This is a genomic window from Curtobacterium sp. MCLR17_051 (assembly GCF_003234395.1).
Classification (GTDB): Bacteria; Actinomycetota; Actinomycetes; order Actinomycetales; family Microbacteriaceae; genus Curtobacterium; species Curtobacterium flaccumfaciens.
On record NZ_QKTA01000016.1, the window covers coordinates 1 to 53,753 of the forward strand.

At 71.7% G+C, this 53,753-nt stretch carries 63 protein-coding genes (1 of these 63 running past the window's edge); 40 read left to right on the plus strand and 23 right to left on the minus strand.

Going from position 1 to position 53,753, the window contains the following annotated elements:
• Positions 1-284 precede the first annotated feature (284 nt).
• A complete protein-coding gene (locus DEJ06_RS13135; RefSeq protein WP_111039595.1) occupies positions 285-1,511 on the plus strand; it encodes a cobalamin-independent methionine synthase II family protein in 1,227 nt (408 codons plus the stop codon).
• A gap of 215 nt (positions 1,512-1,726) precedes the next feature.
• Here the strand turns inward: DEJ06_RS13135 and DEJ06_RS13140 are convergent, their stop codons facing one another.
• Entirely contained in the window at positions 1,727-2,689 is a 963-nt protein-coding gene (locus DEJ06_RS13140) for an SDR family oxidoreductase (RefSeq protein ID WP_071405276.1), read from the minus strand.
• Positions 2,690-2,764: 75 nt separating this feature from the next.
• Between DEJ06_RS13140 and DEJ06_RS18345 the strand changes: the two genes are divergently transcribed.
• The gene (locus DEJ06_RS18345; RefSeq protein WP_071405277.1) at positions 2,765-3,025 is read left to right on the plus strand and encodes a hypothetical protein; all 261 of its coding nucleotides are present in this window, start codon (positions 2,765-2,767) and stop codon (positions 3,023-3,025) included.
• Positions 3,026-3,128: 103 nt separating this feature from the next.
• Positions 3,129-3,986 carry a family 16 glycosylhydrolase gene (locus DEJ06_RS13145; protein ID WP_111039668.1) on the plus strand — a complete coding sequence of 286 codons (858 nt, stop codon included), beginning with the start codon at positions 3,129-3,131 and terminating at the stop codon, positions 3,984-3,986.
• 26 nt (positions 3,987-4,012) lie between these two features.
• Here the strand turns inward: DEJ06_RS13145 and DEJ06_RS13150 are convergent, their stop codons facing one another.
• Positions 4,013-4,213: a hypothetical protein gene (locus tag DEJ06_RS13150; RefSeq protein ID WP_111110269.1), complete on the minus strand. Its 201-nt coding sequence runs from the start codon at positions 4,211-4,213 to the stop codon at positions 4,013-4,015.
• A gap of 38 nt (positions 4,214-4,251) precedes the next feature.
• Entirely contained in the window at positions 4,252-4,590 is a 339-nt protein-coding gene (locus tag DEJ06_RS13155; protein ID WP_111039597.1) for a DUF3140 domain-containing protein, read from the minus strand.
• A gap of 123 nt (positions 4,591-4,713) precedes the next feature.
• Between DEJ06_RS13155 and DEJ06_RS13160 the strand changes: the two genes are divergently transcribed.
• The 3 genes from DEJ06_RS13160 (at position 4,714) to DEJ06_RS13170 (ending at position 7,244) form a co-directional block, all read left to right on the plus strand.
• Positions 4,714-5,934, plus strand: a complete 1,221-nt coding sequence (locus DEJ06_RS13160; RefSeq protein WP_071405280.1) for an alcohol dehydrogenase catalytic domain-containing protein — start codon at positions 4,714-4,716, stop codon at positions 5,932-5,934.
• 140 nt (positions 5,935-6,074) lie between these two features.
• The gene (locus DEJ06_RS18350; protein WP_164941096.1) at positions 6,075-6,221 is read left to right on the plus strand and encodes a hypothetical protein; all 147 of its coding nucleotides are present in this window, start codon (positions 6,075-6,077) and stop codon (positions 6,219-6,221) included.
• 75 nt (positions 6,222-6,296) lie between these two features.
• The gene (locus DEJ06_RS13170; protein ID WP_111039598.1) at positions 6,297-7,244 is read left to right on the plus strand and encodes an isoprenylcysteine carboxylmethyltransferase family protein; all 948 of its coding nucleotides are present in this window, start codon (positions 6,297-6,299) and stop codon (positions 7,242-7,244) included.
• Here DEJ06_RS13170 and DEJ06_RS13175 read toward each other — a convergent pair.
• The 3 genes from DEJ06_RS13175 to DEJ06_RS13185 form a co-directional block, all read right to left on the minus strand.
• On the minus strand, positions 7,225-7,641 hold the full coding sequence (locus DEJ06_RS13175) for a VOC family protein (protein WP_111039599.1): 417 nt from the start codon (positions 7,639-7,641) through the stop codon (positions 7,225-7,227). The two genes, DEJ06_RS13170 and DEJ06_RS13175, sit on opposite strands and share 20 nt — an antisense overlap.
• 242 nt (positions 7,642-7,883) lie before the next feature.
• Entirely contained in the window at positions 7,884-8,498 is a 615-nt protein-coding gene (locus tag DEJ06_RS13180) for a DapH/DapD/GlmU-related protein (protein ID WP_111039600.1), read from the minus strand.
• Positions 8,499-8,616: 118 nt separating this feature from the next.
• A complete protein-coding gene (locus DEJ06_RS13185; protein ID WP_071405283.1) occupies positions 8,617-9,573 on the minus strand; it encodes an AraC family transcriptional regulator in 957 nt (318 codons plus the stop codon).
• Positions 9,574-9,679: 106 nt separating this feature from the next.
• Between DEJ06_RS13185 and DEJ06_RS13190 the strand changes: the two genes are divergently transcribed.
• Positions 9,680-10,009: a hypothetical protein gene (locus DEJ06_RS13190; protein WP_071405284.1), complete on the plus strand. Its 330-nt coding sequence runs from the start codon at positions 9,680-9,682 to the stop codon at positions 10,007-10,009.
• A gap of 10 nt (positions 10,010-10,019) precedes the next feature.
• Here DEJ06_RS13190 and DEJ06_RS13195 read toward each other — a convergent pair whose 3' ends face one another.
• Positions 10,020-10,334 carry a hypothetical protein gene (locus tag DEJ06_RS13195; RefSeq protein WP_146245863.1) on the minus strand — a complete coding sequence of 105 codons (315 nt, stop codon included), beginning with the start codon at positions 10,332-10,334 and terminating at the stop codon, positions 10,020-10,022.
• Between the two features lie 189 nt (positions 10,335-10,523).
• Between DEJ06_RS13195 and DEJ06_RS13200 the strand changes: the two genes are divergently transcribed.
• On the plus strand, positions 10,524-11,357 hold the full coding sequence (locus DEJ06_RS13200; protein WP_111022947.1) for an SDR family oxidoreductase: 834 nt from the start codon (positions 10,524-10,526) through the stop codon (positions 11,355-11,357).
• A gap of 155 nt (positions 11,358-11,512) precedes the next feature.
• The gene (locus DEJ06_RS13205) at positions 11,513-12,010 is read left to right on the plus strand and encodes a hypothetical protein (RefSeq protein ID WP_110863897.1); all 498 of its coding nucleotides are present in this window, start codon (positions 11,513-11,515) and stop codon (positions 12,008-12,010) included.
• Between the two features lie 25 nt (positions 12,011-12,035).
• On the opposite strand, the gene DEJ06_RS13210 is transcribed toward DEJ06_RS13205, so the two are convergent.
• Positions 12,036-12,380, minus strand: a complete 345-nt coding sequence (locus DEJ06_RS13210; protein WP_111039602.1) for a DUF4333 domain-containing protein — start codon at positions 12,378-12,380, stop codon at positions 12,036-12,038.
• A gap of 503 nt (positions 12,381-12,883) precedes the next feature.
• Between DEJ06_RS13210 and DEJ06_RS13215 the strand changes: the two genes are divergently transcribed.
• Positions 12,884-14,041: a glycosyltransferase family 4 protein gene (locus tag DEJ06_RS13215; RefSeq protein ID WP_146245864.1), complete on the plus strand. Its 1,158-nt coding sequence runs from the start codon at positions 12,884-12,886 to the stop codon at positions 14,039-14,041.
• Between the two features lie 165 nt (positions 14,042-14,206).
• Here the strand turns inward: DEJ06_RS13215 and DEJ06_RS13220 are convergent, their stop codons facing one another.
• On the minus strand, positions 14,207-14,875 hold the full coding sequence (locus DEJ06_RS13220; protein WP_111039604.1) for an ArsR family transcriptional regulator: 669 nt from the start codon (positions 14,873-14,875) through the stop codon (positions 14,207-14,209).
• A 45-nt stretch (positions 14,876-14,920) separates the two neighbouring features.
• Between DEJ06_RS13220 and chrA the strand changes: the two genes are divergently transcribed.
• On the plus strand, positions 14,921-16,144 hold the full coding sequence (gene chrA / locus DEJ06_RS13225) for a chromate efflux transporter (protein WP_111039605.1): 1,224 nt from the start codon (positions 14,921-14,923) through the stop codon (positions 16,142-16,144).
• Positions 16,145-16,158: 14 nt separating this feature from the next.
• Positions 16,159-16,551 carry an arsenate reductase ArsC gene (locus DEJ06_RS13230; protein WP_111030197.1) on the plus strand — a complete coding sequence of 131 codons (393 nt, stop codon included), beginning with the start codon at positions 16,159-16,161 and terminating at the stop codon, positions 16,549-16,551.
• Here DEJ06_RS13230 and DEJ06_RS13235 read toward each other — a convergent pair.
• Together DEJ06_RS13235 and DEJ06_RS13240 are read right to left on the minus strand one after the other, a co-directional pair.
• The gene (locus tag DEJ06_RS13235) at positions 16,529-17,341 is read right to left on the minus strand and encodes an alpha/beta hydrolase (RefSeq protein ID WP_111039606.1); all 813 of its coding nucleotides are present in this window, start codon (positions 17,339-17,341) and stop codon (positions 16,529-16,531) included. The genes DEJ06_RS13230 and DEJ06_RS13235 overlap by 23 nt on opposite strands.
• A 2-nt stretch (positions 17,342-17,343) precedes the next feature.
• The gene (locus DEJ06_RS13240; RefSeq protein WP_017885669.1) at positions 17,344-17,871 is read right to left on the minus strand and encodes a phenolic acid decarboxylase; all 528 of its coding nucleotides are present in this window, start codon (positions 17,869-17,871) and stop codon (positions 17,344-17,346) included.
• 63 nt (positions 17,872-17,934) lie between these two features.
• Here DEJ06_RS13240 and DEJ06_RS13245 point away from each other — a divergent pair, with 63 nt between their 5' ends.
• Complete coding sequence (locus DEJ06_RS13245) at positions 17,935-18,405, plus strand: MarR family winged helix-turn-helix transcriptional regulator (protein ID WP_017885670.1); 471 nt, start codon at positions 17,935-17,937, stop codon at positions 18,403-18,405.
• A 239-nt stretch (positions 18,406-18,644) separates the two neighbouring features.
• Complete coding sequence (locus tag DEJ06_RS13250) at positions 18,645-19,604, plus strand: nuclear transport factor 2 family protein (protein ID WP_111039607.1); 960 nt, start codon at positions 18,645-18,647, stop codon at positions 19,602-19,604.
• Positions 19,605-19,628: 24 nt separating this feature from the next.
• On the opposite strand, the gene DEJ06_RS13255 is transcribed toward DEJ06_RS13250, so the two are convergent.
• Positions 19,629-20,204, minus strand: coding sequence for a GrpB family protein (locus DEJ06_RS13255; RefSeq protein WP_111039608.1), 576 nt, complete (start codon positions 20,202-20,204; stop codon positions 19,629-19,631).
• Between the two features lie 41 nt (positions 20,205-20,245).
• On the minus strand, positions 20,246-21,445 hold the full coding sequence (locus DEJ06_RS13260; protein ID WP_258372533.1) for an MFS transporter: 1,200 nt from the start codon (positions 21,443-21,445) through the stop codon (positions 20,246-20,248).
• 124 nt (positions 21,446-21,569) lie between these two features.
• Between DEJ06_RS13260 and DEJ06_RS13265 the strand changes: the two genes are divergently transcribed.
• The 6 genes from DEJ06_RS13265 to DEJ06_RS13290 all read left to right on the plus strand — a co-directional run bounded on the left by DEJ06_RS13265 (position 21,570) and on the right by DEJ06_RS13290 (position 25,538).
• Entirely contained in the window at positions 21,570-22,412 is an 843-nt protein-coding gene (locus tag DEJ06_RS13265) for an SDR family NAD(P)-dependent oxidoreductase (RefSeq protein WP_111039669.1), read from the plus strand.
• 73 nt (positions 22,413-22,485) lie between these two features.
• On the plus strand, positions 22,486-23,334 hold the full coding sequence (locus tag DEJ06_RS13270) for an alpha/beta fold hydrolase (protein ID WP_111039610.1): 849 nt from the start codon (positions 22,486-22,488) through the stop codon (positions 23,332-23,334).
• Positions 23,327-23,899, plus strand: coding sequence for a TetR/AcrR family transcriptional regulator (locus DEJ06_RS13275; protein ID WP_111039611.1), 573 nt, complete (start codon positions 23,327-23,329; stop codon positions 23,897-23,899). The genes DEJ06_RS13270 and DEJ06_RS13275 overlap by 8 nt, the downstream gene beginning before the upstream one ends.
• A complete protein-coding gene (locus tag DEJ06_RS13280; protein ID WP_111039612.1) occupies positions 23,896-24,318 on the plus strand; it encodes a hypothetical protein in 423 nt (140 codons plus the stop codon). Before DEJ06_RS13275 ends, DEJ06_RS13280 begins: the two co-directional genes overlap by 4 nt.
• Before the next feature lie 48 nt (positions 24,319-24,366).
• Positions 24,367-24,879: a hypothetical protein gene (locus DEJ06_RS13285; RefSeq protein ID WP_111039613.1), complete on the plus strand. Its 513-nt coding sequence runs from the start codon at positions 24,367-24,369 to the stop codon at positions 24,877-24,879.
• A 131-nt stretch (positions 24,880-25,010) separates the two neighbouring features.
• Positions 25,011-25,538 carry a hypothetical protein gene (locus DEJ06_RS13290; RefSeq protein WP_111039614.1) on the plus strand — a complete coding sequence of 176 codons (528 nt, stop codon included), beginning with the start codon at positions 25,011-25,013 and terminating at the stop codon, positions 25,536-25,538.
• Positions 25,539-25,583: 45 nt separating this feature from the next.
• Here the strand turns inward: DEJ06_RS13290 and DEJ06_RS13295 are convergent, their stop codons facing one another.
• On the minus strand, positions 25,584-26,237 hold the full coding sequence (locus DEJ06_RS13295; RefSeq protein ID WP_111039615.1) for a helix-turn-helix domain-containing protein: 654 nt from the start codon (positions 26,235-26,237) through the stop codon (positions 25,584-25,586).
• 188 nt (positions 26,238-26,425) lie between these two features.
• On the opposite strand from DEJ06_RS13295, the gene DEJ06_RS13300 reads away from it, so the two are divergent.
• The 6 genes from DEJ06_RS13300 to DEJ06_RS13325 all read left to right on the plus strand — a co-directional run bounded on the left by DEJ06_RS13300 (position 26,426) and on the right by DEJ06_RS13325 (position 32,017).
• Positions 26,426-26,923, plus strand: a complete 498-nt coding sequence (locus DEJ06_RS13300) for a hypothetical protein (RefSeq protein WP_111039616.1) — start codon at positions 26,426-26,428, stop codon at positions 26,921-26,923.
• 3 nt (positions 26,924-26,926) lie between these two features.
• Positions 26,927-27,760 carry a trypsin-like serine protease gene (locus DEJ06_RS13305; protein ID WP_111039617.1) on the plus strand — a complete coding sequence of 278 codons (834 nt, stop codon included), beginning with the start codon at positions 26,927-26,929 and terminating at the stop codon, positions 27,758-27,760.
• Between the two features lie 169 nt (positions 27,761-27,929).
• Positions 27,930-29,024: a tyrosine-protein phosphatase gene (locus DEJ06_RS13310; RefSeq protein ID WP_111039618.1), complete on the plus strand. Its 1,095-nt coding sequence runs from the start codon at positions 27,930-27,932 to the stop codon at positions 29,022-29,024.
• A gap of 132 nt (positions 29,025-29,156) precedes the next feature.
• Entirely contained in the window at positions 29,157-30,176 is a 1,020-nt protein-coding gene (locus DEJ06_RS13315) for a LacI family DNA-binding transcriptional regulator (RefSeq protein ID WP_111039619.1), read from the plus strand.
• Between the two features lie 168 nt (positions 30,177-30,344).
• Positions 30,345-30,995, plus strand: coding sequence for a 2'-5' RNA ligase family protein (locus DEJ06_RS13320; RefSeq protein ID WP_111039620.1), 651 nt, complete (start codon positions 30,345-30,347; stop codon positions 30,993-30,995).
• A gap of 2 nt (positions 30,996-30,997) precedes the next feature.
• Complete coding sequence (locus tag DEJ06_RS13325; protein WP_181436889.1) at positions 30,998-32,017, plus strand: LacI family DNA-binding transcriptional regulator; 1,020 nt, start codon at positions 30,998-31,000, stop codon at positions 32,015-32,017.
• Between the two features lie 83 nt (positions 32,018-32,100).
• Here the strand turns inward: DEJ06_RS13325 and DEJ06_RS13330 are convergent, their stop codons facing one another.
• Positions 32,101-32,973: an inositol monophosphatase gene (locus DEJ06_RS13330; RefSeq protein ID WP_111039621.1), complete on the minus strand. Its 873-nt coding sequence runs from the start codon at positions 32,971-32,973 to the stop codon at positions 32,101-32,103.
• Positions 32,974-33,328: 355 nt separating this feature from the next.
• On the opposite strand from DEJ06_RS13330, the gene DEJ06_RS13335 reads away from it, so the two are divergent.
• The 5 genes from DEJ06_RS13335 to DEJ06_RS13350 all read left to right on the plus strand — a co-directional run bounded on the left by DEJ06_RS13335 (position 33,329) and on the right by DEJ06_RS13350 (position 37,584).
• Positions 33,329-34,201: a carbohydrate ABC transporter permease gene (locus tag DEJ06_RS13335; protein ID WP_228516251.1), complete on the plus strand. Its 873-nt coding sequence runs from the start codon at positions 33,329-33,331 to the stop codon at positions 34,199-34,201.
• Positions 34,201-34,698: a hypothetical protein gene (locus DEJ06_RS13340; RefSeq protein ID WP_258372534.1), complete on the plus strand. Its 498-nt coding sequence runs from the start codon at positions 34,201-34,203 to the stop codon at positions 34,696-34,698. Before DEJ06_RS13335 ends, DEJ06_RS13340 begins: the two co-directional genes overlap by 1 nt.
• Entirely contained in the window at positions 34,602-34,922 is a 321-nt protein-coding gene (locus DEJ06_RS18635; protein WP_258372535.1) for an ABC transporter permease subunit, read from the plus strand. Before DEJ06_RS13340 ends, DEJ06_RS18635 begins: the two co-directional genes overlap by 97 nt.
• On the plus strand, positions 34,919-36,253 hold the full coding sequence (locus DEJ06_RS13345; protein ID WP_111039623.1) for an ABC transporter substrate-binding protein: 1,335 nt from the start codon (positions 34,919-34,921) through the stop codon (positions 36,251-36,253). Before DEJ06_RS18635 ends, DEJ06_RS13345 begins: the two co-directional genes overlap by 4 nt.
• A 122-nt stretch (positions 36,254-36,375) precedes the next feature.
• A complete protein-coding gene (locus DEJ06_RS13350) occupies positions 36,376-37,584 on the plus strand; it encodes a glycosyltransferase (RefSeq protein WP_258372517.1) in 1,209 nt (402 codons plus the stop codon).
• Positions 37,585-37,863: 279 nt separating this feature from the next.
• Here DEJ06_RS13350 and DEJ06_RS13355 read toward each other — a convergent pair whose 3' ends face one another.
• The gene (locus tag DEJ06_RS13355; RefSeq protein ID WP_111039625.1) at positions 37,864-38,469 is read right to left on the minus strand and encodes a TetR/AcrR family transcriptional regulator; all 606 of its coding nucleotides are present in this window, start codon (positions 38,467-38,469) and stop codon (positions 37,864-37,866) included.
• Between the two features lie 99 nt (positions 38,470-38,568).
• Here DEJ06_RS13355 and DEJ06_RS13360 point away from each other — a divergent pair, with 99 nt between their 5' ends.
• The 4 genes from DEJ06_RS13360 to DEJ06_RS13375 all read left to right on the plus strand — a co-directional run bounded on the left by DEJ06_RS13360 (position 38,569) and on the right by DEJ06_RS13375 (position 41,561).
• The gene (locus DEJ06_RS13360; RefSeq protein WP_111039626.1) at positions 38,569-39,462 is read left to right on the plus strand and encodes an enoyl-CoA hydratase/isomerase family protein; all 894 of its coding nucleotides are present in this window, start codon (positions 38,569-38,571) and stop codon (positions 39,460-39,462) included.
• 49 nt (positions 39,463-39,511) lie between these two features.
• Positions 39,512-39,937: an OsmC family peroxiredoxin gene (locus DEJ06_RS13365; protein ID WP_111039627.1), complete on the plus strand. Its 426-nt coding sequence runs from the start codon at positions 39,512-39,514 to the stop codon at positions 39,935-39,937.
• Between the two features lie 167 nt (positions 39,938-40,104).
• Positions 40,105-41,064 (plus strand): aldo/keto reductase, encoded by a 960-nt coding sequence (locus DEJ06_RS13370; RefSeq protein ID WP_181436874.1) that lies wholly within the window; start codon positions 40,105-40,107, stop codon positions 41,062-41,064.
• 152 nt (positions 41,065-41,216) lie between these two features.
• A complete protein-coding gene (locus DEJ06_RS13375; protein ID WP_111039629.1) occupies positions 41,217-41,561 on the plus strand; it encodes a hypothetical protein in 345 nt (114 codons plus the stop codon).
• Here the strand turns inward: DEJ06_RS13375 and DEJ06_RS13380 are convergent.
• The gene (locus DEJ06_RS13380; protein ID WP_181437345.1) at positions 41,558-42,715 is read right to left on the minus strand and encodes an alpha/beta hydrolase; all 1,158 of its coding nucleotides are present in this window, start codon (positions 42,713-42,715) and stop codon (positions 41,558-41,560) included. The genes DEJ06_RS13375 and DEJ06_RS13380 overlap by 4 nt on opposite strands.
• Before the next feature lie 188 nt (positions 42,716-42,903).
• Here DEJ06_RS13380 and DEJ06_RS13385 point away from each other — a divergent pair, with 188 nt between their 5' ends.
• On the plus strand, positions 42,904-43,560 hold the full coding sequence (locus DEJ06_RS13385) for a TetR/AcrR family transcriptional regulator (RefSeq protein WP_111039631.1): 657 nt from the start codon (positions 42,904-42,906) through the stop codon (positions 43,558-43,560).
• A 45-nt stretch (positions 43,561-43,605) separates the two neighbouring features.
• On the opposite strand, the gene DEJ06_RS13390 is transcribed toward DEJ06_RS13385, so the two are convergent.
• Positions 43,606-44,481, minus strand: coding sequence for a hypothetical protein (locus tag DEJ06_RS13390; protein ID WP_146245865.1), 876 nt, complete (start codon positions 44,479-44,481; stop codon positions 43,606-43,608).
• A 100-nt stretch (positions 44,482-44,581) separates the two neighbouring features.
• Between DEJ06_RS13390 and DEJ06_RS13395 the strand changes: the two genes are divergently transcribed.
• Positions 44,582-45,094, plus strand: a complete 513-nt coding sequence (locus DEJ06_RS13395) for a hypothetical protein (protein ID WP_146245866.1) — start codon at positions 44,582-44,584, stop codon at positions 45,092-45,094.
• A gap of 26 nt (positions 45,095-45,120) precedes the next feature.
• Here DEJ06_RS13395 and DEJ06_RS13400 read toward each other — a convergent pair whose 3' ends face one another.
• Both DEJ06_RS13400 and DEJ06_RS13405 read right to left on the minus strand, forming a co-directional pair.
• Positions 45,121-46,470, minus strand: coding sequence for a cation:dicarboxylate symporter family transporter (locus DEJ06_RS13400; RefSeq protein ID WP_111039634.1), 1,350 nt, complete (start codon positions 46,468-46,470; stop codon positions 45,121-45,123).
• Between the two features lie 211 nt (positions 46,471-46,681).
• A complete protein-coding gene (locus DEJ06_RS13405; RefSeq protein ID WP_111039635.1) occupies positions 46,682-47,368 on the minus strand; it encodes a hypothetical protein in 687 nt (228 codons plus the stop codon).
• Between the two features lie 130 nt (positions 47,369-47,498).
• On the opposite strand from DEJ06_RS13405, the gene DEJ06_RS13410 reads away from it, so the two are divergent.
• Complete coding sequence (locus tag DEJ06_RS13410) at positions 47,499-48,827, plus strand: glycosyltransferase (RefSeq protein WP_111039636.1); 1,329 nt, start codon at positions 47,499-47,501, stop codon at positions 48,825-48,827.
• Positions 48,828-48,911: 84 nt separating this feature from the next.
• Here DEJ06_RS13410 and DEJ06_RS13415 read toward each other — a convergent pair whose 3' ends face one another.
• The gene (locus DEJ06_RS13415; protein ID WP_111039637.1) at positions 48,912-49,673 is read right to left on the minus strand and encodes a GntR family transcriptional regulator; all 762 of its coding nucleotides are present in this window, start codon (positions 49,671-49,673) and stop codon (positions 48,912-48,914) included.
• Between the two features lie 240 nt (positions 49,674-49,913).
• Between DEJ06_RS13415 and DEJ06_RS13420 the strand changes: the two genes are divergently transcribed.
• Positions 49,914-52,085, plus strand: coding sequence for a phosphocholine-specific phospholipase C (locus DEJ06_RS13420; protein WP_111039638.1), 2,172 nt, complete (start codon positions 49,914-49,916; stop codon positions 52,083-52,085).
• A gap of 143 nt (positions 52,086-52,228) precedes the next feature.
• Here the strand turns inward: DEJ06_RS13420 and DEJ06_RS13425 are convergent, their stop codons facing one another.
• Both DEJ06_RS13425 and DEJ06_RS13430 read right to left on the minus strand, forming a co-directional pair.
• Entirely contained in the window at positions 52,229-52,750 is a 522-nt protein-coding gene (locus DEJ06_RS13425) for a hypothetical protein (RefSeq protein ID WP_111039639.1), read from the minus strand.
• 67 nt (positions 52,751-52,817) lie between these two features.
• Positions 52,818-53,483 carry a hypothetical protein gene (locus DEJ06_RS13430; protein ID WP_146245867.1) on the minus strand — a complete coding sequence of 222 codons (666 nt, stop codon included), beginning with the start codon at positions 53,481-53,483 and terminating at the stop codon, positions 52,818-52,820.
• A 173-nt stretch (positions 53,484-53,656) separates the two neighbouring features.
• On the opposite strand from DEJ06_RS13430, the gene DEJ06_RS13435 reads away from it, so the two are divergent.
• A protein-coding gene (locus DEJ06_RS13435) for a GntR family transcriptional regulator (protein WP_220036518.1) crosses the window boundary here: on the plus strand, positions 53,657-53,753 show its 5' portion. Its footprint extends 614 nt past the window's final position; only the first 97 of its 711 coding nucleotides appear in the window; the start codon lies at positions 53,657-53,659; its stop codon lies off the right edge, out of view.

Consider the following 53,753-nt stretch of genomic DNA (forward strand, 5'->3'; position numbering starts at 1 on the left):
CGCCTGTGGCGCGCACGGGCGGGCCGATGCGGAACGACACCGTCGACGTCGTCCGACATCGACCTTGTCGTTCGCACGCGCCTGCAACCGTCCGCGCGCGCAACAGGCGAGCGAGTCGGTGTCGTCCGACATCGACCCTGTCGTTCGGCGTCCGCACGAAGCCACAGTCGCGCAACGTAACGGGCCGGATCCCTCGTGGCAGAGTGGCACTGCAGTGCACCGCGAAGCCTCGCGCGCGGCCCCCGACTCCCGACAGTCCGCACCCATCGAGAGGAAGGCAGCGCATGCCCTTCGAGAACACCGACCGCATCCAGGCCACCACGGCCGGATCGCTCCCCCGCACCTCCGAGCTCATCGCCGCGAACGCCGCACGGCCCGTGGCCGCCGACGGCTTCACGCTCGAGACCACCGACGAGGTCCGTGCCCTGACGAGCGCGGCCGTCGACGACGTCGTCGCACGGCAGACGGCGCTGGGCATCACGCAGCCCGGTGACGGCGAGTTCGGCAAGGCGATGTCGAACAGCGTCGACTACGGCGCCTGGTGGGGCTACTCGTTCCAGCGCGTCAGCGGCCTGAGCCTGACCGACGCGAACATCTTCTCGCAGCAGCCGGTCCGGTCCACGCCGGGGAACATCCGGCTCACGAGCTTCCCGGACCGCCGCGACTGGACGATCTTCCACGACGCCTACACCGACCCCGAGTCGGGCATCGGCACCGGCAAGAACGCCACCGCGTTCCCGACCACCACCGGCCCGATCACCTACACCGGCCACGAGGCCGCGGCCACCGACGCCGCGAACCTCAAGCACGCGGTCGAGGCCGCCTGCGCGGACAACGGCTTCATCACGGCGCTCTCCCCCGGTTCCGCCGCCCGCATCGCGAACGAGTACTACGCGACCGAGGAAGAACACATCTGGGCGTGGGCGGACGCCCTGCGCGAGGAGTACACGACGATCCTCGACGCCGGCCTCGTGCTGCAGATCGACGACCCCTCGATCGCCGAGAACTGGGATCAGATCAACCCCGAGCCGAGCATCGAGGACTACCGCGCCTTCACCCGCATCCGTGTCGAGGCGCTCAACCACGCACTGCGGGGCCTCGACACCAGCCGCGTGCGCTTCCACCTGTGCTGGGGTTCCTGGCACGGACCGCACACCACCGACATCGAGCTCCGCCACATCGTCGACCTGATGCTCGACATCGACGCCGGTGCGTACTCGTTCGAGGCCGCGAACGCCCGCCACGAGCACGAGTGGACCGTCTGGCAGGACGTCACCCTGCCCGAGGGCAAGGTCATCGTCCCGGGTGTCGTCGGCCACGCCACGAACGTCGTCGAGCACCCCGACCTCGTCGCGCAGCGCATCGAGCGGTTCGCCTCGGTGGTCGGGCGTGAGCGCGTGATCGCCGGCACCGACTGTGGCCTGGGCGGCCGCGTGCACCCGCAGATCGCCGCGGCGAAGCTCGAGTCCCTCGGCGAGGGTGCCCGGCGCGCGAGCGCGAAGCTCTTCTAGCCGCCCGTTCCTTCCCAGAACGGCTGCGATACCTGGCGAGATCGGGCGTACCTGCCAAGAAGAACACGGCAGGTACGCCCGGTTCCGCCAGGTACGCCCGGTTCGGGCAGGTATGCCCGGTTCGAGCAGGTACGCCCGGATCCGGACGCGCGCACGGACGGACGGGAGGCCCGGTGGCAGCTGGCACCGGGCCTCCAGGCCGTCAGCGGATGCGTCTACCGACGCGAGCGGCCGAGCACGACGGCCGCGCCCGCAGCCGCGACGCCGAGCCAGACGAGGGGGCGCGTGACGCGCCGTCGCTTCGCGACCCAACCGCCGTCCGTCGCGTTCGCGGCGTCGGCGGGGGCGTAGAGGTTCCCGTCGGTCGGGGCGCCCTTGCCACGGAGCGCGAACGTCTCCACCATCGGCTTCGTGATCTTGTGGAACAGGCCCGGGAACACGTACTGCAGCGGCACGAGCGATGCCTGGATGCGTCCGACGAAGCGGTAGCGCTTGGGGTGCGTGGCGGCCTGTACGACGGCGCGTCCGGCTCGCTCGACCGAGACGGTGGGCGGCAGCGGGTGCGAGGTCTTGCCGGTGTAGTTGGCGCCGTTCTGGTAGATCGGGGTGTCGATCGTGGACGGCAGCAGTGCGGTGAACTTGATGCCGGTGCCCGCGAACTCGTCGCCGAGCACGTCGACCAGGCCGAGCGCCGCGTGCTTGCTCGTCACGTACGCCGACTGGTACGGCGCCGAGAGCAGCGACTGGATCGAGCCGACGAGCACGTAGGTGCCCTTCCCGCGCTGTTTCCAGTGCGGCAGCAGGTGCGTGATGGCGTTGAGGTGCCCGTACAGGTTCGTGTCGACGACGCGCTTGAACGCCTCGGTGGGGGTCTGCTCGAACAGGCCGTAGACGAACAGCGCCGCGTTGCCGACGAAGACGTCGATGCGACCGAAGCGGGTCGTCACGGTGCCGATGAGGTCCTTGACCTGGTGCTCGTCGGCGACGTCGGTCGGGATCGCGATCGCCTCGGCGCCGAGCTTCCGGCACTCGGCGGCTGCGGCCTCGAGCGAGTCGTGCCCGCGTGCGGCGAGCACGAGCGTGGCGCCCTGCCGGGCGAACTCGTGTGCGGCGGCCCTCCCGATGCCGCTCGATGCTCCGGTGATGACGACGATCTTCCCGCGGTACCGATGTCCCATGTGTCCTTGGTACCCGGCCGTGGTCCGTTCCCGCACAGCCGGGTCGTACCCCTGCACGCGGTGCGAAGATGGAGCATGCGCAAGGACGACCTGACCGTCGACGAAGCCGCGGTCATCGCCGAGCACGCCCGCGCCGGTGTCCTCGACGTCGACGACCCCGAGGTGCGGAAGGTCGTCGAGCAGGCGAACCGGGTGCTGGTCCGTGCACAGATGTGGGGCGAGGAGCGGAGCCCGAAGCTGCGGCGTCGCCGACGGCTCATCGCGGTCGGCGCCCTCGTGATGGTGCTCGTCTGGGTCGCAGGCCTGCTCGTGCCGCTGGCGATGCGCTTCGGCTGACCGGTGCGTCCCGCGGACGAAGCGGGATCCGGGCCTGTTCAGGTGCGGCCGGATGGTGCATGATCCGACGACCACACCACCATCGCGCTGCAGGGAGCACGACATGGACCAGCAAATCGATCGACGGCGCTTCATGACGCTCGGACTCGCCGGAGCCGCGACGACCGCCCTCGGCGCGACGGCGATCGGCTCGGACGGCTCGGCACAGGCCGTGACCGGAGCTCCGGCGCCGACCGCTGCCCCCGTGCTGCTCGCCGCCGACGAGTTCGACGGCCCGGCCGGCAACGCGCCGAACCCGGGGATCTGGCGGTACGACCTGGGTGCCGGCGGCTGGGGCAACGCCGAGCTGCAGACCTACACGGACTCGCGGCGGAACGCGGCGCTCGACGGTGCCGGCAACCTCGTGATCACCGCACACCGCGAGGCCGACGGGTCGTACTCATCGGCCCGGCTGAAGTCCGAGAGCACCTACACCGCGCAGTACGGCCGCATCGAGGCGCGGATCCGCATCCCCCGCGGCCAGGGCATCTGGCCGGCGTTCTGGATGCTCGGCGCGGACATCGGGCAGGTCGGCTGGCCGGCGTGCGGGGAGATCGACGTCATGGAGAACGTCGGGTACGAGCCGGGGATCGTGCACGGCACGGTGCACGGGCCCGGGTACTCCGGCGCGCAGGGCATCTCGGCGGCGTACACGAACCCGTCCGGAGCAGCGTTCGCCGACGACTTCCACGTGTACGGGGTCGACTGGCGCCCCGGCTCGATCACCTGGACGGTCGACGACGTCGCGTACCGGACGGTCACCCGGGCCGACGTCGGCTCGGCCCCGTGGGTGTTCGACAAGCCGTTCTTCGTGATCCTCAACGTCGCGGTCGGCGGGAACTGGCCGGGTTCGCCCGACGCCTCGACACGGTTCCCGCAGCAGATGACCATCGACTGGCTGCGGGTCCACCAGAACGCCTAGCCGGGGATCGCCGAAGCGGACGAGCGTCAGGGACGGCGGTTCGCCCGGGCGACGAGCCACAGGTACGTGCTGTGCCCGACCAGGGCGAGTCCGAAGAACACCGCGGCGACCGCGTAGACCCGGTCGAGCTTGCCCTGCCCGATCACGAGCATCACGACGCAGAACGCGACGGCGATCGCGAGGACACCGACCTGCACGGTCGACCAGATCCGTCGGAAGCGCGGCATGCCCGTCTCGTTCACACCACCCATTCTGCCCGATGCCGTCAGTGCTTCTCCGGGTCGTGCCCCCAGTTCATGAGCGAGTACCGCCACGGGGTGTCGTGCACGTCGCCCTCGGGCCGCTGCTCCGAGTGCCGGGCGACGTAGCCGACGACCTTCCGCATGTGCGCCAGGTCGTCGTCGGTGCGGTCGGCCTTGTGCTTCTCGAGGATGCGGATGATGTGCCGACCGCTCTCGTGGCCGGTGGACTCGCCGCCGCCCGAGGGCTTCTGCCCGACGGACTTCGACTCGTCGGTGTCGAGCCACTTCCGCAACTCGGTGGCGGTCATGTTCACCGCGTCGTCGAAGTCGGCCCGGGTCTGCTCGTCGTCGTGCTCGCTCATGCGGTCGAGCAAACCCGGCCGTGCTGGACGACTGCGCAGGGCGGATGCGCCTCCGACCGCGCCCAGCCCCTCGCGCGTTTCCTGACCCTGCGAACCCCGCACCCGAACAGGAAGAGGCATCACATGCGCGCAGTCGTGTGGCACGGCATCGGCGACATCCGGCTCGACGAGGTCCCGCAGCCGACGATCCAGGACCCGGAGGACGCGATCGTCCGGATCACCCGCAGTGCGATCTGCGGCACCGACCTGCACTTCGTCCGCGGCACGATGGCACCGATGGTCGAGGGCACGATCCTCGGTCACGAGGCTGTCGGCGTCGTCACCGAGGTCGGGGACGCGGTGCGCGGGTTCAGCCCCGGCGACCGCGTCGTCATCAACTCCACGGTGTCCTGCGGTGCCTGCCGGTACTGCCGGATGGGCAAGACCGCCCAGTGCGACCGCTCGAACAGCAACGGACCGCAGGCGGGCACCGCGTTCTTCGGCGGCCCGGCCTCGACCGGACCGGTCGACGGCATGCAGGCGGAGTACGTCCGCGTCCCGTGGGCCCGCAACACCATGCACCCGCTCCCGGACACCGTCTCCGACGAGCAGGCGATCCTGCTGTCCGACATCTTCCCCACCGGCTGGTTCGGCGCGGAGCTCGCGGGCGTCACGCGCGGTGACGTCGTGGTGGTGTTCGGCGCCGGGATCGTCGGACAGTTCGCGGCGGCCTCGGCGTACAAGCAGGGCGCGGCCCGCGTCATCGTCGTCGACGGCGAGGAGACCCGGCTCGCCGCCGCGCTCGCCCAGCACTGCGAGGTCGTCGACTACAACGCCGAGGACCCCGTCGAGACGATCATGTCGCTGACCGACGGCATCGGCGCGGACTGCGTGATCGACGCGGTCGGCGTGGACGCCGAACGCCCGAAGCGCGGCCCGGCGGCGGTCGACCAGGACCAGGCGGCGGCGTTCGACGCCGAGGTCGCGGCGGTCGCACCCGATGCCGCGCCCGACGGCTTCGGTGCGCAGCAGCAGTGGAAGCCCGGGGACGGCCCCTCGCAGGTGGCTCGCTGGGCGGTGGCGAGCGTGGCGAAGTACGGCCGCATCGGGATCATCGGCGTGTACGGACCGACGGCCGAGCACTACCCGATCGGTGAGGCGATGCTCAAGAACCTCACCGTGCGGATGGGGAACTGCGACCACCACTCCGTCACCCCGCCGCTGATCGACATGGTGGCAGCCGGACAATTCGACCCGACGGCCCTGATCACCGAGCACGAGCCGATCACCGACGCGATCGCTGCCTACCAGGCGTTCGACCGACGCGAACCCGGCTGGATCAAGGTCGAGCTCGGCACCTCCTGAACCGAACGCGACGCACCGGTACGCGCTGCACCGGAACGCGACGCACCGGAACGCGCTGCACCGGACCAGGACGACACCGGGTGGGAATGGAACGGCCCCGCCCGGTGTCGAACACTCCACCGACCACGAAGGAGCCCACCATGAGCCTCGACCTCCACAAGAGCACCGGCGCCGGAACCGTCACCGACGAGCGCGCCTGCCTGCCGAAGCCCGTCCTGCCCACCCTGCACGACGAGCGCACCCCGTCCTTCGGCCGCTGGCTCGGACAGATCAACCACACCGACTGACCCACCGTCGGGAGCGACGGCACGCACGGCCCGCCGACGGCCCGGCCCCTCGCCGCGCACTGCTACCGTGCACCCATGTCCTGGGGCCGGCGGTACTACGCGCTGCAAGCCGTCGGCGGAGCGGCCTGGTGGATCGCCGTCGCGACGCTGCCCTGGATCCGCACGGCGACGCTCGGCTCACTCGACCCGGTGCTCGTCGCCGTGTTCGACGTCCCGCTGTTCGTCGTCGGCTCGGCGCTCGCCGCCGCCGGTGTCCGGGCCGCCGCCGTGGTCACGACGGTGTGGACCGCCCTGGTGCTCGTCGCCCTGAGCGTCTGGGCCACCGTGACCGGCGAGGCCGGCTGGGGCGTGCTCGTCATGCTCGCCGCCACGATCGGTTCGACGGTCGCCCTCGCCCTCGTCCTGCTCGGACGGGTCCCGACGGAGTGGGTGACGAGCGGTCCGCTGCGGATCCGCACCGCCGACGCCAGCGCCCCGCGCTCCCGGCACGTCACCGCGACCGTGCTGCAGATCGTCGTCTTCTGGGGCCTGTTCCTCGGGGTGTTCCCCCTGCTCATCGCGTTCGCCGAGCAGCGCTGGGGCCTGCACCCGGACCTGGCCGCACCATTCGTCACCGCCCTCACCGTCGTCGGTGTGGTCGTGCTCCTGCTGGCGAGTGCGCTGGGCATCGCGTCGGCGGCGGCGATGTCGACCAAGGGCGAGGGCACGCCGCTGCCCTCGGCCACCGCGAACCGCCTGGTGGTCGCGGGGCCGTACCGATCGGTGCGGAACCCGATGGCACTGGCCGGCATCACCCAGGGCGTCGCCGTCGGTCTGCTGCTGTCGTCGTGGCTGGTCGTCGTCTACGCGGTCGCCGGTTCCGTGGTCTGGAACTGCATCGTCCGCCCGCTCGAGGAATCCGACCTGGCGGAACGGTTCGGCGACGACTTCCGCCGCTACGCCGAGCAGGTCCGGTGCTGGATGCCGCGGTGGCCGGTGCCGGCACGCGTGGGTTCGGTGCCGCTCAGCTCGTCGCGCCGCTGATGTTGACCAGCCACGACACCCCGTGGCGGTCGGTCAGCATGCCGAAGGTGTCGCCCCAGGGCGCTGTGGTGAGTGGTTCGATGATCGTCGCGCCCTGGGCGAGGCCGTTCCACCACCGCGTCAGCAGTTCGTGGTCGTCACCGCTGAGCGAGAGCGAGATGCTGCTCTCCGCCGCCGTCGGCATGCCGGACGGCGCGTCCGAGGCCATCAGGAGCAGCCCCTGGTCGCCGTCGAGCTGGCCGTGCATCACCTTGTCGGCGTCGGCGGGGTCCTGGCTCATGCCGGCTTCACCGAACGTGCCGATGGTGAGCGTGCCGCCGAAGACCGAGTGGTAGAACTCGAGCGCTTCGCGGGCGCCGCTCCGGAACCCGAGGTAGGGGTTGAGGCGAACGGTCATGACGGTCTCCCTCGTCCTGCGCGGGCGCCGTCGCCCGCGTCGTGGTCATCGTGGCAGGTCCCGCGTCCCCGCGGAAGGAGACGCCGTCGTCTTCGTTCGGCGCCGCCAGGTCGTCGAGACGCCTCCACATTCGGCGGCGTCTCGACGACGGCACGGCGTCGCAGCAACACACCGGCGTGTTCGAAGCAGCACCAACGCCGGACGGGAGGCGCGTGACGGCGCCGCCACGGGCCTCCAGGCCGTCACGCGGCGGGGTCCACCACCGGCGGTCGCGCGGACGGGGCGAGCTCACGGATCCGCTTCGCGGGGACGCCGGCGTAGACGCCGTGCGCCGCCAGGCGGCCGACGACCACAGCGCCGGCGGCGACCACGACGTCGTGCTCGATGTGGGCGCCCGGCAGGATCGTGGCGCGGCCGCCGATCCAGACGTGCTCCTCGACGACCACCGGACGGCCGGACGCGACGTCGCTCCACCGGCCCTCGGCGTCGATCTCGTGGTGGCTCGTCATGATGAGCACCTGCATCCCGATCGCGGTGTTCGCACCGATCGTCACGGGGGCCACGGCCTCGACGGTCACGTTGCGGTTGCAGAAGACGCCCCGGCCGATGGTGAGGTGCTTCGGGTCACCCGTCAGCGAGAACCCGGTCCCCACACCGGACTCGGCGCGTGCCCCGGCAGCACGGAGCAGCAGCCGCCGGACGATCCGGGGCAGCAGCGGGGATCCGAGCAGTGCCGTGAAGACGAAGTGCTCACGGGCGTAGGAGGCGTCCTCGACGAGCCGGCGGCCGAACGTCGACGGATCGGTCGTCGGCGGGACGGCCGTGGTCGGGACGGGTGGTGCTGCTGAGCCGGCCATGGGGTCTCCAGTCGTCGTGGCTGCGTGTCCGTGCAGCGCAAACGTAGGGCGACGATCGTCGGCGATCGGCCGGACGGCGGGCGGTTGCGGGATTCTTGCGGGCCCGCGCGGCTGCTCGCTAGGCGCGGGCGCCGTCCCGCGCGGTGGACGCCGTCTGCCGGGGCAGCTCGCCGAACTCCTCGCGGTAGCTCCCCGCGAACCGGCCGAGGTGGGCGAACCCGGTGGCCCGGGCGATCTCGGCGATGCTCCGCCCGTCGCCCGACTCGAGCTGTTCGCGGGCGAGCAGCAGCCGGATGCGACGCAGGTACATGGTCGGGGTGATGCCGTGGTGCCGCTGGAACGCCGCCTGCACGCCACGCACGCTCAGGCCTGCGGCCTCGGCGACGTCGTCGACGGTGATCTGCTCGGTGGCGTGCTCGAGCAGGAAGGTCTCGGCACGGGCGAAGCGGGCGGTGGCGGCCATCGCCGGCTCGTGCTGCCCGACGGGCCAGTGCGGGATCGCGGTGAGCAGCCCACCGGCGGCGAAGCGCGCGAGCTCCCGCTCGCGTTCGACCGGGACGGCGTCCGGTCCGGCCAGCACCTCTTGTGCGACGGACCGCACCATGAGCCACCAGGCAGCGAGCGGCGCGCCCTCGGGGACGTGCCGCGGACGGAACTCGATGGGACCGGGGGCCCAGTCGCCGCGCTCGGCCGCGACCTGTTCGACGATCGAGCGGTCGATGCGCAGGACGTCCTTGTTGCAGGCGATCCAGCGGAAGCGCTGGGGCCCCTGCCGGAAGAGCGTCGGCCGGCCGATCTTCACGGTGTTCTCGTCGAGCTGGGCGACCCCGGACTTCATCCAGAAGATCATCATCGCGTCGCCCGGCTCGATCGTGCCGCTCAGGACCCCGGTGCAGCGGGTCGACTCGAGCGACAGCAGTGCCGTCCCGCGCACGCGCTCCTCGAACACGAACTCGGCGTCCGTGGGTTCGACCGACAGTCCGTGGGTGATGTGCGTCCGAGCCATCGCCTCGGCCGCGACCGACGGCTCGGCGGTCTGGATCTCCCGCAGCAGGCGGTGCATGGTCTCGGGCACGTGATGATCCTGACGACAAGTCGGCGTCGGCGCAACGAGCGACGCGCCGTGTTCCTGTACGGCGGCCAGCAACGGCGCTGTTGGCTGTGCAGATGGAGGCCCGGACATGAAGCAGATCCAGTACGACCGTTCGACGATCTTGACGAGCGACGACGTGGCCGACGCCGTGATCGAGTACGCCGCGGCCCTGGCCGGTGGCAACCGGGCGGACACCGTCGCGATCCCCTCGGTGGCGACGGACGGCACCATGACGACCACCAAGGTCCTCATCGGTCCGTCGAGTCAGCTCGTGGTCGAGGATGCCGAGGAGGACGAGCTCGAGCGCGAGGACACGGTGTTCGTGGCACGGCTGCGGGCGGCAGCACTGACGTTCGAGCACGACGAGGTGATCCACGCGGACACCCGGACGGACCTGACCGAGGGGCCGGTGGCGTAGGGGCGCCGGCTCAGCGCCCGAAGTCCGGCGGCGACGCGTTGGTGTCGACGGCGAGCACGGCCTCGGTGCGCCGACCGAGTTCGAGCAGGAACGCCTCGCCCTCGGGTTCGAGGTCGTCGTCCGGAGCGGGCTCGAGGGCAACCGGGACCGCCGGGGCCAGGAGCACCTCGATCGTGCTCGCCACCCCGAAGTCGTCGGCCGTCGGGATCGACACGACGTCGCTCAGCCGGCTCTGGTGCAGGGCGGCGGCGTACCGGATCACCGCGTCGGCGATCGTGTCGCTCGTCAGGACACGGACCGTGCCCGCGTAGTTCACGTACTTCAACGTTGCTCCCTGGTGAAGAGGAGCTTCCGTCGCGGTGACGGTTCCCTGATCCGGTGCCACGGTAGGCCGCCGCTGCGCGCCGCACACATCTTCGCTTTCCGAACGGGGTACGCCCGGAGCCTGAACCAGTGCCCAGTGGGGGTCGCAGACCATCGGGGACGTCCAGGGAAACCGACCACAGGGAGAGACATGACCGAGCAGCAGCAGCCCCCGGGGAGCGACCAGGAGCTCACCCCGGAGGCCGACCACGGCGAGGAGTCGTACCGCGGCTCCGGCAAGCTCACCGGCAAGCGCGCAGTCATCACCGGCGGGGACAGCGGCATCGGGAAGGCCGTCGCGATCGCGTTCGCGCGCGAGGGTGCTGACGTCCTGATCAGCTACCTGCCGGAAGAGGAGGACGACGCGCAGGACACGAAGCGCTGGATCGAGGAAGCCGGTCGGAAGGCCGTGCTGTTCCCGGGCGACGTGAGCGACCCCGCGTACTGCCGATCCGTCATCGACCAGGCGGTCTCGGAACTCGGCGGGCTCGACGTCCTCGTGAACAACGCCGCCTACCAGATGACCCACGAGACGATCGAGGAGATCAGCGACGAGGAGTGGGACCACACCCTCGCGACGAACCTCAGCGCCTACTTCCACCTCGTCAAGGCCGCGCTGCCGCACCTCGGCCCGGGGTCGTCGATCATCGGGTCGAGCTCGGTCAACTCCGACAACCCGAAGCCGAACCTGGCGCCCTACGACGTCACCAAGGCCGGCGTCGCGAACCTGTCGGCCGCGCTGGCGCAGCTGCTCGGGGAACGCGGGATCCGCGTGAACAGCGTCGCCCCCGGTCCGATCTGGACGCCGCTGATCCCGTCGACGATGCCGCCGGAGCAGGTCGAGCAGTTCGGCAAGCAGTCGCCGCTCGGCCGTCCCGGCCAGCCGGCCGAACTCGCGCCCGTCTACGTGCTGCTCGCCAGTGACGACGGCAGCTACGTCTCCGGCGCGCGGGTCGCCGTCACCGGCGGCACCCCGATCCTGTGACGGGACGCCGGTCCGGCAACGGGACACGGTCCGGCAACGGGACCAGGTGACGGACGGGAGGCCCGGGGCACGACGTGCGCCGGGCCTCCCGTCCGTCGTCGGGGGACGCTCCTGGCTGAACCGCCGCCCACCGGGGCCGGCCTACGTTCAGGGCCATGTCCACGCGAGCGAAGACCGTCACGGCGCTGTTCGGCGCCGCCACCGTAGCCCTCCTGCTCACCGCCTGCGACCCCGGCGGAGCGCAGAACATCAACCCCGTCGGCAAGGTCCCCGGCTCCGAGGAGAAGTCCCAGTCGGCCCAGTGCGACGTGGCCGCCAGCGCCGCCGTCGACATGATCGACAAGGCCGTCGGGTCGCACGACACCACCGAGTTCGCGAACATCCAGAAGGGTGACGGCGGCTGGTACCTCGGTGCCGCGATCGTCCCCGCGGACAGCAACGACTCGAACGACGACGAGGTCACCATCTGGGCGACCACCGCCGACCCCACGGCCGACGACTTCGACGGCCCGCTGTACGCCGTGAACGACGTCGCCAAGCAGGCCGTCGCCGACGAGACGACCACCACCTCGGATGCGCCGACGCCGTTCGCCGACGACTCGAAGGCCGCCGAGCAGGTCGAGAGCTGCGTCGTCGAGGCGTCTGACCGCTAGTCGTCGGACACCGCGCAGTGGCCGATCAGTCCTTGGGCTGGTCGGCCACTTCCACGTCCACGTGGTAGTCGTCGCCGCCGTCGGTGCTGATCGTGGACACCGAGTCGTTGACCACGTCGGAGCCCGCCGTGTTCACCTCGCAGTGCACCTCGGCGCCGTCCTCGATCGCGATGTCGTCCGCACCGCAGTCGACCTCGGGCGTCGCGTCCGAGACGTCCGCCAGCGCGTCGACGACGACGCGTTCGAAGGCGTCCGGTGTGACGGTCCGTGACGACGACGACGTCGACACGGTGCACCCGCTGAGCGTCACCGCCAGGGCGATCGTCGCGGTGAGCGTCGCGAGTGCGGTGATGCCGCGCTGGTGCTGCATGGTGTCCCCCGTGGCCCCCTGGCCGCTGCTCGCCCCGAGATCGGGGACCGGCGGTTCCTCGACGATAGCGGGAAGGTGCGAGGACGTCTGCCACGAGTTCGGGTCAGGAGCAGACGTCCTCGCGCTACGACGCCGTCGGGTTCGACGCGGTGGTCATGACGAGGCCAGCCCGGGAACGGGGGGTCGGGCACCCGCCGGTAGGGTCCGGCGGGGTAGCTTCCGGAGACTGTACGTCGACCACGGCTCAGACGTGTCCATGTTCCGCAGGAACCGGACAGTGCCCGACCGTCCGCCGCGCGCCCGGCTGGGCGTCCGCCCGGGGAGTCGTGAAGGCCCGCTCAGCAGCACAGCGGCTCACTAGACGATCGTCTTCTGAACGCCTACGGTTCCCAGCACCCCGTTCCGCTCCCGAACCGTGAGAGACCGCATGCGCAGCCCCCGCCAGACCACCGAGCTCGAGACCGGCCGCTGACGTGGCCGCGGCGAAGGCGACCGTCCTGCTCGTGAGCGACTTCCCCCTGTCGGCGATGCGGGGTGAACGCGCCGCGCTGGTCGAGCAGGCGAAGGCCTTCGCGGAGTCCGGTCACGTCGTCTGGGTGGCGACTCCGCGCTCGAGCGAGACCGCGGAGCTGCGGAAGCACGGCGTCCGCCTGTTCGAGGTCGAACCGTCGATCAGCGCGCCGGAGAGCGACCTGCCGGTGGTCCGCAACTCGGTCCGTGTCCGCCGGTGCCTCGGCACGCTGATGCTCGAGGAACGGATCGACCTCGTCGTCACCCACTCGGACTTCGGCCTCGCCGCGGCGGCGCTGGCCACGGCGCGCTCCCTCGAGCTGCCGACGATCCACACCGTGCACGGCTCGGCGCCGGTCCGGGGCCGGACCGCGGCGGCGATGGCGCCCCTCGCACGGCACGCGCACCGTGTGGCAACCGGGATCCGGCCCACGCGGCACCGCTTCACGGGGCACCCCATGGACGACGCGCGCCGCAACATGGCCGTGGCCGTCTCCGGGGCGGCCGACGTCGTCGTCACCCCGACGACGCGGCAGGCCCGTGTCCTCCGCGAGGCCGGCGTCGGCCCGGTCCACGTCGTGCCCAACGCACTCGGCCGCCGGCCGGTCGAACCGCCGCCGGCGCCGGAACTCGGCCCGCTCCGGCTCGTCTGGGCGTCGCGGTTCACCCCGGACAAGCGCCTCGACGTCCTCCTCAACGCGATCCGGCTGGTGGAGATCCGGCTCGGGGCACACGCCGTGCGGGTCGACGTCGCCGGCGGGACCGTTCCCCCGACCCGCACGCCGGTGTCGGTCCGTGTCCACGGCCGCCTGTCGTCGCAGGCCGTCCACGACCTGCTGCTGTGCGGGCACGCGGCGGTGGTCTGCTCGCTCGAGCACGACGGCCAGCCGATGACCGCGCTCGAGGCGTTCCGGGACCACCGTCCGGTCATCGTGTCCGACATCCGCCTGGCGAGCGAGTTCGGCTCCGCCGCCGTCCTGACCGACGACGAGACCGCGTTCGGGCTCGCCACGACGATCATCGAACTCGCCTCGGACCGGACGCTGCTGCGGCCGCACACCGCCGCCGCGATCGAGCACGCGCGGCTCGCGACGGCGGAACGGCACACCGATCAGGTCCTCCGGCTGGTCGCCGGCAGCTGCCGGCCCTGAGTGACGGCTCCCCCGCGAGCGCGCGCCGCCCTGGGCGCACCACGGGACGGACGGGAGGCACGGTGCGGGCCCGCCCCGGGCCTCCAGTCCGCAGGCGGTCGAGCAAGGAGAACGCCCCGATGAGGAGGGGGGATCTCATCGGGGCGTTCCGTTCGTGGGGCCGCGTCAGGCGGCGAGGCGCGCAGCGAGCGCGGTGGCGCGGGACCGGAGGTCCGCGTAGGTGGCCTCGTACGCGTCCGGCGTGCCGACGCGCGAGGGGTTCGGCAGCGACCAGTGCAGGCTGTCGCCGTCGTCGATCGACTCGTGCGCACGGTCGCAGACCGTGACGACCAGGTCGCCGTCGGCGACGAGGTCGCGGAAGGCACGCGGAACGTGGCGGGCGAGGTCCAGGCCGTGGCGTTCCCCGACGGCGACCACCCCGGGGGCGATGGCGGCCGCGGGACGCGTCCCGCCGGACAGCGAGCCGATCTCGCTGACCTGCGCCCAGACGCCCGCGGCCAGCGGGGAGCGCGCGGAGTTGCCGGTGCAGACGAACAGCACGCGGGACACCGGTCGGCGCACCGCTGCCGAACCGTGCGGGACACCGCTCGGCTCGAGGTGCAGGTAGCTGCGGCGCCCGTCGCCGTCGGAGCGGCGTCGCGTGACCAGACCGGCCTGCTCGAGGACGCGCAGGTGGTGCGCCAGGAGCGGGCCGGAGATCCCGAGGGCGGCCCGCACCTCGCTCGGGCTGGCGTCGGACGCGGCGAGCAGGTCGACGATCGCCAGGCGGGCGACGTCGCCGAGGGCCGCGTGCTGCGCCGCACGCCGCTCGAGGTCCTGCCGCCCGGTGTTCATCGGTTCAATGTTGACTGAAGCATCTGCCGTCGTCAAGATGAGCGGGTGACGACGAGCCCCGAGCCCCTGCGGTCATCCGCGGCATCGGTGTTCCTGGTGTTCCTGCGGCTCGGGCTGACCTCGTTCGGCGGGCCGGTCGCACACCTCGGGTACTTCCGTGAAGCCTTCGTGGTGCGTCGCCGCTGGCTGCGGGACGACGCCTACGCCGACCTCGTCGCACTGTGCCAGTTCCTGCCCGGACCGGCGTCGAGCCAGGTCGGGATGGCACTCGGGCTGCAGCGCGCCGGACTGCCCGGGCTCCTCGCGGCGTGGTGCGGGTTCACCCTGCCGTCCGCGGTGCTGCTCGTCGCGTTCGCCCTGCTGGTCTCCGGCACGCCCGACCTGGCCGGCGCCGGGTGGCTGCTCGGGTTGCAGGCAGCCGCCGCCGCGGTGGTGGCGCAGGCGGTGCTCGGCATGGCGCGCTCGCTCACACCGGACCGCCGTCGGGCGACCATCGCGGCCGCCGCCGCGATCGTGGTGCTGCTCGTCCCCGGCCCGGCAGCGCAGGTCGCGGTCATCGCGGTGTGCGGTGTGGTCGGCGTGCTGTGGCTCGGTCGGGTGGTCGGCCCGGTCGAGGATGTCGGAGACACCGAGGACATCGCCGGCGCCGAGGTCGCCGTGCGTCTCCCCCGCTGGGTCGCCGTGTCGGCGCTCGTCGCGTTCGCCGCCCTGCTCGTCGCGGCACCCGTCGCCGCGAGCGGCACCGGGGCCGTGCGCCTGTTCGGGGTCTTCGCCCAGGCGGGCTCGCTCGTCTTCGGCGGCGGCCACGTCGTCCTGCCGCTGCTCGAGTCACAGACCGTGGCCACGCACCTGGTGGGCCACGCGGACTTCCTGGCCGGGTACGGCGCCGCACAGGCCGTGCCCGGGCCGCTCTTCACCTTCGCCGCCTACCTCGGCGCCGTCGCCGACGGCAGTCCGAGCGGGCTCCTCGGCGCGGCGGTGGCACTCGTCGCGATCTTCCTGCCGGCGGCACTCCTCGTCATCGGCGCCCTGCCGTTCTGGCACGTGCTCCGTGCCCTGCCGTGGGCCCGACGCGTGCTGGCCGGCGTGAACGCGGGCGTCGTCGGGCTCCTCGCCGCGGCGCTCTGGGACCCGGTCATCACCGAGGGGGTCCGCTCGGCACCCGCACTGGCGCTCGCCGTGGCCGCCTTCACCGCCCTCACCCGCTGGTCCGCTCCCCCGTGGGCCGTCGTCATCGGAGCCGGCCTGCTCGGCGCCGTCGTCCTCTGATCGGAGCACCCCGCATGCCCACCGTCCTGTTCGTCTGCGTCCACAACGCCGGCCGTTCCCAGATGGCCGCCGGCTTCCTGCAGCACCTGGCGGGTGGCCGCGTCGACGTCCGGAGCGCCGGCTCCGAACCGGCCGACCAGCTCAACCCCGTGGTCGTCGCAGCGATGCTCGAGGAGGGCATCGACATCCGGAACGAGCAGCCCGCGCTGCTCAGCACCGATGCCGTCCGCGCCGCGGACGTCGTCATCACGATGGGGTGCGGGGACGCCTGCCCGGTGTTCCCGGGCAAGCGCTACGAGGACTGGGAGCTCACCGACCCCGCCGGGCTCGACCTGGACGCCGTCCGGCCGATCCGCGACGACGTGCGCGCGCGGGTGCAGGACCTCATCGCCCGGACCGCTCCCTGACGCGGTCGAGCAGGCGGTCGACGAGCTGCTCGCGCCACGGCACCGACGACCAGACGTGGTCCGCACCCTCGACCGCGGTGAACGTCGCCCCGCTGAGCAGTTCGCCGTAGCGCCGGCCGTACTCGACCGGGACGATCTCGTCGGCAGTGCCGTGCAGCACGTCGACCGGCCCGTCGTACCCGCGTGCCTGGGCGTAGACGTCGAGTCCGTCCCGGACCTCGTCGACGAACCCGCGCCCGAGGGCGGTCCCACCGAAGTCGAACCAGCCGCGGTCACGGACGGGTGCGAGCGGCTGCCCCTGGATGGTGTCGTGCACGGCGATGTCGTCGACCACGACCCCGGCCGGCGACCACAGGGTCAGGCTCCGGACCAGGTCGGGGACCCTCGCCGCCGCCATCGACGACTCGACGGCGCCCAGGCTGTGGGCGACGACGTCGATCGGTGCCCCCTGGTCGTCCGAGAACGCCCGGATCATCGTGACGACCTGCTCGACCTCGTCGCCGATCGAGATGTCCGCGAACCGTCCGTCGCTCGTGCCGTGCCCGAGACGGTCGTAGGAGCGGACCGTCAGACCGGTGTCGGTCAGGGCGGTCGCGGCCTGCACGAAGAGCTGGCGCGGACCGATCGACGAGTCACCGAACCCGTGCACGAACAGCACCGAGCCACCGGCAGCCGAGGGTGCCGACGCCGACGCCGACGCCGGGCGGTACTCCCACCCCCGGAGCGCCCCGCCCCGGTGCTCGAGCCGGATGCTCGTCAGGGCACGCTCCAGCGGGCGTTCCGCGGTCATGCTCAGTTGCTCCGGTCGGCGAACCCGGCCGGCAGGTCGGCGGGCGCAGTGTCGACGACGGTCTCGTCGTCCTGGCCGACGAACTCGAAGAGGGTGATGTGGGCGAACTCGGGGACGACGTAGATCGGGTAGGTGGGGCCGGCGTCGCGGTACTCGCGCATCCGGTCCAGGTGGTCGTTCTGGAACAGCACGGTCTTGCTGCCGTCCTCCTCGACCCAGTGCGGGAAGAAGATCGTGCCGTGCAGCACGCGCTCCCCCGGCACCACGGTCACGACGACGCTCGTGCCGGTCGGCTCGTTCCACGACACCTTGTAGACGCCGGCGGTGAGCACCACGAGGTCGACCTGCTGGTCCTTGACCCAGCGACCGCCGACCATGCCGGAGTGGATGCGGTAGTCGATGGTGGTGGCGTTCTTGACGTACATCTCGTACTGCCAGCCGTTGGCGTACGTGTAGATGAACCGGTGTCCGACGATGCCGGAGAGGTCCTGCGACGGGACGGGCTGTGCGACTGAGGTGGTGATCGTCATGCACCCATCCTGCGCCAAACATAGTTTTGTTGCAAACCTTTTTCGAGGACCTAAGCTGAGGACATGGGCAGCGAGCACGACACCGCAGGACTCCGGGACATCGCCCGGCGGCTCAGCGACCAGGTCGGCCCGTTCCGCCGCACCCTGCTGAACGCATCACGCCGTGACGGGGCACTGCCGGAACTGCCCGACGCCCAGATCGAGGTCCTGCGACGACTCGACGAGGCCGGATGGCTCACGCCGACGGCGCTCGGCCGGTCCCTCGGCCTCGCCCGCTCCACGGTCAGCAACCTCGTGACCGCGATGGAGCGCGGCGGGCTCGTGCACCGGCGGCTCGCCACCGGCGACGGCCGCAGCACCGAGATCGCCCTGACCGAGCTCGCGTCCGAGCGACTCCGGGTCTACGACGCCTCGGCCGAGCACGTCCTGGTCGGCGCGCTCGAACGCCTGGGCCCGGACGGGGTCGACGCGCTGCGTGCCGCGCTGCCCGTGCTCGCCGAGCTCCGCCTGGCCATCGACGAGCCCGGAGCGTAGGGATCGGCTGACAGTGCGCGTGAGCCGTCCCACAGGTCCGGACCGTCGATCACCAGCGGGAACGGGTCACCCTGGCAGCGCGTGCACAGGCCGCCCTGGAGGCGCGCACCGCGACTGAGAAGCCGGTCACGGTCGAGCGAGTGGCGGCCCCAGGGCGCGCGTGGGCTTCCAGGGTCCGGTTCCATCGTTCTGCCGTGCAGACGACATCACTTCTCCCCATCTTCGCCAAGGCGTGTGCGGTGGCAGCTCCGGTCGCCATCGCCGTGTCGCTCGTGGCCGGTCCGGCCGTGGCGGCACCCCTCCACACCTCCACCACCACCTCCGTCACCACGGCGGCCTCCGCGCACCACACGGTGAACCGTGCGGCGCGGACGACCTCGGGCGGCACGGCGGTCTCACGGCTCGACCGTCGCGCCGAGCAGCGCAACGAGGCCACGGTCCGGCACCTGTTCCGGTGCGCGTTCCGGTCCCCCGCGTCCACGAAGGCCCGTGCGGCTGCACGGACCGCCGTCGCGACCGGTGCCGTCGCGCACGGTGCGACGAGCGCCTCGGGTCCGTCCGCGTTGCTCGCCGAGTTCACCGCCGACCGCTCCCGGGTGCCCGGCGCCCACGCCGTGATCAAGCACATCGCCGGTGACGCGGACCTGGTGGCCGTGCACTGGCAGATCACCGCGAAGCCGAAGGACGAACGCACCGGTGACGCCGCCGTCGACCTGTTCAGCATGCGCGACGGGCGCATCAGCGAGTGGTGGGCACTCCGCCAGACGGTGCCGACGGGGACCCCGGCCAGCGGCAACACGAACAGCATGTTCAGCGACCTGTACCCGGCCGCGAAGCGTGACCGTCACCTGACCGAGCGGCAGGAGGAGCACAACCGGGTGCTCGCCGTGACGGCGTACAACCGGCTGTTCCGCGACCACGACGTGTCCGTCCTCGACGAGAAGTTCGACCCGGCGTACCTGCAGCACAACTCGGTCGCCGCGAACGGCACGGCCGCGCTCAAGCAGTTCTTCGCCGGCAGCGCCGCACAGAGCCTGCCGAAGCAGGAGTCCGTCATCTCGCTCGCCGACGGCGACCTGGTGTGGACGTTCTCGAAGCCGGTCGGAGCGAAGGCCGACGCACCGTTCGGCGCGGCCGACCTGTTCCGGGTCGACCACAACCTGATCCGCGAGCACTGGGACGTCGTCCCGACGAGCTGAGGCTCGACCCCGGAGCCGCGCGTCTCAGGACGCGCGGCTCCGTCGTGCCCGCTCCTTGATCGCGGTGATGACGGCCGTCTTCGCCTCGGCGTAGGCGTTCATGTCGTCCCAGCTCCGGTCGAGCAGCTCCCGCTTCGTCCGTTCGTACAGCGCGCGGTCGTCGGCGTCGGCGCGCAGGTGGTCCCGGAGGAGCAGGTACTCGTCGACCGCCGTCGCGCCCCGCTCGTAGACGTGCACGTGGACGTCACGGGCCGGCGTCCGGACCAGGCGGTGGCTCGGTTCGCGGACACGCAGCTCGTACCCGGCGGCGAGGAGCTGGTCGAGGTACGTGGCCTCGGCGGTGATGTCGGCGACGACGACGACGATGTCGACGATGGGTTTCGCTGCCAGGCCGGGGACGGCCGTGGAGCCGATGTGCTCGACGACCGGAGCGTCCGTGCCGGAGCCGGGGAGGGCCTCCAGGATGCGTCGACGGTGGTCGGCGAAGACCGCAGCCCACGCGCTGTCGGCGGGGTGCAGGGTCACCGTGACCGGTTCCGGGCCGCCGATGATCTCGACGGTCGTGACGTCCGGGCGGGGGTGGTCCTCGTCGTGCTGCACCCGGACATGATCGCAGCCCGTGGTCGCCGTCGTCGATCGCGTCAGAGCTTCGCGGGGAACGCCGATCCGCGGCCGATGACGGTGAGGAGCGCCGCGACCGCCCCGAACACGATCATCACCACGGCGAGCACCAGCCCGTCGAAGGCCGTCAGCAGCGCGGCCCCGAACAGGCCGGCCGCGAAGATCGCGATGTTGAACGCGACCGGCAGGAACGCGCTCGCGACGTCGGCGTCCTCGCCGCCGGCGGTCGTCAGGGCGGCCTGCAGCTGCGTGGAGGAACCGCCGAAGCCGATGCCCCACAGGCCCGCGGCCACCAGGACCGCGACCGGCGACGTGTGGCCGACGAGCAGCACCACCCCGGCCAGGACGAACAGGCCGACGCTGCCGTGCAGCAGGGGTCGGGGGTGGCGGTCGAGCAGCGCGCCCGTCACGACGACGCCGAGGATCGCGGCGATCCCGTAGACCAGCAGCACCAGCCCGGCGCTCAGGTCGGTACCGGTCGCCCGCAGGTACGGCGAGATGTACGTGTAGATCGTGTTGTGCGCCACCATCCACGTCGCGATCACCGCGAGGATGACCGCGATGCCGCGGATCCGGAACACCTGCACGACGGACAGCTCCGCGGCGCTCGTCTGCCCCTGGGCGTCCGGCACGAACAGCGCGATCAGCGCCAGGACCACCACGCCGACCAGGCTCAGCCCGATGAACGACGACCGCCAGCCCAGGGCGTTGCCGATGAAGGACCCGAGCGGGGTGCCGAGAGCGAACCCCACCGGCGCGCCCGTCGAGACGATCGCGAGCGACACCCCGGCGAAGCGGGCCGGGCTGATCCGCCGGGCGTAGGTGGCGAACATGCCCCAGATCGTCCCCGACATCGCGCCGGCGACGAACCGGGTGACCAGCGCGACTGCGACGTTCGGCGCGAACGCGGTCAGGGTGTTCGCGACGAGCAGCACGGCGATGGCGGCCACGATGAGCGGCTTGCGGCGGAACCCGCGGGTCAGGGCGATCGCCGGGACCGTGGCGATGACCGTGCCCATCGCGTACGCGCTGACGAACAGGCCGACCGTTCCCTCGCTCGTGCCCATCCCGTCGGCGATCGCGGGCAGCAGCCCGGCCGGCATCGTCTCCATGGCGACCAGGAGGAACCCGATCGCGGCGAGCAGGGCGAGCGGGAACCAGGGCAGTCGACCGTCGGTGGCCCGGTCGGTCGTGGGGAGGTCGGAGGTCGTCGTGGTCACGGACCGACGGTAGGGGCATGGTCCGGCGGACAGGGAGGTTCGGCTGGACCCCGTTTCGCCGGAGCCTCACTGGGCGGGTGGTGGTGGGGCTTCGATGGTGGTGTCCACGAACGAAGGGAACACCATGACCGGAACCAGCACCTTCCTCATCACCGGCACGAGCCGCGGGATGGGCACCGACTTCGCCCGGACCGCCCTCGACGCCGGGCACCGGGTCGTGGCGAGCGGACGCGACCCCGAGCGGGTCCGCGCCGTCCTCGGCGACCACGAGCGCCTGCTCGCCGTCGCGCTCGACGTGACCGACCCGGAGTCGGTCCGAGCCGCGGTCGACGCCGCGACCGACCGCTTCGGCGGCGTCGACGTCCTGGTGAACAACGCCGGGAGCTTCCAGGCCGGGTACTTCGAGGAGATCTCGGCCGAGCAGTTCCGCGCGCAGATGGAGACGAACTTCTTCGGGGCGCTCGCGGTGACGCGTGCCGTGCTCCCGGTCATGCGACGGCAGCGCTCCGGGCACGTCATCAGCATCAGCTCCACCGCTGGCATCGTCGCCGGCGCCGGTGGGAGCGCCTACTCGGCGTCGAAGTTCGCGCTCGAGGGCTGGATGGAGGCCCTGCACGACGAGGTGGCGCCCTTCGGCATCCACACCACCGTGGTCGAGCCCGGCTTCTTCCGCACCGACCTGCTGGCCGAGGGCGACTCGACCTTCTGGGGCGACGTCGCGATCGACGACTACGCCGCGCTCTCGGCCGGGTCGAAGGAGTTCTTCCGCGGCATGCGGGGCAACCAGTCCGGCGACCCCGCGAAGCTCGCGCAGGTGCTGCTGACGCTGATCTCGATGCCCGAGCCGCCGCTGCGGTTCGCCGCCGGCGCGGACAGCGTGGCGGGGATCGTGCAGAAGGGACAGCAGCTCGTCGACCAGGCGCAGGCGTTCCCCGAGCTGTCGACGACGCTCGACCTGGATGCGTGACGACTGCCCCTTGCCACCGTCGGCTACGGGTATTAGCCTCTGAGTTACTACCCGTAGCCGAAGGAGCCACGTCATGCTCGAACACCTGGACACCGAGGGCGGCATGATCGCCTACGACCTCTCCGGAACAGGCCCGCTCGTGGTCCTCGCCCACGGCATGGGCGACAGCCGGCACGCCTACCGTTTCGTCGTGCCGGAGCTCGTCGCGGCCGGCTACCGGGTGGCGAACGTCGACCTCCGCGGCTGCGGCGACTCGAGCACCGGGTGGGACGGCTACCAGCGCACCGACATCGCACGTGACCTCGTCGCCGTGGCCCGCCACCTCGGTGGCCCGGCCGTGGTCGTCGGGCAGTCCATCAGCGGGGGCGCGGCGACCATCGCCGCAGCCACCGCACCGGACCTGGTCGCGGGCATCGTCGAACTGGCGCCGTTCACGCGCAAGCAGTCCGTCGACCTGGGCGGACTCCTGCGCAACCGCCGACACCGCGCCGGCACCGTCCAGCTCGCGCGGGTCATGACGAGCGGCAGCCTGCCCGGCTGGCTCGCGTACCTCGACATCGCGGTCCCCGCCAAGCCCGCCGACTGGGCGACGGAGCGCAACCGCATCGAGACGACCCTGCGGCGACCGGAGCGGATGGCGGTCCTCCGCGCAATGACCCGCACGTCGCCCGCCGACGCCGGCGAGCAGCTGGGTGCCGTCCGGTGCCCCGTGCTGGTCGTCGAGGGCAGTGCCGATCCGGACTGGGCCGTGCCCCGCGCCGAGGGCGAGCGGATCCTCGCCGACCTGCCGGACGGCCTCGGCGAACTCGCCGTGATCGACGGCGCCGGTCACTACCCCCACACCGAGACGCCGGCGGCGCTCCTCGCCCTGCTGCTGCCGTTCCTCGCCCGCACGCTGCCCGTCGCAGGTCCCGTTGCCTAGGGCGGGGCTCGACCCGGCGACCGTCACCGAGACCGCGGCGACGCTGGCCGACGAGATCGGCCTGGCCCAGCTGAGCATGAGCCTCGTCGCCGACCGCCTCGGGGTGAAGGCACCGTCGCTGTACAAGCACGTCGACGGACTCGGCGACCTCACCCGCAGGATCGCGATCCTCGGTGCGAACGAGCTCGGTGACGCACTCCGCGACGCCATGCAGGGCCGCAGCGGTCGGAGTGCACTCGAGGCGGCGGTGCAGACCGTGCGCCGGAGCGTCCAGGAGCACCCGGCGCGGTACCAGGCAGCCGTCGGCGTCCGGCCGACCGGTGCCGATGACCCCCTGGCGGTCGCACTCGGCCGCACCCTGGCGTCCTTCGCCGCGGCGCTCCGCGACTACCCGCTCGACCCGACCGACGAGGTCCACGCGCTCCGGGTGCTCCGCAGCGTCCTGCACGGGTTCGCCACGATCGAGGCGTCCGGCGGGTTCCAGATGGACACGGACGTCGATGCGAGTGCCGCGTGGATGGTCGACTTCCTGGATCGCGGCTTCCGTGCCGCGACGACACGGTGACCGTCACCACGGCGGCGCGCCCGCCGAGGCCCGTCGGTCACGACCCGCTCCGTGGCGGCCTGCGGTTCCTGGCGGAGCTCGTCGCGTGGGTGGGCGTGCCGTGGGCGCTCTGGCCCCACTCGCCGGTGCTCGCGATCACCGCCGTCCTGGTCCTCGTCGTGCCGCCGGCGGTGTTCGGGACCCCGGGTGACCGCCCCGGAGGCGATCCGCCGGTCGCGGCACCGGGAGCGGTCACCATCGCGTCGGTCCTCGCGCACCTCGTGGGGGCGGTCACGGCGGCGTGGGTCCTGTGGCCGACAACGGTCGCGATCGCCGTCACCGTCCTGTGCGTCGCCGTCGTCGTCTCGGAACAGCCGCGGTGGCGCGCGCTGGTGCGGCGCGAGCGCGAGAGCACAGACGATCGTCTGACCAAGCGGTAGCGTGGGGTGTGGCGACTTCCGCCACACGCCGTCCACGAAGGGCCGACCATGCCGCGGAGCACCGATCGGGTCCGGGCGTCTCCGATCATCCTCGCCGTGGGGATTGCTGCGCTCGCCGTCGCCCTCGCCCTGCCCACGCCGTCACCGACCACGCCGGGTCCCGAGACGATCGGCCTCGGCGCATCCGGCGCACTCGGCGCCGCACTCGGGGCACCGCCCGTGACGAGCGGCGCGCACCGGTTCGCGATCCGCCCACCACGGACGGTCGGCACCAGCGGAGTCGTCAAGGTGCGGTTCGCCGGACTGGGCACCCCCGGTGCCGTCGTCGTCGTCCACTACGGCAGCCCCGGGGACGACTCCGGGAACGAGCGCGTCGCGGAGGTCGAGCCGGGCAGCAGCACCGTCGGCTCGACCGGCCGGTTCGCCTTCACGGCGGCGCTGCCCGAGCTGCCCAGCGACGCCGACGGAGCGTCCTGGAGCGCCCGCCTGATCGACCCGGAGACACTCGACGTCATCGGCCGCGTCGAGGGCGTCCACCTCGTCGAGCAGACGGCCCCCTGACACCCAGCTCCGTGGCCCCGCTCGATGAGAGGGCGCGCAGGGTGCTGGCTCCCGTCCCGTCCTGCGGTTACGTTCGCTAGACGAACGTCTGGCCAGCAGTCAGCGGCGAGACCTGACCTCGAGGAGCCCCCGTGTCGACACCCCACCGCACCCCGTCATCGAGACCCGCATCCATCGCACTCGGGGCCGCGCTGCTCCTGACCCTCGGCCTCGCCGGCTGCTCCACGGCCGGATCCGCAGCACCCTCACCCTCGCCGTCCCCGGCCGCGCAGGGCGACGCTCCCGCGACGACCGACTCGTCACCGTCGGTCGACGTGACCGTCGCCGCGACGACACTCGGCAAGGTCGTCGTCGACGGCAAGGGCATGACCGCCTACTACTTCGACGCCGACGTCAAGGACTCCGGGAAGAGCACCTGCACCAGTGGCTGCGCGACCGCGTGGCCCGCGATCGAGGCGACGACCACGACACCGAAGGTGTCCGGCATCACCGGCAAGGTCGGCACCATCACGGGCGTGGACGGCGGACGGCAGATCACGATCGACGGCCGACCGATCTACACCTTCATCGGGGACAAGAAGGCCGGTGACGTGACGGGTCAGGGCGACAAGGGCGTCTGGTACGTCGTGAACCCGGACGGCTCCGAGCAGAAGAAGTAGGCCAGGCACCCCGGCGGGACGGTAGGGATGCCACGCACGCCGGGGTCAGTCCTCGGGCTCGGCCGGGTGCCCGCCCACGCGCACGGGCTCCACCTGCTCGAGCAACGCGTGCACACCCGGCAGACCGAGCCCGGTGAACAGCGCCGCCCACAGGTCCCGGAGCTGCCCCTCGGTGTCCCGCGTCAGCCGGGCGCTCGTCCGGGCCCACATCACCCCGAAGGTCGACGTCAGCACGAGGTCCGCCGCACGTGCCCACTCGGGGTCGGTGGCCGGTCCGGTGCCACCGCTCGAAGCCGACAGGTGCCGACGGACGTAGTCGTCCCACGTGAAGACCCGTGGAATCACCTCCCCCGCACCGCGGAGTTCGTGACTCAGGCGGATCGCCCCGGCAGCCACCGGACACCGTATGGCGTCGGAACAGGCGGACGTGAGCATGACGAGCAGGTGTTCGAGCCCCTCAGGCTGCCGGATCAGCGAGTCGATCGCCGCCCAGCGCGCCTGCTGCCGCTCGATGACCGCGAAGGCGAGTTCGTGCTTGGACGAGAACACGTGGTAGCCGATCGCCGACTTCGGGCGGTCCATCGCGGCGGCGACCCGTGCGAACGAGGTCCCCGCGTAGCCGTGGCTCGCGAACACCGCCGCCGCAGCCTCGATGATCTGCTCGCGGGTCCGGGTCTTCGCGTGCTGCCGCTGGTTCATCGCACTCCTCGGTCGGGTCTTGGTTCATCATACGAACGTCTGACCAGGAGTCGGCAGCGGTCGCACCGGGCGCAATGCCTCTGATCCCCTCAGCTTCAGGATTTCGCTAGACGATCGTCTAGCGCGTTGTTAGCGTTCACGCACACCGGGCCACCCTGGCCCGTCCCCCCACGAAGCGAGGAGTCCCCATGCGTTCGACCCCGTCCACCCACCGCTCCCCGTCGGTCCGCCGACTGACCGTGCTCGCGACGTGCGTCACCCTCGGCGGTGCGCTCGCCGCCGGCGTCCTGGTCCCCGCGCAGGCCGGAGCCGCCACGATCTCCCACACGGCGCACGCCACACCCACCTCGACCCGGGCTGCGGCCGTGGCGTTCACCGCGAAGACCCACGGCGGGCCCGACCGGAAGAGCTTCACCGGCATCACCTTCGCCGGGACCGGGAAGCCCGGCGCCCTGGTCATCGTCTACTACGACGCACCGGGCAAGCCGCGGGGCCTGTTCAACAAGCACATCGCCGAGGTCACCTCGGGGGACGACGTCGTCAGCGCCAGCGGCCACTACCGCTTCACCGCAGCGTTCCCGGACCTGCCGCGCGGCTCCACGACACTGCACTGGCACGCCCGTCTCGGCGACCCGGACACCCTGTCGGTGATCGGACGCGTCAACGGCACCCGCACGCTCGGCTGACCCGTGACCCGCCACGCGCAACCGGCGCTCGTCCGCTCCCTGGCCGTCGCGGTGTCACTTGCCGCCGTCGTCGGGGCCACCCTCACCTGGGCTCCGTCGGCCTCGGCCACCACGAGCGACCCCGACCGGGTCGCAGCGCCGATCATCGCCGGCACCGAGGTCGGGGTCCCCGGCGGCACCTGCACGGTCGGTGCCGTGCTGACCGCCAAGGGGTTCCGGAGCCAGCTCAAGCAGTACCAGCGAGCCACCCGGTGGGTCGTGCTCGCGAAGCACTGCGCGCCGCTCCAGGCACCCGTGCAGCTCGACGGCGCGACCGTCGGCAACGTGGTCTGGCAGTCGGCGGAGTCGGACCTCGAACTCGCCGTCGTCCCGCCCCTGGCATGCACCCGGGCCCGCGCGACGACCGGCTCGTGCGACCCCTCCGTCGCAACGTGGGCGCCCCGGGCATCGGGCCGTGTGTTCAACCGGGTGGACGGGGACCTGGCACGCGCCGCCGTCACCGGCATCGGCAAGCCAGATGCCGATCCCTTCTGCACCAGCGGTGCGGCGAGCCGGCTGCTCTGCTCCTGGACGGCCACACGCGTGCCGGCAGGGAGCCATCCCGGCGTGCAGCACCTCGCCGCCGCGCGCGCCGGTGCCGGCGCGGGCATCGAGCCGGGCGACGCCGGCGGACCGGTGATGAGCGCCACGAACCGGTTGTACGGGATCGTCTCGGGCAGTTCGACGAGGGCTGCAACGGGCGCGACGAGCACGACGGGTTCGACGGTGCTGCTCTACACGCCCGCCCGGCAGGTCCTCACCGAGCTGTTCCGGTACCGGCTGGCCCCGGCGTCCTGAGCCGCTGGCCGCCGGGTGGGCGACTGAGCGCTACCTCATGACCCGGACACGCCCCGGCCACCTCGGCGCCACACCGCCGACGACCCGCGCCGCGATCCTGCGGGGAGCCGGACGCAACCACGTCCGGCTCCCCACGACCCCCGGGTCCTGATCAGATCGAGGTTGCCCCGTGTCCCCGCTCCGCCGCTCCCCACTCACCCACTCCCCACTCACCCGTTCGCCGCGCACCACCCGCGTCGCAGCGACCGCCCTCGCCGGCTTGGCCGTCGTCGCCTCCGCCGCGTTCTCCGTCACGGCAGCCCACGCCGACGACACCCTGCAGCCGGCCTTCACCGCCGCCGACCACCCGATCACCGACGTCCCCGGGCTGGTCAACGGCCGTGAGCTCGCCGCGGTCCACGGCCGGTCTGGTCAGACCGTGAACGCCCCGCGCCTGATCCGCTCCGAGTCACTCGACAAGATCACCGCCGCCGGGGCCACGTCCCTGGCCGACGAGTACCACGTCGACCTCGTCGTCGACCTGCGCACCCCGTCCCAGATCGCCGCGAAGCCGGACGTCGCGATCCCGGGTGCGCGCCACGTCGACATCTCGATGTTCGGCGCCGACGGCGACTACAGCGACGACACCGCGATGTACCACGACCTGGTCGACAAGGGCCGGGTCGACCAGGCGACACCCGGGTCGATGATCACCGCGTACCGCCGCGTGCTGCGGATCCTCGCCTCGCACACCAGCGGCACGGTCCTGATCCACTGCTCCCACGGCATGGACCGCACCGGCACCGTGGTGGACCTGCTCGACCGGGTGCTCGGCGTGGACAGCGCGGACATCCTGCACGACTACCTGCTCTCGAACACGCAGCTCGGCGTGACCTGGGCGACACCGCAGCTGCTGCAGGGCACCTTCGAGCAGGACATCGCGACCGAGTACGGCGGCATGGGCTCCTACCTGACCGACACGATCGGCGTGACCAAGCACGAGGCTGCCGCCCTGCGCGAGCGTTTCCTCGTGTCGAACGACGCCACCGTGTCCTCGATCGCGGTCGCCGGCGTGCGTGTCCACCTGCCCGCCGCTGCCTCGTCGCACGGTGCGACCGTGACCGCCCCGGTCCGGACGCTGCGCGTCGCCGACGTCCACGTGCACACGACGAACCCGAACGCGGCCGCCGCTGTGCACGTGTCCGGCCGGACGGCACGCATCACGGTCACCGCCCAGGACGGCACCACGAAGAAGGAGTACCGCCTGACGGTGCGGCACCGCTAGCCCAACGCCGACCGCCCGCGGCCAGCGCCGGGCGGCCGGCGTGACCAACTGTTCACCACCACCGTCGCCCGGTCCGGGCGTCCCTCCGGCTACCGTGACACTCGTGCAGTCCTCCAGACAACGGCGCCCGCGGTGACCGGACACCCCACCGTCCCGACCATCCACGACGTCGCCGCCCTGGCCGGTGTGTCGAAGTCGGTCGTCTCCCGCGCCCTCGCCGGCGCGTACGGCGTGGCTCCGTCGACGACCGAGCGGGTCAAGCGGGCCGCGCTCGACCTCGGCTACGTCGCGAACGCGAACGCCCGCGGCATGTCGGCACACCGCACGCACACGCTCGGGGTGTTCGTCCGCGACGCCTCCACCCCCTTCTACGGGCACCTGCTGACCGCGTTCCAGCTGCAGGCCGCGGCGCGCGGGTACCGCGTCGTCACCGCCACGGGTGCGGGGTCGTTCCCGGTCAGCGAGGAACGCCGGGCGCTCGAGACCCTGGTCTCCCTGCGCGTCGAGGGGCTCATCGTCTGCAGCGGCGCCCTGCCGATCGCCGACGTCCTGCCGTTCGCCCGGCGCATCCCGACCGTGGTCTCCGGGCGCCCCGAGACGAACGATGCAGTGAGCAGCGCGTACTGCGATGAGCGCGGCGGCGGACGCGGGCTCGCCGACCACGTCGCCGACCTCGGACACCGACGCGTCGCCGTGCTGACGGTCACACCGTCCGGGTCACTGACGCAGTCGGCACGCACCGACGCGATGGTGCGCCGGCTGCGTGCACGCGGCGCCGAGGTGCTCCGGATCCGCTCCGAGGACCACGGAGCAGACCCCGAGGACCTCGACTCGTTCGTCGAGCAGGTCCTGCGGGCCGGAGGTGTCACGGCGATCATGGCACCGAGCGACCGCTGGGCCGTCGGTGTGCTCGAGTCGATGCGCCGCCGCGGCCTCCGCGCACCGGACGACCTGTCGGTCACGGGCTACGACGGGGTCGCTCCACTCGCCACCGAGCTGCTCGGCATCACCTCGTGGCGACAGCCACTCGGCCTGATCGGTCGTCTGTCCGTCGACGACGTGGTCGACCAGATCGACGGCCGCTCGACGGGCGTCACCCACAACGCGGTCGACGGCACCCTGGTACCGGGCCGGACCGCCGCCCGCGTCTGAGCGCCGGGCGGAGCGCACCGACGAGAACGGCCGGCCCCGCGCCGCCGACACCCATCGTTCACCGTTCCGTCACGGACCGACGGGTGAGATCCGGGCCCGTCCGGTCGATCATGGGGAACGTTCCCGACCATCGGGAACGTTCCCCATCGACCGACCACGGACGGACCCATGCCCCAGAACGTCACCGCCAAGCTGCCGCGCGACCCGAGCGACCCCTACCGCCACGGCATCTACCTGCGCCCGGACGCCCGCACCTGCCGGGCCGTCACGGTCGTCACCGACCAGCTCCGCGCGCAGTACGGCCTGCTGTCGGCCGGCGCCTTCCCACCGCACGCGACGCTCGTCGGCAGCCAGCCGTTCGGCAGCCACGAGGACCAGGTCGTCGCGGCCGTCACGGCGCTGCTCGACGGCCGACCGGCGTTCGACGTCCACAACGCCGGCGTCCGTGAACAGGGCATCGGGTTCGTCTACGACGTCGCGACCCGACCGGACGGCTCGCACAACGACGACTTCGTCCGGCTCGCCGCCGACATCGAGGCCGCGGTCGCACCGTTCCGGCAGCCGATGCAGGTCCCGCTGGCGAACGACTACGACCCGGAGCAGTACCGCGCGCACCTCTCCCTCGCCTCGCACGACCTGTACGGCCGGCCGGACCTGCACGACGAGGTCGGCGCGTTCATCCGCGAGCTCGACGTCGACGTGCCGACCGGGTTCCGCGGCGACACCGTCGTGCTCTACCGCACCGCGAGCCCGGACTGGTCCGGTCGCTGGTGGCAGACGATGACGTGGGAGCACGTCCACACCTGGAAGCTCGCCTGACCGTGGCCGCGACCCTCCGCGACGTCGCCGAGCGGTGCGCCATCTCGCGATCGCTCGTGTCACTCGCCCTGCGGGGCGACGACGGTGTGTCCCGGCCACGTCGGGAACTCGCGGTGCGGACGGCGGACGAGCTGGGCCTCCCGGTCGGTTCGCTCGCCAGGCGACGCGCGCAGGGCGCGCCGCTCGTACTCGGGGTGGCCGTCACCGAAGCCGCGAACCCGTTCCACGACGAAGCGCTCCGGAGCGCACGCGCGACCGCGCAGACCCTGGGGTTCGCGCTCCGCGTCGTGGACGGGTTCCGGGACCCTGCCCGGCTGGCCGACGGCCTGGAGGCCCTGCACGCCTCCCACGGATCGGCCGACGGCGTGCTCGGGGTCGCGGTCCTGAGCAGTCGGCTCGCCCCGGCACGGCTGGCTGCCGTCGCGCGCGACCTGCCGGTCGCGGTCGTCGGGTCGAGCGGGTCGGCGCTCGCCGGCCTCGGACTCGACACCGTGCGCGCCGACGAGGAGGCGGGCATGCGCGCGCTGGTGCTCCACCTCGCTGCACTCGGGCACCGGCGCACGTGCTTCGTGGCGGAGTCCGACCACCCCTCGACCACTCGTCGTGCCGTCGCGCACGCCGCGGTCACCGCGCAGCTCGGCGCACCGGGCGACCACCGCGTCGACGACGTCGAGGCCCTGGCAGCCGACCCGGCGCGGATCGCGCGACACCTCGGCGACGGGGTCACGGCGTTCGTCGCGACGAACGACGCGACCGCGGCACGGCTCGTGGCGATCGCCGACGGCGCGGGGCTCGCGCTCCCCCGGATGGCGGCGGTGACCGGGTTCGACGGCACCGGTCTCGGCGAACGGCTCGACCTGACGAGTGTCGACCAGCCGCGCGTCCGGATGGGCGCGCGGGCGGTCGAGCTCGTGGTCGAGCGGCTCCGGGGTCGCCGCGGCGACCGGCACGAGGTGCTCCCGACGCACCTGCTGCCGCGTGGGTCCACCGCCAGGGCGGTCGCCGGGCACCCGCTCGGCTGACCGCTCGCGACGCCCGCGTCGAACCGGTCGGCGGCCCGGTCTGCGGCTCAGTCGGCGGGCCGGCTGGCGGCCCGGTCGGCGGCTCAGTCGGTGGCGGTCGTGACCGACAGCTCCTGCACCCGGCGCACCAGCTCGGCGTGCGATCCCCCGGCGCCGGCGGCGACGTAGTCGTCGGCCAGGTGCGCACGGTCGACGGCTTCGCCCCCACGGAAGCCCCGGAACCACCCGCCGGCGCGCTCGAGCACCAGCGCTCCGGCCGCGACGTCCCACGGGTGCGTGGCGAAGCCCATCGTGACGTCCGACCACCCGGCGGCGACGTGCACCAGGTTGAGGGCGCCGCTGCCGAGGCTGTGGTGGTGGCGGTACCGGAGCGTCAGGTCCCGGAGCAGGTCGAACGCCGCTGCTTCGCCGAGCAGGTCGAGGTCCTGCTGCACCGGGAAGCTCGTCAGGACCGTCGCTGCGTCGTCCGGCCCCGACGACGAGTGCATCGGCGCACCGTCGAGCCAGGCGCCGACGTCGTCCGCCGCGAACACGTGGTCGGCGACCGGGTCGAAGACCACCCCGGCGACGACCTCGCCGTCGACCTCGGCCGCGATCGAGATGCACCAGTACGCGAGTCCGCGGGCGAAGTTCGCGGTGCCGTCGATCGGGTCCACGATCCACCGCACCACGGGGCCCGCGGTGCTGCCGACGCCCCCGGCGGTGCCGGTGGTGTCGGTGCCGCCGGTGGTGCCGCCTTCTTCGCCGAGCACGACGGAACCCGGCACGGCGGCGGTGAGCACCGCCGTGATCGCCTCTTCCGCGGCGCGGTCGTGCAGGGTCACCACGTCGTGCGCGTCGCGCTTCGTGCTGATGGTCATCGGGGCGCGGAACACGGCGAGCAGGTCGGGCGCGACGGTGCGCGCGGCCTCCTCGGCGATCGCCCGGAGTGTCTGGGGAGCAGGAACGGTTCGCATGGTCCCCGGTTCTACGACGTCGAGGCCCCTGGACGGCGAACCACGCCGGTCGACGGGCCGAACCCGAGGTGAACGCGCGGCGTGCGGCGATGAACGTCGGCACCCGATCGGCGGAGGGGTTGAACGCGGCGTGAACGGGTGACGGCGGGTGGTCGACGTGCCTTGACCGGTCTCCGACCCCCGCCGCACAGTGGAGTCGTTCCCGGTTAGGGAACGTTCCCTACTCGGAGGAGTCCGCCCCATGACGGTCCCCGTCAGGTCCGGCCTGGTCGCCGGTCCCCCGCGTACCGCAGGGTCGCCGCGGTCACCGCAGTCGCCGCATCCGCCCCGGGCGACCCGGACGACGCGGTCCTCGTTGCGCTCGGACCGCCGGCTCGGTCTGGTGCTCCTCGCTCCGGCGCTGCTCGCGTTCGCGGTCTTCGTCTTCTACCCGCTCGGCCGCGTCCTGGTCCTCAGCACCCAGGGCACGGACATCTTCGGTCAGCCGGCGGGCTCGGTGGGGCTGCAGAACTACGTCCGCACGTTCACCGACCCCGCGTTCGGACGGACGATGCTGACCACCGCGGTCTTCTGCGTCGGCGTGGTCGTCGGCCGCATCGTGTTCGGTCTGCTCGTCGTGATCCCCCTGACCGTGAAGCTCCGCGGCCTGCCGGTCTTCCGCGCACTCCTGACGGCACCCATGGTCGTGTCCGTGTCAGCGGGGTCCGTCGCGTTCGCGGCGATGCTCGCACCCGGCAACGGGCTGCTGAACACGGTGATCACCCAGTTCGGCGGCGCGCCCGTGCCGTTCCTGACGAGCACGCAGTGGGCCCTGGCGAGCGTCATCGTCGTGACGATCTGGGGGTCGCTCGGGTTCACCGTGCTGCTCCTGCTCGGAGCGTTCGGCGCCATCGACCAGGACGTCATCGAGGCGGCGCACCTGGACGGCGCCGGGCCCGTGCGGACACTCTGGTCGATCTCGTTGCCGCTGGTCACGCCGACGCTCTTCTTCGTCGTCGTGACCGGAACCGTCGAGGCACTCACGACCTTCGGGCAGATCCAGATCCTCACGGGCGGCGGTCCGGCCGACTCGTCGAAGACCCTCGTCTATGCGATCTACCAGCAGGCGTTCGGGTCCGGCAGCGCGAACTTCGGTCTCGCCGCCGCGCTCGGGGTCGTGCTGTTCCTGCTGGTCCTCGGGCTGTCGCTGGTGCAGTTCGGCGTGCTCGAGAAGCGGGTGAACTACTGATGCGCCCCGTCACCGCACGCCGGCTCCGGAGCGTCTTCGTCTACGCCTGGCTCATCATCGCGGTCGTCGTCGTCTGCTTCCCGCTCTACTACGTGTTCGAGGGCGCGCTCACCCCGACCCGGTACCTGCACCAGGGCCTCGCCGGTCTGGTGCCGATCCACCTGACGCTCGACAACATCGTCCGCGCCACGCAGGTCGTCCCGCTCGGGCAGCAGTTCCTGAAAAGCGTCGTCGTCACCCTCGCCCAGACGGTGCTGCAGGTCGTGATCGGCATCATCACCGCCTACGCCCTGGTGTTCTGTCGACTCCGGGGCACCCGCGCCCTGTTCCTCGTCCTGCTCGCCAGCATGATGATCCCCGGCGAGACGACCCTGATCGCGAACTACCTGACCGTCTCGTCGTGGCACCTCATCGACACGGCGCCGGACACTTCCGGTTCATCCGGTCCATGCTCCTGCCGCTCACCCGCCCGACGCTCGTCTCGGTCACCCTGGTGAGCGCGACGGCCGCCTGGAACGGGTTCTTCTGGCCGCTCCTCGTCACCAACTCGCCGGAGCACCGCACCGTGCAGGTCGGCATCGCCCAGCTGTCCGACGCCGAGGCCGCCGACATCGGCGTGGTCCTCGCCGGCGCCGCCATGGTGACCCTCCCCGTCCTGGTCCTCGTCCTCGTCGCCCAGCGGTTCCTCGCCGGCGGCCTGACCGCCGGCGCGCTCAAGTGACGACTCGTTCCACCACCCTCACCGCACTCGCCACCGGGGCAGTCGCGGTCCTGGCCCTGACCGGGTGCTCCACGTCGAGCTCCGCGTCGGACAGCTCCGGCCCCGTCACCGTCGACTTCTGGCACGCCATGTCCGGGCCGCCCGCGACCGAGCTCGACGCGCTCGTCGCCCGCTTCAACAAGGAGAACGACCAGCACATCACCGTGAAGTCGTCGTTCCAGGGCGACTACGCGGCCGTCCAGACGAAGTACACGGCGGCGGTGCAGTCCGGCTCGACGCCGGACCTGCTCATGATGAACGACGTGTCGACCGGCTTCATGATCGACTCCGGCCAGACGGTGTCCCCCGCGAAGATCAGTGGATCGACGTCGGGCACCGACACGATCGCCCCGGCCGCCGCCACGTACTACAGCGACGGCAAGGCACTCGCGGCGATGCCGTTCTCGGTCTCGATGCCCGTGCTCTACCTGAACAAGGCACTCGTCGCGAAGGCCGGCCTCGACGCCACGAGGCCGCCGAAGACGCTGGCGCAGGTGGCGACCTGGGCCGAGAAGATCCACGCCGCGACCGGTGGCTACGGCATGAGCATGAACATGGGCGACTCGTGGATGCTCGAGGAACTCAGCGCCTCGGGCGGCCAGCCCTTCTGCACGCCGGACAACGGGCGGAAGGGCAAGCCGGTCACCGGCGTCTCGCTCACCTCGGACACCCAGGTGCAGTTCATGACCACGCTGCAGAAGCTCTACCAGGACGGCGCTGCCCTGAACCCCGGCACCGACTCGACCGTCCAGAACTCGGCGTTCTCGAGCAACAAGGTCGGGATGCTGCTGACCTCGTCCGGTGCCTACACGACGGTCGACCCGGACGGCTCGAAGTCCGTCGTCGCCCGGTTCCCCACCACGTCGGCCTCCGACGACGCCGGGCAGGTCATCGGCGGCAACGCGCTGTGGATCTCCGGCAAGGGCCACTCGTCCGCCGAGCAGCAGGCGTCGTACACGTTCGCCAAGTGGCTCCAGACGCCGGACGTGCAGGCCGAGTGGGCGAAGGCGACCGGCTACGTCGCGATGAACACCGACGCCCAGGACACCACCGTGGGCAAGCGCTCCCTGTCCGACCCGAACATCGCCACGATGTACCAGCAGCTCGCCGACGACCCCACGAGCGTCGCCGCGGCCGGCTGCATCACCGGCGCGTTCCCGACGGTGCGCGCCACCGTCATCGGCGCCTTCAACCGGATCGTCGAGGGTGCCGACGTCGAGTCGACGATGCAGGACGCGGAGCAACAGGCCGGCAAGCAGATCGAGTCGTACAACGAGGCCGCCGGCAAGTGAGCACGGTCCGTGCGTGAGCGCCCCGCGAGGCTGACCAAGGGTTCATGGAGCGCGACCGTCGTTCGCCATACGGTTGTCTGACGAAGCGGGCAGGCGGTCCGCGCGACGATCGGAGCCCTGTTGTGTCTGCTGCGAACGGCCGGCCCGGCTACGGGGCTCCGGAACCCCTGCGCATCGTGTTCTCGTTCCCACGCGGGCGGGGACACCTCGCGCCGATGCTGCCGCTCGCCCGCGCTGCCAGCGCTGCCGGACACCGGACCGCACTGAGCGGCGCACGCGAGGCCGTCCTCGAACAGACCGGGTTCTCGCACCGGCAGCCGCGGGACGTGGAGCTGCCGGCGAGCAGGCCGGGCACCGGCACCCTGACCCCGATCGACCCGAGCACGGTGCTCACCCGCGTCCCCCAGGTGTTCCTGGGGGACGCGGCCGCCGGGGCCGTCGTCGACGTCGGACGGCTGGTCTCTCGGTGGACGGCCGACCTCGTGGTCTGCGGGGAGTTCGACTTCGGCGCGATGACCGCCGCCGAACGAGCCGGGGTGCCGTGCGTGGTGGTCCTGGCCTTCGCCTCGGCTGGCGGGACCTGGCGCGACGCGGTGCGAGAGCCGCTCGAGGCGCTCCGCCGACGCGCGGGACTCGGGCCCGACCCGCAGCAGCAGATGCTCGGCGGCTCGCTCACCGTCGTCCCGTTCCCGCCGTCGATGCGATCCGGGCACGAGCTGCATGGTCCGGTCATCCGGATGCGACCGGACACCTGGTCGTCACCACCGTCGGATGCCGCGGCGTGGTTGGCCGCCGGCAACGGACCGCGCGTCTACGTCACGCTCGGCACCGAGTTCAACACGAAGTCAGGCGACCTGTTCGCTCGGCTCATCGACGGGCTCGCCGCCCTGCCGGCGCGGATCCTCGTGACGACCGGACCCTGGGTCGACCCGACGACCTTCCCGGTGCCGGCGGGCCCGGGAGTGATCCGGGTCGAGCAGTACGTCCCGCAGGACTCGGTGCTCGGGCTCGTGGACCTCGTGGTGAACCACGGCGGATCCGGATCGGTGACCGGGGCGCTCGCGCACGGGGTGCCCCTGCTGGTCCTGCCGCTCGGTGCGGACCAACTGCCGAACGGCAGCTGCATCGAGACCCTGGGCGCCGGACTCGTCCTCGACGCCGCGACGGCGACCCCGGCGGACATCCGCACCACTGCGTCGCAGCTCCTGACCGAGCCGTCGTTCCGCGTCGCAGCCGGACGGGTCCGGACCGAGATCGTGACAGGTGACCCCCCGGCCGTCGTCCTGGCCGCCGTCGAGCGCCTGGTCGGCTGGACGCCCGCCCCGCGGTGAGGAGCGCAGGTCCCGCCACACCACGGCGGCGCGGCTGTCCGACGGTCAGCTCGTTGGTCAGCGAGGTTCTGTCGGTGCCTGCGGCGGCGTGTGCTAGTTCGGCGGGAGTTCCCAACCTGCATCGCTGCCGCTGTCCGGCAGCGCATGACCCTCCTCCGCGGCCGTCGGGATGCCTGCGGCGCCGAGCTCATAGCTGAACAGCCGATGCAGGACCGCGAAGCGGCCATCGAGGCACCTCGTCGCTCACGTCTCGGATCGTCAGCAGGTTGACGGAAGAAGTCAGTGGCTGCCGGACGAGACGGTCGCTGCATCGATGAGCACCGCTGCGGCGGCGCGGGCCTCCGCCATGATGTCGCGCGACTGAAGAGAGGTCGTCAGCGCCCGCGATCCCTCGAAGAGGACCGAGATCTGGCGCGCCAACGAACCCGGATCCGACGCGCCGGCCTCCGTGGCGGTTGCCGTGAGCTTCGCCAGGAACGCGGTCTTGTGCCGGATCACGGCTTCCCCGACGGCCGGCATCGTGGCGGCCGCTTCCACGCTGGCGTTGTGGAAGGCACAGCCGCGGAGGGGGGCGTTGTCGGGAAGATCGGCGAACATCCCCAACAGGCGATCGCGCGGGCTCAGCTGCACCTGGTCGAGGACCCGCTCACTGTCGATGCCGGATTCCTCGAACTGACGGAGGTACTCATCGACGATCAGGGCCTTGCTCGGAAAGTGGTCGTACAGGGTGCGTTTGGACACGTGCGCGACCTCGGCGAGCCGTTCCACGCCGGTGGTGACGATCCCCTCCTCGTAGAAGAGCGTCGCCGCTGCCTCGAGGATCCGTCCGCGAGCCCCGCGACCGCTCCGTGACCGCTTCTCGGGTGCAGCTGATTCCGTCGTCATGCCTCAAGTATACCGATCGTTGTGGTTTGGCTCCAGCTTGTGTACGTTCGTGGTGTTGCACACCGATCGGTGTACTTCGCCATCCCGAGGAGCAGAACCATGACTGAAGCCGTCACCCTGACGCCGCGATACGACCACTCCGGTCTCACCGTCCCGTTGCACATCACCGAGGAGAGCCCGGGCTTCGTCCGCGCGACGTTCGCGAACCCGCCCATGAACATGCTCGGCCCCAGCGTCTACGCGGCACTGCGTCTCCTTGTCGAGCGCATGGAGACGGACCCTGCTCTCAAGGTCGTCGTCTTCGACAGCGCGGATCCTGACTACTTCCTCTCGCAGCTCGACGTCCAGAACATGTCCGACGTGCCTGACGTGCCCGGTGCCGCGTCCCTGCCGGAGACCTGGCACGACTTCGTCACACGGATGGCACACGCCCCGGTCATCACCATCGGCTCGGTGCGTGGCCGCACTCGCGGGATCGGGGACGAGTTCGCGCTTGCCCTCGACATGCGCTTCGCAAGCATCGAGAAGGGCGTGTTCGCACAGCCGGAGATCGGCTCCGGTGCCGTCCCGGGCGGAGGCGGCTTCGACTGGCTGCCGCAGCTGGTCGGACGTTCCCGAGCGCTTGAGGTCCTGGCATCCGGCAACGACTACGACGCTGTCACCGCAGCGGAGTACGGGTGGATCAACCGAGCGCTCCCTGACGCCGAACTCGATGGTTTCGTCGATCGCCTGGCCGGACGGCTCGCGAGCTTCGACAAGCACGCGCTCGCGACCGTGAAGCGTCTGGTGAACGAGCGCGTCGCGCCGCCTTCGGCGGGAGACCTCCTGCAGTCGTTCCGCGAGATCCTCGACGCGATCCCTCGCCCCGAGACCCAGGAGCGCTTCGGACTGCTCGTCGCTCGCGGCTGGGCACAGGACACGCAGACCGACCTGGACCTGCCGGCGGTCATGGGCGCTGTCAGCGCCGAGCTCGCCACCCAGGCACAGCGATGAACCACCAGCTGCACGACGCCACCATGCCGGCGTCCGCACGAGGCGCACGATGATCGCGGCAGGCACGGCTCAGTGGAGCGGGTCGTGGAAGGAAGGACGTGGGTCGTTGTCGACCGGCACAGACACCCTCGCTGATGTCCCGTACGACTTCGCCAGCCGTTTCGAGGGCGCAGACGGAGCGATCCCGGAGGAACTCCTCGCGGTCGCCTACGCCGGCTGCCTGAACCAGGCCTTCGCGAACGTGTTCGGGTGGGGTAACTTCACCGCGGAGTTCATCGAGACGACCGTCGACGTCGACAACGAGCTGAGCCTCGACGTCACCCAGGCGGGACCGATCACGATCACGATGCGCGCGAAGGTGCCCGGCATCGAACCCGGCCAGTTCCAGGGACTCGCGATCACCGCGGCACGGGGGTGCCTCATCTCACGGTTCCTCAAGGTCGAGCCGAAGATGACGTTCACCCTCGTGGACTGAGCACTGCGAACAGCGGCGCGGACAGCACCACAAGATGCCGCTCCGCGCCGCTGGCCCCGCACGTCAGCGCCTCCGCTGCGGCGCTCGCACGTACGTAGGGACCGATGAGACCAGCAACAGGCGAGCGACCGGACCTCGAGCCCGACGCCGCCGCGGAAGGAACACTGATGACGTGGATCGAATCCACCCACTCCGGCCGCCGCGAACAACTCGGACCGTTCATCCTCGGCACCGGCAACATCGGCGGCATCGCCATGTCGACAGGCCCCGGCATCGGATTGTCCGAAGACGAGGGACTCGCCCTGCTCGATCGAGCGGTCGCAGAAGGGTTCACGGCGTTCGACACCGCTGACGCCTACACAGGAGGCACGAGCGAGCGCGTCATCGGACAGTGGAACCGGACGCATCCGGACAGCTCCACCCTCACCCAGACGAAGACCGGTGTGACCGCGAACGGGCCGGATCTGGACCCGGAACGGATCCGGAGGCAACTCGCAAACAGCACGAAGACCCTCGGGCACGTCGACCTCTACCTCGCGCACACCACCGATCCCTCCACCCCCTGGGAACGATCGCTCCCGGTGTTCAGCGACGCCGTCGACGACGGCAGGATCCGCGCGTACGGCCTGTCCAACGTGAACGCCATCCAACTAGCCGACGCACTCGCGACCGCAGATCGCCTCGGACTCCACCGACCCGAGATCGTGCAAAACTCCTACTCCCTGCTCGACCGGAGCGACGACCGGGACGTCCTGCCCCTGGTCACAGCAGAACGCCTCGCGTACACGCCGTTCTCCCCACTCGCGAACGGCATCCTGGCGGGACGCTACAGCGATGGGCAGCGACCACAGACCGGCAGCCGCGCCAGCACTGCGCCCCACGCGGAACGGCGCCTCGGCGACGCCGAGCTGATGGACACCGTACGTCGCTTCGACACACTCGCCGCCGACCACGGCATCTCACCCGCCGGACTCGCCCTCGCTTGGTTGCTCAACCACGCCGCTGTCACCGCTCCCATCGTCGCTTTCAGCAAGGAGCACCACTGGCGCAGTATCGACGAGTCGCGTGCCTTCGACTGGGACACGAACCTCGACGACGCACTCGACACCCTGTTCGCGATCTCGTGACCTGCAGCGCTCCTGTCCCATGGATGCCGGACAACCAGCCGGAGGATCAGTGAGCCGACGACCATGCGGGCGATCGACCGAGGAGGACCGAACCAAGCTCAAACACCGAAAGCGGCAGCGTCCGGGCATCGGCCTCCTTGGACAGCTTTCGCGTGACCACCCTCTACAACTTCACCAACCCAACGGCGAAGCCCGGCCTGAACTCGGGCATGATCTCGACGGTGACGGACAAGAACATCGGTGGCACCGGCTCGGTGCTGAACATCGACTTCCTGGTCCGCGCTATCGACGGCCAGACGATCATGACGGCCAGCGCGAACGTCGAGAACGACTTCGGTTCCTCAGGGCGCCAGCACGCGTGCGCGCAGTGGGAGCACGACCAGTGGTCTCGCGTCGCTGCGCAACTCCAACGCGGCCAGCCCGCTAGGGCGCACGAGCCGCGGCACACCTGCGGCTCCGCCGCCTCAGTAGCAGGCGGGTTACGGGGCGTGGCCTAGGGGGCGAGGTTGCGCTTCTCCAGCCAGTTCTCGGTGACAGTCATCTTGACTTGGCCGCCGATGCTGTCCTCTGTGGCGTCGAATCCGTGCCAAGCGAAGGGGACCTGCACGATCGTGGCGTCGGCGCCCGCTTGTTTCGCCTGTTTCATCACCTCGTCGTTGCCCTTGGCGGGGATGAAGTCATCTCGCTCGGGCTGCAGGACGAGAGTCGCCGGGATCGCGGTGCTGAGGTAGGTCGAGGGTGACACTGCTCGGACGTGGTCGGGGACGTCAGCAGGTGCGCCACCGAGGAAGAAGCGCGTGAACTCCTGCGGGTTGAAGCTCGGCAGGGGTGAGGCGCCGTGGTCGTACGTGTAGTCGATGTTGCTCACGGGATACCCGGCCACGACGGCGTCGGGAACGGGGACCTTGCCAGCTCCGGGGCACGTGGAGGGGGCGGCACCCGCGGCGGCGGACCAGCCGAGGAGCATGGCGAGGTGGCCGCCTGCGGAGTCACCCATGACGGTCAGCTTGCCGGTGTCAGCGCCGACGTCCTTCGCCAGCTTGTCCGTCCAGGTCAGGGCGCAGGCGACGTCGGCGGGGGCTTCGTCCCATGTTGCGTGCGTGGCGTCCGCGAGCCGGTAGTCGACGTTGACGACGTACCAGCCCCGATCGGCCCACCGCTGCGCGAGACTGTCGGACTCTTCCGCAGTACCGCCGTACCAGCCGCCGCCATGGATGTACATCATCACCGGCGCGCCCTTCGGGCCGCCCTTGGGTTCGTAGATGCGCGCTTGCTGGGCCTTGCCGCCAGCCGTGACGTAGGTCGTGATCTTGGTCGGGGTCACGGGCGTGTTCGTCAGCGCCAGAGTGCGGGCGAAGTTCACGGAACCGCCGTTCGCCGTCGCCGAATGCACCAGGGCTGCGGTGATGCCGGTCGAGGCGACCAGCGCCCCAAGGGCGAGAACAGAGGCGATGCCCCGGATCACGGGTCGTCGCCGTGCCCGCCAGAGGGGAACGCAGAGAAGAACAGCGATGACACTGACGATCACCAGGTGTGGCGCGAAATAGCCCCAGGCCATCGAGCCGCCGAGCGTCACGATGTTGCTCGTCGCGGGAACGAGGTTCCCGGCAGCGAGGACGACAACAAGGCCCCCCAGGACGGCGCCGACCACGGCAGCGACGGTCCACGCCCACCGGAAACGCGCCGGACGGTCTCTGCCAGTCCGCTCGTCCTGCGGAGGTAGGGACTGGGGTGACTGCTCGTTCGTGCTCATGGTGCCCTTCATGCAAGCCGACGTGGTGAATCGAGACTACGTCTAAACATCGACGCCGTCTAGCATTTGGGCGTTACACTCGGCGTATGAGTTCCCCTGCAATCCCGCGCGGACGCCGCGAGATGTTGAAGGCCCGCTCACGACGCGCGATCCTCGACGCGGCCATCGCGTTGGTCGCCGAACGGGGTGGCCCCGCCTTCACCGTCGAAGAACTCGCCGAGCGTGCTGACATGTCTCGGGCGACGGTGTTCAACTACTTCCCTTCGGTGTCAGACGTCTTGGTGACGGCGAGTGTCGAGCAGTTCGAGACTGCGTGGGCGACGTTCGACGAAGTGAGTGCGGCCGCGCCAGGGACCGACGGTTCTCGTGCCGCTGTCTTTGACGAGGTGTCTCGGTCATTGCGCGCCACGAGCATGCCCGACGTGATCGTGTCCGTCGGAGCAGTCGTCGGGCGAGGCGACGAAGCGTCACCCCGGCACGAAGCCCTGCTCCGACAGGTCATGGACCGAACCTCGCTGCACCTGGCCGAGCATCTCTCCACCCGCTACCCGAGTTGGAGCCGTCTCGAAGTCGATCTGCTCGTTGGATCGCTCATGAGCGGCGTCACGGTCGCCTCGAGCCACTGGCTCCTGAACGAGGGCGGGGACCTCAGCACAGAGTCCAGGGCCACCTGGACCCGGATGCTCGACAGCGCAATCGAGGGGTCACGAACCGGCTACGGCCAGAACAACCGACCCACCTGAGCTGTCGATCCACTGCGCCGGAGCGACGACCCGACGACTCTCGGGTCAGCGCACGAGGCAGATCGTGCGGAAGTCGACGTCCGGACCGGGCCGTGTGTACGACGAGCCGCTCTCGAGCCAGTCGGCGGTCGGCGCGATCTGGTCGGGCACCGTGTCCTCTTCCGACCGCGCGTCGATGCCCTCGGACTCCCAGTACGCGCGGACGCGGTCCACGTCGCGGTTCGCATCCTCGATCAACGTGTGGTCCTCGGGCAGGAGTTCCTTGCCGTCGGCGTCCGTGTAGTTGTCCGGGTGGTACCAGTACCGCCACCTGACCCCCTGGTGCGCGTTCGACAGCTGGCACTCCTCGCTGTACGCACCACCGGCCCGCTCGCCATCGCGGTAGGCGGACTTCCGGTCGCCGCCGAGGATCCGAACCGTGCGGTCTCCGATCCGCTCGAGTGTGGCGCGGGCGTCGCCGTCGGCGAAGTGCCGCTCGGCATCGGTCGCGGGCTGCGCGCGCTGTCGGGCGTCGGCGACCATGCTCCGCACCTGTGACGTCAGGACCAGGCCGTTCCACGGTACGGCGATGACCAGCACGACGATCGCCGCGACCACGGCGGCCAGCGAGTGCCGCGGTTCGCGCCGACGAGCCCGGACCTGCACGACGAGCACGACCACTGGGATCCCCACGGCGAGCACGGCGCCGATCACCAGCCGTGCCAACACGCCCCCGGCACCGAGCCGGTCGTCCATCGACCCGAAGTCGCGCGCCAGGTACGCCCCGATCTGGACCGCCCAGCTCACGACGAGCAGCACCGGCAGCACGAGTGCGATGGCGATCGCGTTCCCTCGCCCCGTCGTCGGGCCCGTCCCCTGGTCACGCCAGTCCTGCTGTTCCGTGCCCATGCCGGCCCCCGCCCCCGTGGTGTCGGGGACCATCCTGCCAGCAGAACGCGCCCCGGGTCCGCGGGCGACGCCTTCGCCCCACCCCCGAATCGGTGGTGTTCCAGCGGCGCCTGTTGCTGCCAAGATGACCGACGTGACCACGACCACGCCTCGCGCCGATCCCGACGCCGCTGCCGACGGCTTCGAAGGCGGCTGGTTCCGCGTCGACGACGACCTGGAGCACCTGGACGACGTGGTGTGGCGACCCGCCACGGACGCGGACGACACAGCGACCACCCCCGGCCCTGCCGCCGTCATCGTCGGTGGCGAGCCCCGCGAGCACGTCGGTTCGACGCTGCCGTTGGCGCAGCTGGCGGAGATCGACGTGGCACGTCAACGCACCGTGCGGAAGCTCTGGCTCAGCCCGATCACCATCGTGGTTTGTCTGCTCGTCGTGACCGCGCTCGAGGTCTCGGGTCTGCCGTGGCGGACGGACCTCGGCAGGCAGCTCCTGGTCGGACTCGGCACGGCTCTGCCGGTCGACGCGCTCTGCATCGCGATCTGGTGGCGGATCACGCGTGACCCCTCGGGCGCCGTCGTCCGCAAGATGGGCGGCCACCGGACCCGCCAGCAGTACGACCAGCAGCGCGCCGTCCTCGAACGCTGACCGCGCCGCGAGCGCGCCCCGACCCCTCAGCGAACCGGCGCCGACACCGCCGCTGCGCCCGCTGCGTGCGACGGCTCCGACGACGGCCGCACCCCTCGACCGGGCCGCAGCACCGCGTCCACCCGCTCACGGTCGAGCTCGCCCTGCCACCGCGCCACCACGAGCGTCGCGACGCAGTTGCCGAGCAGGTTGACGCTCACCCGCATCGCGTCCATGACCCGGTCGGCACCGAGCAGCAGCGCGACGCCCGCGACCGGGAACAGCCCGAGGCTCGTCGCCGTCGCGGACAGCGCCAGGAACGACGAGCCCGGCACCCCGGCCATGCCCTTCGACGTCAGCAGCAGCACCCCGAGTGCGGCCACCTGCTGCTCGAGCGTCAGCGGCACCCCGAACGCCTGGGTCAGGAACAGCAGCGAGATCGACAGGTAGATCGCCGCCCCGTCCAGGTTGAACGAGTACCCCGTCGGCACGACGAGCCCGGCGACGCTCCGTGAGACGCCGACCTCGGTGAGCCGGGTGATCATCCGCGGCAGGACGGCCTCGGTCGACGCGGTGCCCAGGGCCAGCCCGAACTCGGCGCGGGTGTGCCAGACGAACCGCCAGATCGGCACCCCGGACAGCAGCCACCCGCCGACGAGCAGCGCCACGATGAACACCGCCGCTGCGCCGTAGCAGGCCGCGATCAGCAGCCCGTACGACCCCAGGGTGTCGATGCCGTACTGCCCGACCACGTACGCCATCGCGCCGAACGCACCGAGCGGCGACAGACGCATCACCCAGCCCAGGATCCGGTAGACGACCTCGAGGCACAGGTCGAGGCCCCGCACGAGCGGCCGCGCACGGTCACTGCCGATGGCGGCGATCGCCGCGCCGACGAACACCGCGAAGACGAGCACCTGCAGGATGTCGTTGGTCGCGAACGCGTTCACGACGCTCGACGGGATGAGGTCGAGGATGAAGGTCCCCGCGTTCGGAGCCGTGCCGCCCGCGGTCTTCGCCGCCACGGCCGAGGCGTCGAGCGACGACGGGTCGATCCGCAGGCCGGCCCCGGGGCGCACGAGATTGCCCACCAGCAGCCCGAACACGAGCGCGCACGACGACGCGAGCAGGAAGTAGATCATCGCCTTGCCGGCGATCCGTCCCACGGAGCGCAGGTCCCCGACGTGCACGATGCCCGTCACCACGACGATGAACACGAGCGGCGCGATGACCATCTCGATCAGCCGGATGAACCCCTGCCCCACCACGTTGAGCACCGGCGCGGCCGCGGGGAAGCAGACCCCGACGGCGATGCCGAGGGCCACCCCGATCGCGATCTGCACGAACAGCGAGTGGTACCAGCGAGCGGGAGCACGATCCGTGGTGGTGACGTCCATGCATCCACCCCACAGGGCGTGTGTTTCATCGACGTTGCGAGTCTGTTCCCACCTGCCGCGCCGCGCGCCCACCGAAACAGGTGGCCGGCCCGCGCACGCCGGCCCGCGTCCTGGGGTGTCACGAGACGGACTGGAGACCCGGTGCCAGCCGGCACCGAGCCTCCAGTCCGTCACCCGCCCACGTCGCGAGCCGCACGCGCGACCGCGGCAGCTAGCTGCCGTTCGCCTCGACCACGTGCCACACGAGCATGCCGACCGTCACGAGGGTGCCGAGCACCGAGACGATCGCCGCGACGACGCCGAGCCGGCGTCCGCGACCGGGCCGCACGATCGCGACCACCGCGAGGATCGACGCGACGAACTGGAACGGCCACCCGAGCACGAACACCGACGGCCAGCAGCTGCAGTACAGCCCGGTCAACGCGAGGAACATCGCGAGGAGCGGGACCCCGAGTCGGTTCGCTCCCGTCTCGCGAGTTCCGGCGGTCCCGCCGTCCGAGTCGTCGTCGAGCGGGCCGCCCGGGTACGGGTTGTCGGGGCGGAGCGCCTGCAGCGCCCGGATCCGTTCGGCGTCGAGCGCACCGTCGCGGGCACGGGCGGCATCGGCCAGCGCGAGGGCGTCGTTGCCGTGCCCCGCAGCCTCGTGCTGGGCGATGGCCCACGCGAAGAGCGCGCGCTGCCGGGGGTCCGAGCGGGTCGCGGCGTCGACCGCCCAACCGAGCGTCGTGAGGAAGAGCAGGCCCCCGAACGCGAGCAGGACCGCCCGCCCCGGCTCGTCGGGGTCCACCCGGAAGAGCACCACGCTGCACACCACCATGCCGACGCCGAACAGGGCCGTCGCCCCGATCTGGCCGCGCCAGTAGCCGTTGCCCGAACTCGCCCCCGCGGGTGTGGTCATGCAGCGACCCTAGCGTCCGGGTGCCGATGCTCGAGGACTCTCACCCACTCCCAGTCCGTGCCGCGCCACGCGCCTGCTCGCCGCACCTACGCTCCGAACGTCCGGCCATCCCCCGACGGAAGCGGCCCCCGTGTCCTCGTACCTGCTCTGCGCCCCGCCCGTCTACGGCCACCTCGCGCCCCTCGTCGACGTGGGCCGCGACCTCGCGGAGCGCGGCCACGAGATCACCGTGCTGACGGGGTCCAAGTACCGCGACCTCGTCGTCGGCGCCGGGCTCCGGTTCGTGGCGCTGCCCGCCGACGTCGACTTCGACGACGCCGATCTGCAGGAGCGGCTCGCCGACGCCAGTGCGGCACGCGGGATCGCCGTCGTCCGCGAGGGCATCATCGCCATGTTCGTCCGCGCGATCCCGTCCCAGTACCGCGCGCTGACGGCGCTGCTGGCAGCGGGGCGCTTCGACGCGGTGCTCGGCGAGGCGTCGTTCACCGGGCTCGCGCCGTACCTGGCCCTGCCGTCCGCGGAGCGTCTGCCCGTGCTCGGGATCGCGACCACCCCGGTGACGCTCACCAGCGTCGACGCGGCACCCTTCGGCACTGCGCTCTCCCCGGGACGCGGGCCGGTGGCTCGCGCGCGCAACCGACTGCTCACCGCCGCGATCCACCCCGTGCTCACCCGGCCGCTGCGTCGAGCGGTGGACGCCGTGCTCGCCGAGGTGGGGGCACCGCCGTCGACGATCGACACCTTCGACTTCGCGTACCGCGCGTTCGACACCCTGTTCCAGCTGAGCGTCGCGGAGCTCGAGTACCCGCGGCGCGAGCTCCCCGACTCGGTCCGGTTCGTCGGTCCGGTCGTGGCCCGCGCGGCACCGACGCCCGCGGCCGACCTGCCCGCGTGGTGGGACGACCTGGACACCGACACCCCGGTGGCGCTCGTGACCCAGGGCACGATCGACACCGTCGACCTCGGCCGGCTCATCGCGCCGACGCTCCGCGCGCTGGCGGACGAGGACGTCCTCGTCGTCGCGACCACCGGTGGCCGCCCCGTCGACCAGGTCGACCGCGCGCTCGGCACGGCACTGCCCGCCAACGCCCGGGTGGCGACCTTCCTGCCCTACGACCAGCTGCTGCCGCGGTGCAGCGTCGTCGTCACGAACGGCGGGTTCGGCGGCGTGCAGCGTGCCCTCGCACACGGCGTGCCGCTCGTGGTCGCCGGGTCGACCGAGGACAAGCCGGAGGTCGCCACCCGGGTCGCGTGGGCCGGGTGCGGGCAGAACCTGCGTTCCGGGACGCCACGACCGGCGGCGATCCGTCGGGCGGTCCGCGAGGTCCTCGCCTCGCCGACCCACCGCGCCCGCAGCCGTCAGGTCGCGGCGTCGATCGCGGCCCTGCCGGACCCCGTCGACGTCATCGAAGCAGGGTTGGCGGCGGCCGCCGCCGCGGACGGCACCCCGCGACGCTGACCCCGCCTGCCGGCCCACGTCGTGGGGTCGAGATGAGACGGACGGGAGGCCCGGTGCCAGCTGGCACCGGGCCTCCCGTCCGGCTCATCCCGCGTCGTCGTGCCCGGTGCCGGTCGGCGGTACCGGTACCGGTACCGTTGCGGACGACGTCCGGATCCGGAGCGGCACCGTCCCGGCGACGTACCGGTCGTCGCCCGCCTCGAGCGGGCGGCCGTCCTCGGCGGTGCTGGACCGGCGCACCTGCAGGAGGGCCGCGCCGCCCCGGACCCCGAGGAGCGCGGCGTCGGCGTCGTCGGCCAGCAGCGCGTCCACGGTGGTGACGGCGGCACCGACCCGGATGCCGAACCGGTCCTCCAGGGTCGCCGACACCGACGTCTGCCCGCCCGGGATCGTCCGGATGACGGCGGCGACCCACGGCGCGTAGGCGGTGCGCTCGAGCATGACGTCCACACCGTCGAGGGAGCGCACCCGCACGACGTGCAGGACGGGCTCGTCGTGCGCGGCGCGGAACAGGCGCCGCTCGCGCACGGTGGCCGGTCGTTCCTCGACCGCCACGACCCGCCCGCCGGGCTCGTGCCCCCGGGCCCTGGCCAGCTGACCGAAGGACTCGAGCGCGCCGGCGTCGTGACCGAGCGTCGTGGTGCGGACGCGCCAGCGGGAGCCGGCACGTGCCGTCAGGACCTGCCGGTCGCGGAGCAGCTCGAGCGCGTTCCGCACGGTGCCGCGCGCGACGGCGTAGTCGGCCGCCAGGTCGTGCTCGGCCGGCAGGACACCCGTGGCGTCGAACTCACCGCGGAGCACCCGGTCGGCGAGGTCCTCAGCGATGTCCCGGAACAGTGGTCGCACCCGGTGATCCTCCCCCGCCGCGGCAGGAGCTGTCCAGGTGCGTCGGAGTCCTCGCGGGATCGACACCGGAACCACAGGGCCGAGCCGCGGCGCACCTGGACAGGTCGATCCCGACTCCACCGGACGCGTTCACTCCGCCGCCACGGCCGGGCAAGGCACGGTTCAGCGCACCTCGTTGTCATGCTGACGGGTGCTCCTCCCCCGCAGCGCCCGCACTCCCACCGACCTGGAAGGCCCGCGATGAGCACGAGGAAGCCCGAACACGGCGCACCCGACGTCAGCCTGGACGCCGCACCACCGCTGACCCCGGACGCGGCGTACACCGCAGCGGTCCGCCCCGGCCTGAGCCGCCGGACGGTCCTGGTCGGCGGCGCAGCAGCGATCATGGCCGGCGTCGCCGCAGGGTCCGCGTTCGGACCGGGCGCGGCCGACCGCGCCAGCGCCGCGACCGCTCGTGCCGTCCCCACCGGCACGATCGCCGACGTCAAGCACGTCGTCGTGCTCATGCAGGAGAACCGGTCGTTCGACCACTACTACGGCACGATGCCCGGGGTCCGCGGGTTCTCGGACAAGCAGGCGCTCGAGCTGCCGACCGGACACGACGTCTTCCACCAGCCGGCGGCGGCCCGCACCGACGGTGGCGCCATGCTGCCGTTCCGGCTCGACACCACCCGGTTCAACGCGCAGAACGCCGACGGCCTCGACCACTCCTGGGGCGGTGGGCACACCGCGTGGAACGGCGGAGCCTGGAACCGGTGGGTCGACGCGAAGAGCGCCCAGACGATGGGCTACTTCACCAGCGAGGACATCCCGTACCAGCGCGCACTCGCCGGGGCGTTCACGGTCTGTGACGACTACCACTGCTCGCTCAACGGTCCGACGACGCCGAACCGCCTGTACCAGTGGTCCGGCACCATCGACCCCCGCGGTGCCCAGGGCGGACCGGCGACCGACAACCCGGCGGACTACGAACCGGTGTTCGCCTGGACCACCTACGCCGAACGGCTGCAGGCGGCCGGGGTCACCTGGAAGACCTACGCCAACGACGAGGTCGGCGACAGCTCCGCCGACCCGTACGTCGGCGACTACGGCGACAACCCGCTCTGGCTGTTCGAGCAGTACCACCGCGCGCTCGCGTCCTCCGATCCCGCCCAGCAGGAGCTCGCCGCGCGTGCCGGTCTGCACGACGGGTGGAAGCCGAACTCGGGCAAGGGCCTCGACGTCACCCACCTGCTCAGCCAGTTCGGGCAGGACTGCGCGACCAACAGCCTGCCGACCGTGTCGTACGTCGTCGCACCCTACGGCTGGAGCGAGCACCCGGCGGCCAGCCCGGACTACGGCGCCCACTACACGAACGCCGTCGTGCAGGCGCTCTTCAGCAACCCGGACACCTGGGCCTCGACCGTCCTGCTCATCAACTACGACGAGAACGACGGGTACTTCGACCACGTCGTCCCCCCGTTCGCCGAACCCGGCACCCCCGACGAGTACGTCGACGGCCTGCCCATCGGCATGGGCGCCCGCGTGCCGATGACCGTGGTGTCCCCGTGGAGCCGTGGCGGGTGGGTCAACTCGCAGGTGGCGGACCACACCTCCGTGATCCAGTTCCTCGAGCACGTCACGGGCGTCCGCGAGCCGAACATCTCCGACTGGCGGCGGACCGTCTCCGGGGACCTGACGAGCTGCTTCGACTTCAGCACCCCCGACGCGAGCATCCCCGGCGCCGACGTGGTCCCCGGCATCGAGCAGACCCGCGCGCTGGTCGCGGCCGCCGACGCCGACCAGGCGAAGCCGCCCATCGAGGAACCCGCGATCGGCGCGCAGACCGTGCCCGTCCAGGAGCCCGGCACCGTCCGCCGTCGGAGCCTGCCCTACCGACAGCACGCGGACGCGACCGTCGACCGGAGCACCGGTCGGGTCACCGTGACCCTCGCGAACGACGGTCGCCAGGGGGTCAACTTCCTGGTGTACCCGAACACCGCGATGCCGTTCGCCGCCCACCCGAAGACCGTCCCCGTCGGCGCCACCGCCGACTGGGCATGGGACACCACGACGACCGACGGCGCGTACGACGTCAGCGTCTACGGACCCGACCGGTTCCTCCGGCGCTTCGCCGGCACCGTCGAGGTCGGTGGTCCGGCGACCGGCGGTATCCCGCACGTCTCGGTCGTCCGGGACACCCGCGGTCGGCGCACCCTGCAGCTCCTGCTCGAGAACACCGGCCGGGCCGAGCTCCGCTTCGTGCTCGTGGCCAACGACTTCGTGGAGCACCGCGAGACCGCGCACGTCCGCGGCTCCGGGCACAAGACGATGCACTGGCCGCTCGACGAGTGGGGGTACTACGACGTGGTCGTCACCGCCGACGGTGTGCCCGGGTTCCGGTACCGCTTCGCCGGGCGCGCGGAGCGCTGAGGCGGGCCGACCCGCGTGGGTCGGCAGGGGCGGTCAGGCCGCGTCCACGACGGACGGGAGGCCCGGTGCCAGCTGGCACCGGGCCTCCCGTCCCGTCTCGTGACCGTCACACGTCCGTCCCGCGTGCCGTCTCGCTTGCCGTCTCACGCGTCGGCGGCGGTCCCGGCGGGTGCCACCGGTGTGACCGGGGTCGCGGCGTCGGCGTCGGCGTCGGCGGCGTCGGCGTCGGCGTCGGCGTCGGCGTCGGCGTCGGCTCGCGCAGCCTGTCGGGCCAGCGCCGCGTCCAGGAAGCGTTCGACGAACGGCAACGCCACCACGATCGCACCGATGACGGCCGCGACGGGGACGATCACCGTCCAGCCGCGCAGGATCGAGTAGATGTTGGCGCCGAGGACGACCCACACCACGACCGTGAGCGGCCGCACCGGACCGGCGTCGGCGAGCAAGTTGATCGCGTCGACGGCCGCGGGCAGCCCTCGCCGTCCGAGCAGTGTCAGCATGACCCCGATGACGATGAACCCCATCGCCCGGACGGTGCCGACCCACGCGACGTCGCTCGCCGGATCCGCCAGCACACGCTGGATGAACACCACCGCCGACAGGACCCCGACGGCGAACAGGGTGACGATCACGAGGACGGTCAGGAGACGGACGGAGCGGCGCACGAGAACTCAGCATAGGGACCCGTCGGGGGCGCCCGTCGCGGCGCCCCCGACGCACCAGCTCGACTCGCTAGGCGACGACCACCTGCGCGTTGACCAGGATGTCGTGCAGGTCGGGACGGAGCGCATCCTGCGAGGTCGTCCGGACCTTCACGATGAGCGCCGCTCCGGGCTTCGCGAAGGCGCGTGCGACCGTCGCCGACCAGGACCCGTCCGTGTTGTGCCCGGCGATCGACAGGAACTGCGCGGTGCCGCCGGTGATCGTCGGCAGCAGTTGCTCCTCGAGCCGGTCGGCCGGGAGACCCGCCGCGGTGAACAACTGCTCGGTGGCGGCGCGGTCCCCGATCGTCGGGTCGAGGTCGGTGAGCCGCTGCTGCGTGATCGTCGCCACGGAGCCGTCGGTGTTCGTGTACTCACGCGACCCGGTGGTCGGGTCCTCGCCGGTCTGCTCCCAGCCGTCGAGTGCCGAGACCTGGAGCCCGAACGCGGGCAGCGTGCTCGCCGAGAGCGCGTCGCCGTCCTCGAACGTGAGGTCCTTCGTGGCCGAGTCGACGGTGGCCGGCGCCGTCGGCGTCTCCGTCGGTGCCTGGGTCGGCGCTTGTGTCGGGGCCGACGACTGCGTTGCCGCCCGCTCCTTCCCCGGTGCGGTGGTGCTGGTCCCGGCGCAGCCGGAGAGCGCGAGCACGACGATCACGGTCGCCGTCCCCGCCGTGGTCATCCTGGATGTGATGGACATGTGGTTCCCCCTTGGCTGCCACCGTGCGCCCCGTGCACCGGTGGGTCCGCCCGCGAGCCTACGGGTGGAACCGGTGGTGTGCCCGTGTGCTGGCGTTCCGGTGCGGCGTGGGCAGTGCTCGTGAACAGGACCGGCGATTGAGAGAACAGGTCTTGTACATGTATGGTCGGAGCATGCCGGTCACCTCCAAGCGACGCCTCGTCGCCGACGCCCTCCGTGACGCGATCGCGACGGGCAGGTACCGTGCGGGCGAGCGCCTGCCCGGTGAGC

Excerpts from the sequence above, each read along its gene's own strand:
- DEJ06_RS13135 (WP_111039595.1), top strand. The coding sequence starts at position 285 with ATGCCCTTCGAGAACACCGACCGCATCCAGGCCACCACGGCCGGATCG.
- DEJ06_RS13140 (WP_071405276.1), bottom strand. The coding sequence starts at position 2,689 with ATGGGACATCGGTACCGCGGGAAGATCGTCGTCATCACCGGAGCATCG.
- DEJ06_RS18345 (WP_071405277.1), top strand. The coding sequence starts at position 2,765 with ATGCGCAAGGACGACCTGACCGTCGACGAAGCCGCGGTCATCGCCGAG.
- DEJ06_RS13145 (WP_111039668.1), top strand. The coding sequence starts at position 3,129 with ATGGACCAGCAAATCGATCGACGGCGCTTCATGACGCTCGGACTCGCC.
- DEJ06_RS13150 (WP_111110269.1), bottom strand. The coding sequence starts at position 4,213 with ATGCCGCGCTTCCGACGGATCTGGTCGACCGTGCAGGTCGGTGTCCTC.
- DEJ06_RS13155 (WP_111039597.1), bottom strand. The coding sequence starts at position 4,590 with ATGAGCGAGCACGACGACGAGCAGACCCGGGCCGACTTCGACGACGCG.
- DEJ06_RS13160 (WP_071405280.1), top strand. The coding sequence starts at position 4,714 with ATGCGCGCAGTCGTGTGGCACGGCATCGGCGACATCCGGCTCGACGAG.
- DEJ06_RS18350 (WP_164941096.1), top strand. The coding sequence starts at position 6,075 with ATGAGCCTCGACCTCCACAAGAGCACCGGCGCCGGAACCGTCACCGAC.
- DEJ06_RS13170 (WP_111039598.1), top strand. The coding sequence starts at position 6,297 with ATGTCCTGGGGCCGGCGGTACTACGCGCTGCAAGCCGTCGGCGGAGCG.
- DEJ06_RS13175 (WP_111039599.1), bottom strand. The coding sequence starts at position 7,641 with ATGACCGTTCGCCTCAACCCCTACCTCGGGTTCCGGAGCGGCGCCCGC.
- DEJ06_RS13180 (WP_111039600.1), bottom strand. The coding sequence starts at position 8,498 with ATGGCCGGCTCAGCAGCACCACCCGTCCCGACCACGGCCGTCCCGCCG.
- DEJ06_RS13190 (WP_071405284.1), top strand. The coding sequence starts at position 9,680 with ATGAAGCAGATCCAGTACGACCGTTCGACGATCTTGACGAGCGACGAC.
- DEJ06_RS13200 (WP_111022947.1), top strand. The coding sequence starts at position 10,524 with ATGACCGAGCAGCAGCAGCCCCCGGGGAGCGACCAGGAGCTCACCCCG.
- DEJ06_RS13205 (WP_110863897.1), top strand. The coding sequence starts at position 11,513 with ATGTCCACGCGAGCGAAGACCGTCACGGCGCTGTTCGGCGCCGCCACC.
- DEJ06_RS13210 (WP_111039602.1), bottom strand. The coding sequence starts at position 12,380 with ATGCAGCACCAGCGCGGCATCACCGCACTCGCGACGCTCACCGCGACG.
- DEJ06_RS13220 (WP_111039604.1), bottom strand. The coding sequence starts at position 14,875 with ATGAACACCGGGCGGCAGGACCTCGAGCGGCGTGCGGCGCAGCACGCG.
- DEJ06_RS13230 (WP_111030197.1), top strand. The coding sequence starts at position 16,159 with ATGCCCACCGTCCTGTTCGTCTGCGTCCACAACGCCGGCCGTTCCCAG.
- DEJ06_RS13235 (WP_111039606.1), bottom strand. The coding sequence starts at position 17,341 with ATGACCGCGGAACGCCCGCTGGAGCGTGCCCTGACGAGCATCCGGCTC.
- DEJ06_RS13240 (WP_017885669.1), bottom strand. The coding sequence starts at position 17,871 with ATGACGATCACCACCTCAGTCGCACAGCCCGTCCCGTCGCAGGACCTC.
- DEJ06_RS13245 (WP_017885670.1), top strand. The coding sequence starts at position 17,935 with ATGGGCAGCGAGCACGACACCGCAGGACTCCGGGACATCGCCCGGCGG.
- DEJ06_RS13265 (WP_111039669.1), top strand. The coding sequence starts at position 21,570 with ATGACCGGAACCAGCACCTTCCTCATCACCGGCACGAGCCGCGGGATG.
- DEJ06_RS13270 (WP_111039610.1), top strand. The coding sequence starts at position 22,486 with ATGCTCGAACACCTGGACACCGAGGGCGGCATGATCGCCTACGACCTC.
- DEJ06_RS13285 (WP_111039613.1), top strand. The coding sequence starts at position 24,367 with ATGCCGCGGAGCACCGATCGGGTCCGGGCGTCTCCGATCATCCTCGCC.
- DEJ06_RS13295 (WP_111039615.1), bottom strand. The coding sequence starts at position 26,237 with ATGAACCAGCGGCAGCACGCGAAGACCCGGACCCGCGAGCAGATCATC.
- DEJ06_RS13300 (WP_111039616.1), top strand. The coding sequence starts at position 26,426 with ATGCGTTCGACCCCGTCCACCCACCGCTCCCCGTCGGTCCGCCGACTG.
- DEJ06_RS13320 (WP_111039620.1), top strand. The coding sequence starts at position 30,345 with ATGCCCCAGAACGTCACCGCCAAGCTGCCGCGCGACCCGAGCGACCCC.
- DEJ06_RS13330 (WP_111039621.1), bottom strand. The coding sequence starts at position 32,973 with ATGCGAACCGTTCCTGCTCCCCAGACACTCCGGGCGATCGCCGAGGAG.
- DEJ06_RS13340 (WP_258372534.1), top strand. The coding sequence starts at position 34,201 with ATGCGCCCCGTCACCGCACGCCGGCTCCGGAGCGTCTTCGTCTACGCC.
- DEJ06_RS13355 (WP_111039625.1), bottom strand. The coding sequence starts at position 38,469 with ATGACGACGGAATCAGCTGCACCCGAGAAGCGGTCACGGAGCGGTCGC.
- DEJ06_RS13360 (WP_111039626.1), top strand. The coding sequence starts at position 38,569 with ATGACTGAAGCCGTCACCCTGACGCCGCGATACGACCACTCCGGTCTC.
- DEJ06_RS13365 (WP_111039627.1), top strand. The coding sequence starts at position 39,512 with ATGATCGCGGCAGGCACGGCTCAGTGGAGCGGGTCGTGGAAGGAAGGA.
- DEJ06_RS13370 (WP_181436874.1), top strand. The coding sequence starts at position 40,105 with ATGACGTGGATCGAATCCACCCACTCCGGCCGCCGCGAACAACTCGGA.
- DEJ06_RS13385 (WP_111039631.1), top strand. The coding sequence starts at position 42,904 with ATGAGTTCCCCTGCAATCCCGCGCGGACGCCGCGAGATGTTGAAGGCC.
- DEJ06_RS13390 (WP_146245865.1), bottom strand. The coding sequence starts at position 44,481 with ATGGTCCCCGACACCACGGGGGCGGGGGCCGGCATGGGCACGGAACAG.
- DEJ06_RS13400 (WP_111039634.1), bottom strand. The coding sequence starts at position 46,470 with ATGGACGTCACCACCACGGATCGTGCTCCCGCTCGCTGGTACCACTCG.
- DEJ06_RS13405 (WP_111039635.1), bottom strand. The coding sequence starts at position 47,368 with ATGACCACACCCGCGGGGGCGAGTTCGGGCAACGGCTACTGGCGCGGC.
- DEJ06_RS13420 (WP_111039638.1), top strand. The coding sequence starts at position 49,914 with ATGAGCACGAGGAAGCCCGAACACGGCGCACCCGACGTCAGCCTGGAC.
- DEJ06_RS13430 (WP_146245867.1), bottom strand. The coding sequence starts at position 53,483 with ATGTCCATCACATCCAGGATGACCACGGCGGGGACGGCGACCGTGATC.